General features: G+C 75.7%; 53 protein-coding genes and 1 pseudogene (2 of these 54 only partly in view). 28 read left to right on the top strand and 26 right to left on the bottom strand.

Going from position 1 to position 56797, the window contains the following annotated elements:
- From HLV61_RS12465 to HLV61_RS12505, 9 genes are all read right to left on the bottom strand, one after another.
- On the bottom strand, positions 1-1011 hold the 5' portion of the coding sequence (locus HLV61_RS12465) for an ABC transporter ATP-binding protein (RefSeq protein ID WP_369255810.1). 57 nt of this gene lie to the left of the window's left edge; only the first 1011 of its 1068 coding nucleotides appear in the window; it begins with the start codon at positions 1009-1011; its stop codon lies off the left edge, out of view.
- Positions 1008-1946 carry an ABC transporter permease gene (locus HLV61_RS12470; RefSeq protein WP_369255812.1) on the bottom strand — a complete coding sequence of 313 codons (939 nt, stop codon included), beginning with the start codon at positions 1944-1946 and terminating at the stop codon, positions 1008-1010. Before HLV61_RS12470 ends, HLV61_RS12465 begins: the two co-directional genes overlap by 4 nt.
- Positions 1943-2887 (bottom strand): ABC transporter permease, encoded by a 945-nt coding sequence (locus HLV61_RS12475; RefSeq protein WP_369256031.1) that lies wholly within the window; start codon positions 2885-2887, stop codon positions 1943-1945. The genes HLV61_RS12470 and HLV61_RS12475 overlap by 4 nt, the downstream gene beginning before the upstream one ends.
- Positions 2884-4413, bottom strand: coding sequence for an ABC transporter substrate-binding protein (locus HLV61_RS12480; RefSeq protein WP_369255814.1), 1530 nt, complete (start codon positions 4411-4413; stop codon positions 2884-2886). Before HLV61_RS12480 ends, HLV61_RS12475 begins: the two co-directional genes overlap by 4 nt.
- A 104-nt stretch (positions 4414-4517) precedes the next feature.
- Positions 4518-6278 carry a glycoside hydrolase family 2 protein gene (locus HLV61_RS12485; RefSeq protein WP_369255816.1) on the bottom strand — a complete coding sequence of 587 codons (1761 nt, stop codon included), beginning with the start codon at positions 6276-6278 and terminating at the stop codon, positions 4518-4520.
- 162 nt (positions 6279-6440) lie between these two features.
- On the bottom strand, positions 6441-7247 hold the full coding sequence (locus HLV61_RS12490) for an ABC transporter ATP-binding protein (protein ID WP_369255818.1): 807 nt from the start codon (positions 7245-7247) through the stop codon (positions 6441-6443).
- Between the two features lie 34 nt (positions 7248-7281).
- On the bottom strand, positions 7282-8055 hold the full coding sequence (locus HLV61_RS12495) for an ABC transporter permease (protein ID WP_369255820.1): 774 nt from the start codon (positions 8053-8055) through the stop codon (positions 7282-7284).
- Positions 8052-8912, bottom strand: coding sequence for an ABC transporter permease (locus HLV61_RS12500; RefSeq protein ID WP_369255822.1), 861 nt, complete (start codon positions 8910-8912; stop codon positions 8052-8054). Before HLV61_RS12500 ends, HLV61_RS12495 begins: the two co-directional genes overlap by 4 nt.
- Entirely contained in the window at positions 8909-9877 is a 969-nt protein-coding gene (locus HLV61_RS12505; protein WP_369255824.1) for an ABC transporter substrate-binding protein, read from the bottom strand. The genes HLV61_RS12500 and HLV61_RS12505 overlap by 4 nt, the downstream gene beginning before the upstream one ends.
- 478 nt (positions 9878-10355) lie before the next feature.
- Here HLV61_RS12505 and HLV61_RS12510 point away from each other — a divergent pair, with 478 nt between their 5' ends.
- The 4 genes from HLV61_RS12510 to HLV61_RS12525 are packed head-to-tail and all read left to right on the top strand — an operon-like array spanning position 10356 to position 15120.
- Positions 10356-11024 carry a TetR family transcriptional regulator gene (locus HLV61_RS12510; protein ID WP_369255826.1) on the top strand — a complete coding sequence of 223 codons (669 nt, stop codon included), beginning with the start codon at positions 10356-10358 and terminating at the stop codon, positions 11022-11024.
- Positions 11021-13072 (top strand): acyl-CoA dehydrogenase family protein, encoded by a 2052-nt coding sequence (locus tag HLV61_RS12515; protein ID WP_369255828.1) that lies wholly within the window; start codon positions 11021-11023, stop codon positions 13070-13072. Before HLV61_RS12510 ends, HLV61_RS12515 begins: the two co-directional genes overlap by 4 nt.
- 52 nt (positions 13073-13124) lie before the next feature.
- The gene (locus tag HLV61_RS12520) at positions 13125-13853 is read left to right on the top strand and encodes a trimeric intracellular cation channel family protein (RefSeq protein WP_369255830.1); all 729 of its coding nucleotides are present in this window, start codon (positions 13125-13127) and stop codon (positions 13851-13853) included.
- A gap of 43 nt (positions 13854-13896) precedes the next feature.
- On the top strand, positions 13897-15120 hold the full coding sequence (locus HLV61_RS12525) for a saccharopine dehydrogenase family protein (protein WP_369255832.1): 1224 nt from the start codon (positions 13897-13899) through the stop codon (positions 15118-15120).
- A gap of 4 nt (positions 15121-15124) precedes the next feature.
- Here HLV61_RS12525 and HLV61_RS12530 read toward each other — a convergent pair whose 3' ends face one another.
- Positions 15125-17866, bottom strand: a complete 2742-nt coding sequence (locus HLV61_RS12530) for a SpoIIE family protein phosphatase (protein WP_369255834.1) — start codon at positions 17864-17866, stop codon at positions 15125-15127.
- A 177-nt stretch (positions 17867-18043) separates the two neighbouring features.
- On the opposite strand from HLV61_RS12530, the gene HLV61_RS12535 reads away from it, so the two are divergent.
- The 4 genes and pseudogenes from HLV61_RS12535 (at position 18044) to HLV61_RS12550 (ending at position 21644) form a co-directional block, all read left to right on the top strand.
- Positions 18044-19129 carry an EAL domain-containing protein gene (locus HLV61_RS12535; RefSeq protein ID WP_369255836.1) on the top strand — a complete coding sequence of 362 codons (1086 nt, stop codon included), beginning with the start codon at positions 18044-18046 and terminating at the stop codon, positions 19127-19129.
- A 65-nt stretch (positions 19130-19194) separates the two neighbouring features.
- Positions 19195-19368 (top strand): DUF1059 domain-containing protein, encoded by a 174-nt coding sequence (locus HLV61_RS12540; protein WP_369255838.1) that lies wholly within the window; start codon positions 19195-19197, stop codon positions 19366-19368.
- A gap of 563 nt (positions 19369-19931) precedes the next feature.
- Positions 19932-20240 (top strand): annotated as a pseudogene (locus HLV61_RS12545) (HU family DNA-binding protein); the annotation flags it as partial.
- Positions 20241-20387: 147 nt separating this feature from the next.
- Positions 20388-21644 (top strand): serine hydrolase domain-containing protein, encoded by a 1257-nt coding sequence (locus tag HLV61_RS12550; RefSeq protein WP_369255840.1) that lies wholly within the window; start codon positions 20388-20390, stop codon positions 21642-21644.
- 51 nt (positions 21645-21695) lie between these two features.
- On the opposite strand, the gene HLV61_RS12555 is transcribed toward HLV61_RS12550, so the two are convergent.
- Entirely contained in the window at positions 21696-22157 is a 462-nt protein-coding gene (locus tag HLV61_RS12555; RefSeq protein ID WP_369255842.1) for a MaoC family dehydratase, read from the bottom strand.
- A 71-nt stretch (positions 22158-22228) separates the two neighbouring features.
- Between HLV61_RS12555 and folP the strand changes: the two genes are divergently transcribed.
- From folP to HLV61_RS12570, 3 genes are all read left to right on the top strand, one after another.
- A complete protein-coding gene (folP, locus tag HLV61_RS12560; protein ID WP_369255844.1) occupies positions 22229-23089 on the top strand; it encodes a dihydropteroate synthase in 861 nt (286 codons plus the stop codon).
- Between the two features lie 49 nt (positions 23090-23138).
- Entirely contained in the window at positions 23139-23561 is a 423-nt protein-coding gene (locus HLV61_RS12565; RefSeq protein ID WP_369255846.1) for a PaaI family thioesterase, read from the top strand.
- Between the two features lie 78 nt (positions 23562-23639).
- Positions 23640-25238: an AMP-binding protein gene (locus tag HLV61_RS12570; protein ID WP_369255848.1), complete on the top strand. Its 1599-nt coding sequence runs from the start codon at positions 23640-23642 to the stop codon at positions 25236-25238.
- Positions 25239-25287: 49 nt separating this feature from the next.
- On the opposite strand, the gene HLV61_RS12575 is transcribed toward HLV61_RS12570, so the two are convergent.
- The gene (locus tag HLV61_RS12575; protein ID WP_369255850.1) at positions 25288-25998 is read right to left on the bottom strand and encodes a hypothetical protein; all 711 of its coding nucleotides are present in this window, start codon (positions 25996-25998) and stop codon (positions 25288-25290) included.
- A gap of 92 nt (positions 25999-26090) precedes the next feature.
- Here HLV61_RS12575 and HLV61_RS12580 point away from each other — a divergent pair, with 92 nt between their 5' ends.
- On the top strand, positions 26091-27083 hold the full coding sequence (locus HLV61_RS12580) for an NAD(P)H-quinone oxidoreductase (RefSeq protein WP_369255852.1): 993 nt from the start codon (positions 26091-26093) through the stop codon (positions 27081-27083).
- Here the strand turns inward: HLV61_RS12580 and HLV61_RS12585 are convergent.
- Entirely contained in the window at positions 27080-28309 is a 1230-nt protein-coding gene (locus tag HLV61_RS12585) for a cysteine desulfurase-like protein (protein WP_369255854.1), read from the bottom strand. The genes HLV61_RS12580 and HLV61_RS12585 overlap by 4 nt on opposite strands.
- Before the next feature lie 78 nt (positions 28310-28387).
- Between HLV61_RS12585 and HLV61_RS12590 the strand changes: the two genes are divergently transcribed.
- Together HLV61_RS12590 and HLV61_RS12595 are read left to right on the top strand one after the other, a co-directional pair.
- On the top strand, positions 28388-28936 hold the full coding sequence (locus HLV61_RS12590; protein ID WP_369255856.1) for a bacterial proteasome activator family protein: 549 nt from the start codon (positions 28388-28390) through the stop codon (positions 28934-28936).
- A gap of 24 nt (positions 28937-28960) precedes the next feature.
- A complete protein-coding gene (locus HLV61_RS12595; protein ID WP_369255858.1) occupies positions 28961-29155 on the top strand; it encodes a DUF1707 SHOCT-like domain-containing protein in 195 nt (64 codons plus the stop codon).
- A 16-nt stretch (positions 29156-29171) separates the two neighbouring features.
- On the opposite strand, the gene HLV61_RS12600 is transcribed toward HLV61_RS12595, so the two are convergent.
- The 5 genes from HLV61_RS12600 to serS form a co-directional block, all read right to left on the bottom strand.
- Positions 29172-30107, bottom strand: coding sequence for a slipin family protein (locus tag HLV61_RS12600; RefSeq protein WP_369255860.1), 936 nt, complete (start codon positions 30105-30107; stop codon positions 29172-29174).
- Positions 30108-30340: 233 nt separating this feature from the next.
- Complete coding sequence (locus HLV61_RS12605) at positions 30341-31966, bottom strand: methyl-accepting chemotaxis protein (RefSeq protein ID WP_369255862.1); 1626 nt, start codon at positions 31964-31966, stop codon at positions 30341-30343.
- A gap of 99 nt (positions 31967-32065) precedes the next feature.
- Positions 32066-32869, bottom strand: coding sequence for an HAD family hydrolase (locus HLV61_RS12610; protein WP_369255864.1), 804 nt, complete (start codon positions 32867-32869; stop codon positions 32066-32068).
- Positions 32862-33764, bottom strand: a complete 903-nt coding sequence (locus tag HLV61_RS12615; protein WP_369255866.1) for an HAD family hydrolase — start codon at positions 33762-33764, stop codon at positions 32862-32864. Before HLV61_RS12615 ends, HLV61_RS12610 begins: the two co-directional genes overlap by 8 nt.
- Positions 33761-35062 carry a serine--tRNA ligase gene (gene serS / locus HLV61_RS12620; RefSeq protein WP_369255868.1) on the bottom strand — a complete coding sequence of 434 codons (1302 nt, stop codon included), beginning with the start codon at positions 35060-35062 and terminating at the stop codon, positions 33761-33763. The genes HLV61_RS12615 and serS overlap by 4 nt, the downstream gene beginning before the upstream one ends.
- 90 nt (positions 35063-35152) lie before the next feature.
- Between serS and HLV61_RS12625 the strand changes: the two genes are divergently transcribed.
- The 4 genes from HLV61_RS12625 (at position 35153) to HLV61_RS12640 (ending at position 37978) form a co-directional block, all read left to right on the top strand.
- Positions 35153-36586: a GuaB1 family IMP dehydrogenase-related protein gene (locus tag HLV61_RS12625; RefSeq protein WP_369255870.1), complete on the top strand. Its 1434-nt coding sequence runs from the start codon at positions 35153-35155 to the stop codon at positions 36584-36586.
- Entirely contained in the window at positions 36583-36930 is a 348-nt protein-coding gene (locus HLV61_RS12630; protein WP_369255872.1) for a metallopeptidase family protein, read from the top strand. Before HLV61_RS12625 ends, HLV61_RS12630 begins: the two co-directional genes overlap by 4 nt.
- Positions 36931-36954: 24 nt before the next feature.
- Positions 36955-37290: a GroES family chaperonin gene (locus tag HLV61_RS12635; protein WP_369255874.1), complete on the top strand. Its 336-nt coding sequence runs from the start codon at positions 36955-36957 to the stop codon at positions 37288-37290.
- A gap of 286 nt (positions 37291-37576) precedes the next feature.
- Positions 37577-37978: a DUF6841 family protein gene (locus HLV61_RS12640; RefSeq protein WP_369255876.1), complete on the top strand. Its 402-nt coding sequence runs from the start codon at positions 37577-37579 to the stop codon at positions 37976-37978.
- A 32-nt stretch (positions 37979-38010) separates the two neighbouring features.
- Here HLV61_RS12640 and HLV61_RS12645 read toward each other — a convergent pair whose 3' ends face one another.
- A complete protein-coding gene (locus tag HLV61_RS12645) occupies positions 38011-38463 on the bottom strand; it encodes a MarR family winged helix-turn-helix transcriptional regulator (protein WP_369255878.1) in 453 nt (150 codons plus the stop codon).
- 58 nt (positions 38464-38521) lie between these two features.
- Here HLV61_RS12645 and HLV61_RS12650 point away from each other — a divergent pair, with 58 nt between their 5' ends.
- Positions 38522-40630: an MMPL family transporter gene (locus HLV61_RS12650; protein ID WP_369255880.1), complete on the top strand. Its 2109-nt coding sequence runs from the start codon at positions 38522-38524 to the stop codon at positions 40628-40630.
- Between the two features lie 5 nt (positions 40631-40635).
- Here the strand turns inward: HLV61_RS12650 and HLV61_RS12655 are convergent, their stop codons facing one another.
- The 3 genes from HLV61_RS12655 to pheA form a co-directional block, all read right to left on the bottom strand.
- On the bottom strand, positions 40636-41124 hold the full coding sequence (locus tag HLV61_RS12655) for an ArsR/SmtB family transcription factor (RefSeq protein ID WP_369255882.1): 489 nt from the start codon (positions 41122-41124) through the stop codon (positions 40636-40638).
- Positions 41125-41145: 21 nt separating this feature from the next.
- Positions 41146-42258, bottom strand: a complete 1113-nt coding sequence (locus tag HLV61_RS12660) for a serine hydrolase (RefSeq protein ID WP_369255884.1) — start codon at positions 42256-42258, stop codon at positions 41146-41148.
- Between the two features lie 90 nt (positions 42259-42348).
- On the bottom strand, positions 42349-43284 hold the full coding sequence (gene pheA, locus HLV61_RS12665) for a prephenate dehydratase (protein WP_369255886.1): 936 nt from the start codon (positions 43282-43284) through the stop codon (positions 42349-42351).
- A 107-nt stretch (positions 43285-43391) separates the two neighbouring features.
- Between pheA and HLV61_RS12670 the strand changes: the two genes are divergently transcribed.
- Both HLV61_RS12670 and HLV61_RS12675 read left to right on the top strand, forming a co-directional pair.
- On the top strand, positions 43392-45071 hold the full coding sequence (locus tag HLV61_RS12670) for a GGDEF domain-containing protein (protein ID WP_369255888.1): 1680 nt from the start codon (positions 43392-43394) through the stop codon (positions 45069-45071).
- A 113-nt stretch (positions 45072-45184) separates the two neighbouring features.
- On the top strand, positions 45185-47836 hold the full coding sequence (locus HLV61_RS12675) for a diguanylate cyclase domain-containing protein (protein ID WP_369255890.1): 2652 nt from the start codon (positions 45185-45187) through the stop codon (positions 47834-47836).
- A 54-nt stretch (positions 47837-47890) separates the two neighbouring features.
- Here the strand turns inward: HLV61_RS12675 and HLV61_RS12680 are convergent, their stop codons facing one another.
- The gene (locus tag HLV61_RS12680; RefSeq protein ID WP_369255892.1) at positions 47891-48997 is read right to left on the bottom strand and encodes an MFS transporter; all 1107 of its coding nucleotides are present in this window, start codon (positions 48995-48997) and stop codon (positions 47891-47893) included.
- Between the two features lie 321 nt (positions 48998-49318).
- Between HLV61_RS12680 and HLV61_RS12685 the strand changes: the two genes are divergently transcribed.
- Complete coding sequence (locus tag HLV61_RS12685; protein ID WP_369255894.1) at positions 49319-49918, top strand: TMEM165/GDT1 family protein; 600 nt, start codon at positions 49319-49321, stop codon at positions 49916-49918.
- Positions 49919-49978: 60 nt separating this feature from the next.
- Complete coding sequence (locus tag HLV61_RS12690) at positions 49979-51436, top strand: diguanylate cyclase domain-containing protein (protein ID WP_369255896.1); 1458 nt, start codon at positions 49979-49981, stop codon at positions 51434-51436.
- Here HLV61_RS12690 and HLV61_RS12695 read toward each other — a convergent pair.
- The gene (locus tag HLV61_RS12695) at positions 51399-51956 is read right to left on the bottom strand and encodes a TetR/AcrR family transcriptional regulator (protein ID WP_369255898.1); all 558 of its coding nucleotides are present in this window, start codon (positions 51954-51956) and stop codon (positions 51399-51401) included. The genes HLV61_RS12690 and HLV61_RS12695 overlap by 38 nt on opposite strands.
- A gap of 64 nt (positions 51957-52020) precedes the next feature.
- Between HLV61_RS12695 and HLV61_RS12700 the strand changes: the two genes are divergently transcribed.
- From HLV61_RS12700 to HLV61_RS12710, 3 genes are read left to right on the top strand one after another with little or no spacing between them, the layout of a single operon-like run.
- The gene (locus HLV61_RS12700) at positions 52021-52434 is read left to right on the top strand and encodes a hypothetical protein (RefSeq protein WP_369255900.1); all 414 of its coding nucleotides are present in this window, start codon (positions 52021-52023) and stop codon (positions 52432-52434) included.
- Positions 52435-52476: 42 nt separating this feature from the next.
- Positions 52477-53445 (top strand): ABC transporter ATP-binding protein, encoded by a 969-nt coding sequence (locus HLV61_RS12705; RefSeq protein WP_369255902.1) that lies wholly within the window; start codon positions 52477-52479, stop codon positions 53443-53445.
- The gene (locus HLV61_RS12710; protein WP_369255904.1) at positions 53442-54263 is read left to right on the top strand and encodes an ABC transporter permease; all 822 of its coding nucleotides are present in this window, start codon (positions 53442-53444) and stop codon (positions 54261-54263) included. The genes HLV61_RS12705 and HLV61_RS12710 overlap by 4 nt, the downstream gene beginning before the upstream one ends.
- Here the strand turns inward: HLV61_RS12710 and HLV61_RS12715 are convergent.
- Complete coding sequence (locus tag HLV61_RS12715) at positions 54260-54745, bottom strand: VOC family protein (protein ID WP_369255906.1); 486 nt, start codon at positions 54743-54745, stop codon at positions 54260-54262. The genes HLV61_RS12710 and HLV61_RS12715 overlap by 4 nt on opposite strands.
- Before the next feature lie 27 nt (positions 54746-54772).
- On the opposite strand from HLV61_RS12715, the gene HLV61_RS12720 reads away from it, so the two are divergent.
- On the top strand, positions 54773-55624 hold the full coding sequence (locus tag HLV61_RS12720; RefSeq protein WP_369255908.1) for a helix-turn-helix domain-containing protein: 852 nt from the start codon (positions 54773-54775) through the stop codon (positions 55622-55624).
- Here HLV61_RS12720 and HLV61_RS12725 read toward each other — a convergent pair.
- Positions 55621-56508, bottom strand: a complete 888-nt coding sequence (locus HLV61_RS12725; protein ID WP_369255910.1) for a haloalkane dehalogenase — start codon at positions 56506-56508, stop codon at positions 55621-55623. The genes HLV61_RS12720 and HLV61_RS12725 overlap by 4 nt on opposite strands.
- 107 nt (positions 56509-56615) lie before the next feature.
- Here HLV61_RS12725 and HLV61_RS12730 point away from each other — a divergent pair, with 107 nt between their 5' ends.
- Positions 56616-56797 carry the beginning of a MerR family transcriptional regulator gene (locus HLV61_RS12730; protein ID WP_369255912.1) on the top strand. 583 nt of this gene lie beyond the right edge of the window, so only the first 182 of its 765 coding nucleotides appear in the window; it begins with the start codon at positions 56616-56618; its stop codon lies off the right edge, out of view.

The raw sequence follows: 56797 nt of genomic DNA on the forward strand, positions 1-56797 counted from the left end.
GCCTGTGTCGCGATGATGGCGGTCCCCGTCCCCGCCTTGAGCGCGATCATGGCTCCCCACCACGGCCAGGGGCGGTTGCTCGGTCTCGCAGCGGGCGTCCCCGCGCACCGGGCAGCGCGGCCAGAAGACGCAGCCGGCAGGCAGGTCGGTGGGCGGGGGCGGCGTGCCGGCGATGGTGGCCAGGTCGGCGTCGTCGGCGGTCGCCAGGTCGGGCAGCGCGCCGAGCAGGCCGCGCGTGTAGGGGTGCACCGGCCGCTCGAGGACGTCGTCGACCGTGCCGTCCTCCACGCAGCGCCCGCCGTACATGACCAGCACCCGGTCGGCGATGCCGGCCACGACGCCGAGGTCGTGGGTGATCCAGACGACGCCGGTGCCGTGCTCGTCCTGCAGCCGCTCGACCAGGTCGAGGATCTGCGCCTGCACCGTCACGTCCAGCGCCGTCGTCGCCTCGTCGGCGATGAGCAGCGCCGGCGAGTTGGCCAGCGCCATCGCGATCACCACCCGCTGGCGCATCCCGCCGGACAGCTCGTGCGGATAGCGGCCGACCGCGCGCCCGGGGTCGGGCAGGCCCACCTCGCCGAGCAGCTCGACCGCCCGCGCCCGGGCCGCCGCCTTGGACACCGGCCCGTGCGCCCGCAGGCCCTCGGTCAGCTGCCGCCCCACGGTCAGCACCGGGTTCAGCGAGGTCATCGGGTCCTGGAACACCATGCCGGCGCCGGGGCCGCGCACCTGCCGCAGCCGCTCGGGCGTCATGGTCAGCAGGTCCTCGCCCTGCAGCAGCGCGCGGCCGGTCACCGTGGCCGTGCGCGCCGGCAGCAGGCCCAGCAGCGCGAGCACCGAGACGCTCTTGCCGCTGCCGGACTCCCCCACGACGGCGACGGTCTCGCCCGGCCCCACGGTGTAGCTCAGCCCGTTGACCACGTGCGCGGTCCCGCGCGGGGTGCGCAGGTCCACCCGCAGGTCCTCGACCTCCAGCACCGGCGCGGCAGCGGACCCGGGCAGCTCTCTCACCTGCCGCTCCCGGCCATGAGCGTGCGCTGCCGCGGGTCGAGGACGTCGCGCAGCCCGTCGCCGAGCAGGTTGAAGCACAGCACGGTGACGACGATCGCCAGCCCGGGGAAGACCGCGTACCACCAGGCCTGCTCGATGAAGCCGCGGCCGTCGGCGAGCATCAGCCCCCACGACGGGTCGGGCCGACGCGGGCCCAGGCCGAGGAAGGACAGCGCCGCCTCGGCCAGCACCGCGAACGCCAGGCTGACCGACGTCTGCACGATGATCGGCGGCGCGGCGTTGGGCAGCACGTGCCGGGTGATCAGCCGCCAGTCCGAGGCGCCGACCGACCGCGAGGCCCGCACGTACACCTCCTCGCGGACGCCGAGCACGCTGGCGCGGGTGACCCGGGCGAAGATCGGCACGTAGACGATGCCGATCGCGAGGATCGCGTTGGCCGGCCCGGCGCCGCGGATGGCCACGATGGCGATGGCCAGCAGCACGGCGGGGAAGGCGAACAGCACGTCCATGAGCCGCATGAGGACGTCGTCGACCCACCTGCCGTAGAAGCCGGCGAGCAGGCCGATCAGCGTGCCCACCACCAGGGCGAACGCGACGGAGAGGAACCCGACCCGCAGCGACGTCGCCGCCCCGAGGATCACCCGGCTGAACACGTCGCGGCCGAACTCGTCGGTGCCGAACGGGTGGGCCCAGCTCGGGGGCTGCAGCTGCAGCGACGGGTCCTGCTCGTTGGGACCGTCGGGCGCGAGCGTCTCGTCGAACACCGCGACCAGCACGATCAGGACCAGCACGACGGCGGAGACGGCCGCCGTGGGGTTGCGGGCGAGCAGCCCGAGCGTCTCCCGCCAGCGCGGGCGGGCCGGGGCCGCCGTCGGCAGGGGCTCGGCGGGCGGGGGTGCCGCCGGGGCAGCGCCCGGCGTCGGCAGCTGCGTCATCGGCGGGCGATCCTCGGGTCGATGCGGCTGTAGAGCAGGTCCACCAGCAGGTTGATGACCAGGAAGACCAGGGCGAAGAGCAGGACGGCGCCCTGCAGCACCGGGAAGTCGCGGTCGCGCACCGCCTGGTAGGCCAGCTGCCCGAGCCCGGGCCAGGAGAAGACGATCTCCACGACCACGACGCCGGACAGCAGGTAGGCCAGTTGCACGCCGGTGACGGTGACCAGCGGCAGCAGGGCGTTGCGCAGCACGTGCCAGGTGAGCACCTGCCGGGTCGGGACGCCCTTGGCCTGCGCCGTGCGCACGTGGTCCTGGCCCAGCGCCTCGAGCATGCTCGACCGGACGAACCGGGTGATGACCGAGCCGGAGACGACGCCGGTGGCCACCGCGGGCAGGACCAGCCGCTGCAGCCAGCCCAGCGGGTCCTCGGTGAGCGGGACGTAGCCGCCCGAGGGCAGCCAGCCCAGCACCCCGGCGAAGACGAGGATGAGCATGATCGACAGCCAGAAGTCGGGCACCGAGATGCCGAACTGGCTGACGACGGTGGCCACCCGGTCGATCAGCGACCGCGGGTGCAGCGCCGAGAGCATCCCCAGCGGCAGCGCGATGACCAGCGCGACGACCAGCGAGGCGAGGGCCAGCGTCAGGGTGGCCGGCAGCCGCTCGCCGATCAGCGAGGTCACGGTGTCGCCGCTGCGGAAGCTGACCCCCAGGTCGCCGGTGACCGCCCGTCCGGCCCAGGTGAGGTACTGCTGGACCAGCGGCAGGTCCAGCCCGCTGCGCTCCCTCAGGGCGTCGTAGGTCTCCTGGGAGAACCGCGTGCCGAGGGCCAGGCGGATCGGGTCGCCCCGCACGAGGTGGATGAGGGAGAAGACCAGGACGCTGACACCGGCCAGGACGACGACGGCCTGGCCGGCCCGCCGGAGCAGGTAGCCGGTCAGGGCAGCTCCACGTTCTCGAAGTCGATCGCGGAGTCCGCCCGCACCTGGTAGCCGGTCAGCCCCGGCGCCCAGGCCTGCACCTCGTCGGGGTTGTAGAGGTACAGGTAGCTGACGTCGTCGACGACGACCTGCGCGGCCTGGTCGTAGAGGGCCTTGCGGGCGGCCTGGTCGGGCTCGGTCGCGGCGCGGGTGAGCAGGTCGTCGACCTGCGGGTTGCCGTAGCCCTGGTAGTTGCTGCCGCCGGTGGACAGGTGCTGGTTCTCGTAGAAGTCGGCCGGGTCGATGTTGCCGATCCAGCTGAGCATGAAGGCGTCGAAGTCGCCCTCGGACTGCCGGTCGAGCCAGGTGGCGAAGTCCTCCTCCTGGATCTCCACGTCGATCCCGATCGGCTCGAGCTGGCTGGCTATCACCTGGGCGGCGGCCACGGTCTCCGGGTACTCGTCGGTGACCATCAGGCCCATCGTCAGCGGCGTCTGCACGCCGGCCTGCTCGATCAACTGACGGGCGGCGTCCTCGTCCGGCGTGAACGGCGCGTACTCGAGGAACCAGGGGCTGCCCTCGGGGATCGCCGTCTGGTTGGGCTGGGCGGCGCCGAACCGGGCGGCCTGGGTGACCTCGTCGCGGTCGATGGCCGTGGCGATCGCCCGGCGGACGTCCCGGTTGTCGAACGGCGGCACCGCGTAGTTCATGGACATGTAGAAGTACTCGACGCTGGTGACCGAGCCGAGTTCGACCTCCTCGTCGCCCTCGAGGTCGGCCACGTTCTGCGGCGGGACGTTGTCGGTCCACTGGACCTCGCCGTTGCGCAGCGCGGTCAGCGCCGACGTCGGCTCGGTGATGTAGCGGAACTCGACGCCGTCGATGCTCGGCGCGCCGCCCCAGTACTCGTCGAACGTGGTGAGCACGGTGGCGTTGGCGTCGGAGCTCCCCAGCCGGAACGGGCCGGTGCCGTTGGCCTCGCTCTGCAGGTCGAACTCGTCGGCGGCGTTCTCCGAGACGATGGACATGCCCTTGAACGAGCCGATGAGCTCGAGCAGGTTCGGGGTGGGCCGGGTCAGCGTCATGACGACGGTCCGCGGGTCGGGCGCGGTGACGTCGGCGACCGTGGCGAACCGGTAGGCGTTCGACAGCTCCTCGTCGATGATCCGCCGGAAGCTGTAGACGACGTCGGCGGAGTCGAACTCGCTGCCGTCGTGGAACGTGACGCCGTCGCGGAGGGTGAACGTCCAGCTCAGCCCGTCGGGGCTGGTCGTCCACGACTCGGCCAGGCCGGGCTGCATGGTGAGGTCCTCGGCGCTGGGGACCACGAGGGTGTCGTACACGTTCTCCAGCACCTGGAAGCTCGCGTAGGCGTTGGTCACGTGCGGGTCGAACTGGTCGGGCTCGGCGCTGACCGCCGCGATCAGCACGTTCTCGCCGCCCCCGCCGCCCCCTCCCCCCGTGTCGACGCTCTCCCCGCCGCCACCGCAGGCGGTGAGGAGCAGGGCCGCGGCCGCGGCGAGGGTCAGGAGCCGGTTCGTGCGCACGGGGACCTCCGGAGCTCGGCTGGCGCGTCCGGTCCCGACCCTGGCCCGGCCGGAGGGGTTCCGCAGGTCGAGGCGGTGATCGTTGCGCGCCCGTGATCACCCCGTCACGTCCCGCCGACGGTGGCCCGCCGGAGCGCCTCGACGTCGCACTTGGGCACCCGGTCGGCGGTCAGCAGCCCGTTGACCTCCTGGTAGGTGTCGGTGAGCTGCGTCCAGCAGGCGCCGGCCAGCGCGCTCGCGTGCACCGCCGCCCACTGGCCGCGGTAGCGCTCGAGCAGGTCCTCCGGCGAACGCGCGTCGGCGTAGCCCCAGGGCTCGGTGCGGTCGGCGTCGGAGTCGCCGGCGCCCAGCGCGACGCCGCCGAACTCCGACAGGACGACGGCGCGCCCCGCGACACCGGCCCGGTCGAGGTCGGTCAGGTGGCCGTCCCGGCGCCGTCCGGTGGCCAGGCGCTCGAGGTCCGCAGCGGTGGCGTAGCGGGCGGCGAGCACGGCCGGGTCCTGCTCGTAGTCGTGGACGCCGAGCAGTTGCCCGCCGAGGGCCTCCCAGCCGTCGTTCGCCGAGACCGGGCGGGTGCCGTCGAGCGCGTCGGCCGTGGCGGCCAGCGCGGTGACCAGGCCGCGCTGGGCGCGGTCGGTGGCCGCCTCCTGCACGCCCCAGGACTCGTTGAGCGGCACCCAGGCGACCACGCTCGGGTGCCCGCGGGCGGCGATGACGACGTCGGCCCACTCCCGCAGCAGCCGGGCGCTCGCCGTCGGGCCGGGCCGGTGGGCCGAGGGCATCTCCGCCCAGACGAGCACGCCCATGCGGTCGGCGAGCGCGAGGTAGCGCGGGTCCTCGGTCTTCTGGTGCTTGCGGACGCCGGTGAAGCCCAGCGCGCGGGTCAGCTCCAGGTCGCGGCGCAGCGCGGCGACGTCGGGCGGGGTGGCGCCGGTGGCGGGCCAGTAGCCCTGGTCGAGCACCAGGCGCAGCGGCACCGGGCGGCCGTTGACCAGCAGGTGCCCGTCGTCGACCTCGACCGAGCGCAGCGCGGTGTAGCTCGCCACCTCGTCGAGCACCTCGCCGTCGTCGCGGACCAGCGCCACCTCGGCCTCGAGCAGCACAGGGTCCGGGCCCGGCTCCCAGGTCAGGTGCCGGCGGTCGTCGGGACCGCCGTCGCCCACCTGCAGGGTCCGCTCGACCACCGCGCCGTCGACCAGGACGGAGTCGTCGGCGAGCAGCCGGCCGCCGTGCCGGAGGCGCAGGCGCAGCCGGGCGCCGGTGACCGGGACCGACAGCTCCACGCGGACGTCGACGCACATCGTGCGGGGGTCGCCGCGCCAGACGACGTCGGTGACGTGCTCGCGCGCCACGGACTCCAGCCACACCGTCCGCCAGATGCCGGTGGTGCGCGGGTAGAAGATCTCGTGCGGCTCGTCGCGCCAGTCCTGCTTGCCGCGCGGCGCCTCGAGGTCGCGGGGGTCGTCGTCGGCCAGGACGACGAGGTCGGCGCCGTCGCCGAGGGAGTCGGTGACGTCGACGCGGAACGGCGTGTAGCCGCCCTCGTGCGCGGCGACGTGCGCGCCGCCCACCCAGACGTCGCACACCCGGTCGACGGCGCCGAAGTGCAGCACGGTGCGGCGGTCGCCCTGCCGGCCGGGCAGCGGGCGGCGGTACCAGGCGCGGTGCAGTGGCCCGGTCCGGTGCACGCCGCTGGCCGGGGTCTCCGGGGCGAAGGGGACGCGGATGGTGCGGTCGAAGCGCACGGATCCGGGTGTGCCGGTGAGGTCGGGGTCCGCGGCGAACTGCCACTCGCCGTCGAGGGAGCGCCAGGGCCGGCGCAGCAGCGGGCGGGGGTGGGCGGTCGGATCGGTCCGGCTGGCCATGGGCCCACCTCACCGGACCCCGGCGGTCTCCGCACGGCCCGGCCCGGGAGCGCTGCCGGACGTCGACCTGCGGTCGTCTCCGGCGGTCGCACCCAGCCGCAGGTCGACGAGCGGCGCGCGCCGACGCCTCTCCGCCCCGGGCCGCGACGGCCCGCAGGCGACTCAGCCCGCGGGGACCCCCTCGGGGACGGCGGGGTCGATCCGGGGCCGGTGGATCTGCGAGTAGACCTGCGCCCGCAGCTCGGCGAACCGCGGCGACGACCGGGTGTGCAGCTGGTCCCGCTGGTCGGGGAGGTCGATGACGAGGTCCTGTCGGATGACGGTCGGCGACTTCGACAGGACCAGCACCCGCTGGCCGAGGTAGACGGCCTCGTCGATGTCGTGCGTGACGAACAGCGTGGTCACCTGGAACCGGTGCCAGAGGTCCCGGATGAGGTCCTCCAGGTCCGCCCGGGTCTGGGCGTCGACGGCCGCGAAGGGCTCGTCCATGAGCAGGACCCGTGGCTCGTAGGCGATGGCCCGCGCGATCGCCACCCGCTGCTGCATGCCGCCCGACAACTGCCACGGATAGGCCACGTGGGCCTCCGTCAGACCGACGGCGGCGAGCGATTCCGCGACCAGCTCCCGGCGGCGGGCGGAGGTCAGACCCTTCTTCTGCCGGAGCGGGAGCTCGACGTTGTCCCGCACGGTCTTCCAGGGCAGGAGCGACCGGCCGTACTCCTGGAAGACGACGGCCATGTCCGGCGGCGGGCCGTCGACCCGCCGCCCGCCGAGGAAGACCTCCCCGGAGGTCGGCTCGAGCAGACCGGCCATGATCTTGAGCAGCGTCGTCTTGCCGCAGCCCGAGGGCCCGACCAGGCACACGAGCCCGCCGCTCGCGACGGTGAAGGTCAGGTCGCGCACCGCCTCGACGGTGCGGGTCCGACCGTCGTAGACCTTGCGGACACCCCGGACGTCGAGGTCGGTCATGAGGCGCCTTCCGAGCGGAGGAGAGGGTGGGAGGTCAGGGAGCGCGGTGCGCGCGGCGCAGGCCGTGGTACCAGGCCAGCACCCGGTTCTCCACGACCCGGAACAGCAGCGCGAGCAGCAGGCCGAGCAGGCCGAGCACGAGCATCCCGGCCCACATCTCGGTGATGGCGAAGGTCCGCTGGGCCTGGACGATCGCGAACCCGAGCCCGTTGGACGCGGCGAACAGCTCGCTGATGACCATGAGGATGATCGCCACGGACAGGCCCTGGCGGAGCCCGGCGAACACCTGCGGGCTCGCCGCCGGCAGCACGACGTGCCGCAGTCGCGCCATCCCGTCGATCCGGTAGGCACGCGCGGTGTCGACCACCACGGGGTCGACGGCGCGGACGCCCTCGACGGTGTTGAGCAGGATCGGCCACGTGCAGCCGAAGGCGATGACGGCCACCTTCATGCCGTCGCCGATGCCCAGGAACAGGATGAACACCGGCACCAGGACGGGTGGGGGGATGGCCCGGAAGAACTCCAGGACCGGCTCGAGCAGCCCGCGCACCGTCCGCGACAGGCCGATGAGCATCCCGAGGGCCACGGCGACGACCGCCGCCAGGGCGAAGCCGGCGGTCAGCCGCAGCAGGCTGGGCAGCACGTCGGCGGTCAGCCGGGGGCCGAACCACTCGTCGCCGAGGGTCTCGACGATGCCCGACAGCGGCGGGAAGAAGTAGTCGGTGGAGTCCGCCGACAGGACCCACCAGGCCGCGAACAGGACGGCCGGCAGGGCGAGGGTCGTGCCGATCCGGCGGAGGACGGTCACACCGGCACCTCGGCACGCTGCGACGGGTGCCAGGCGAGCACCCGTCGTTCCACGGCCCGGAAGACCACGTTGACCAGCACCCCCAGGATCCCGGTGACGACCACGAGCGCGTAGGTCTGCGCGACCGCGCCGCTGCTCTGCGCGGTGTTGAGCAACTCGCCCAGTCCGGGCACGCCGATGACGAGCTCGGCGGTGACGGCGAGGATGAGGGCGACCGCGGCGCCCAACCGGAGGCCGGTCATCACGTACGGCAGCGTCGTCGGCCAGGTGACGTGCCGGGCCCGCGCCCAGGCGCCCAGGCCGTAGGAGCGCGCGGTGTCCTGGGCGATCGGGTCGACGTCGGCGACGCCGTGGAGGACCTGGACGAGGACCTGCCAGAAGGCGGCGTAGACGACGAGCAGCAGCTTGCTCTCGATGTCACTGCCGAACACGAGGATCGCCAGCGGGATCAGCGCGACCGACGGGATCGGCCGCAGGAACTCGATCGTCGAGTCGGTGAGCTCGCGCGCCAGCCGCGAGCTGCCGATCAGCAGACCGAGGACGACGCCGGCCACCGCCGCGACGGACAACCCGATCGCCCACCCGCGGAGGGTGTCCCCCACCGCGGTCCAGAAGGCCCCGCGGCCGGCGAGCTCGGCCAGTGCCACGGCGATCTCGGAGGCGGGCGGGAAGTACCGGGACGGCACGAGCCCCGTCCGTGGCAGCAGCTCCACCAGGAGGACGAGGCCGGCCAGTCCGGACAGTCCCAGCGCGGCCTGCGGCACGCGTCGTCGCCGGCCGCGCGGCGCGGACGTCGGGCGGCCGGCCGCGGGGAGCGCCGGGACGTCGTCCCGGGCCGCCGCGGGTGCGCCGCTCACGGCAGGAGCGCGTCCAGGTCCGGAGCGCCGTCGAGGAGGCCGTCCTGGACGCCCAGCTCGGCGAGCCGCTCCACGGACTCGCGGTTGACCTGCGTCGCCCACCCCGGGAGGACCATGGCGTCGATGACCGCCTGGTCGATCTCGGTGTACTCCGAGAGCACCGCCCGGGCCGCGTCGGGGTTGGCCGAGGCGTACTCCAGCGACCGCTCCATCGCGGTGGTGAATCGCTCCACGACGTCGGCGTTCTCCGCGGCGAAGGGCCGGCTGGTGAAGTACCCCGCGACGGTCAGGTCGTCCGCGGCGTCGACGAAGTTGGACGCCACGACCACGGCGCCCGTCCGGGTGCCGATGGTCAGGAACGGCTCGGTGCCCCAGATGGCGTCGACGTCCCCCTGCTCGAGGGCCGCCGGCATCTCGCTGAACGGCAGCTCGACGTAGTTCACCGTGGCGGGATCGCCGCCGGCAGCGCGGACGGACACGTTGATCGTCGTCGTCCCGATGTTGCCGAGCGTGTTGACCGCCACCGTCCGGCCGGCCAGGTCGGCGGCGTCGGTGATCCCGCTGTCGGGCCGGGTGAGGACGGCGCTGTAGTCGGCCCCCTGCTCGCCGGTCGAGGCGGCTCCCGCGACCACGACCTGCAGCGGCAGCCCCTGATCGGCGGCCGTGAGCAGCGAGGTCATGTTGCTGAAGCCGAACTGGTACTCCTGGTTGAGGACCGCCGGGACGATCGCCGCCCCGCCCTGGGCGGTCTCCAGGGTCAGGTCGATGCCCTCCTCCTCGAAGAAGCCCTCCTGCACACCCAGGTAGATCGGGGCGACGTCGACGATCGGCACGACGCCGACGGTGATCGGGGTCAGCTCCTCGCCCTCGCCGCCGGTCCCCGCGCTCGCCGAGGGCTCGGAGCCGCCGCACGCCGCGACCAGCAGCAGGGGGGCGGCCAGCAGCGCTGCCAGGGCGCGACGCATCGGGTCTCCTTCTTTCCAGGGCCGTCGGACGGTGCTTCCCGTCTCGTGGTGCCGGAGCGGCGCTCAGGGGGAGGAGGCCGCGGGCGGCCTGGAAGGTCGCAGCGCGCCGCGGCCACCGTCAAGCGATCTCGCCACCTGCGCCCCGATCGACGACCGTGGGAGGGACACATCCCCACGGACGGGTGACCGGTCCACCGGCCCGGCCCCGAGGGGGCCGGGCCGCGTCAGAGCCGGCGGAGCGTGCCCACGAGGTGCTCGGTGCCCGTGCGGGCCTCCCGGACCGCCACGGCCCAGCCGTCGTCGACCGCGGCCGTCACGAGCCGCACCGTGGGGCAGCCGGCCGGCCAGCGCCCCGAGCACCCGCGCCCTGCGGGGCTGGGGCGAGCTCATCGGTGACCTCCGGCGTCGGGGACGCCGTCAGCGCTACTCAGGCCACACTCCGTGGCCGGTACCGGCGGTACGCGGTACCGTGTGTCACGTGAAGGTCGAGACGGCGGGCCGGCGGCGTGACCGCCGGGACTCGAGGTGGGACGAGCACCGCCGCGCGCGCCGCGAGCAGCTGGTCGACGCCACCGTCGCCGCCGTCGGCAGGCACGGCGCGGGCGTCGGCATGGACGAGATCGCCGCGGAGGCGGGCACCAGCAAGACGGTCGTCTACCGCCACTTCGCCGACCGCAGCGAGCTCTACGTCGCCGTCTGCAACCGGGTGGCGGCCCGGCTCACCGAGGAGCTGCGCGCGGCGATGACCCGGACCGACCACCCGCGCGGGATGGTCGCCGCGGCGGTCGAGACCTACCTGGCGTTCCTGGAGGCCGACCCGGAGCTCTACCGCTTCGTCGTCGCCCACCCGTTCCTGGACCGGCCGGTGGACGCCGACCCGGTCGGCTCCCTGTCCGACCTCGTGGGCGCCGAGGCCGCCACGCTCGTGGCGCTCGCCCTCGAGCGGGCCGGCCGCGACCCCTCGGCCGCCGCGCCGTGGGGCCACGGCCTGGTCGGCCTGGTGCGCGCCGCGGCCGACTGGTGGCTCCGCTCCGAACGCCCCATGCCCCGGGCCGACCTGGCCGCCCACCTCACCGAACTCGCCTGGGCCGGACTGCGCGGTCTGGTCCCGGACGCCCCCGCCACGCACCACGAGGAGGAGGAGTGACCTCCACCCTGCCCCGCACGGTGGACCCGGCCTGCCTCCAGGAGGTGCTCGACGGCCGGTGGGCACACGTCCGCCGTCAGGCCCGCGAGCAGCTCGGCGACCGCCGCTGGGCACCGGTGTACGGCGAGTCGGTGCAGGAGGCGCGCGAGCGGGTCACCCGGCTGGCCGGGGAGCTGGCCGCCACCGGGCGCGTGGCGCTGGGCTTCCCGGAGCAGTACGGCGGCGAGGCGGACGCCGGCGCCTCGGTCACCTCGATCGAGATGCTGGCCTTCGGCGACCTGTCGCTGATGGTCAAGGCCGGCGTCCAGTGGGGGCTGTTCGGCGGCGCCGTCCAGCTGCTGGGCACCGAGCGCCACCACGAGGCCTTCCTGCCCGACATCATGAGCTTCGCCCTGCCCGGCTGCTTCGCGATGACCGAGACCGGCCACGGCTCCGACGTCCAGCGGCTGCGCACCACCTGCGCGTACGACCCCGCGACGCAGACGTTCGACCTGCACACGCCGCACGACGCCGCGCGCAAGGACTACATCGGCAACGCGGCCGAGGACGGCCGGATGGCGGTCGTCTTCGCCCAACTGGTCACCCAGGGGCGCACGCAGGGCGTGCACGCGTGGCTGGTGCCGATCCGCGACGAGCACGGGAACCCGATGCCCGGCGTCATCATCGGCGACGACGGCCCGAAGGCGGGGCTGCTCGGCGTCGACAACGGCCGGCTGTCCTTCGACCACGTGCGCGTGCCGCGCGAGATGCTGCTCGACCGCTACGGCCAGGTCGCCGAGGACGGCACCTACACCTCGAGCATCGAGAACGAGACCCGCCGCTTCTTCACGATGCTCGGCACGCTGGTGCGCGGCCGGGTGAGCGTCGGCGGCTCGGCCGGGTCGGCGACCAAGACGGCCCTCGACATCGCCGTCCGCTACGGCGAGGTCCGCCGCCAGTTCACCGCCCCGGGCCGCGACCGGGAGATCGTCCTCAACGACTACCTGGTCCACCAGCGCAAGCTGCTGCCGGCCCTGGCCACCTCCTACGCCCTCGCCTTCGCGCAGGAGGAGCTGGTCGGCACCATGCACGACATCCAGACAGCGGTGCACGAGCACGGCGAGGAGGTCGACGAGGCCGCCCAGCGTGAGCTCGAGTCGCGCGCCGCCGGGCTCAAGGCGGCGCAGACGTGGCACGCCACCCGCACCATCCAGATGTGCCGCGAGGCCTGCGGCGGCGCGGGCTACCTGGCCGAGAACCGGCTGCCGCAGCTCAAGGCCGACACCGACGTGTTCACCACCTTCGAGGGCGACAACACCGTCCTGCTGCAGCTGGTGGCCAAGGGCCTGCTCACCGGGTACCGCGACGCCTTCGGCTCCCTCGACGGCTGGGGCCGGGTCGCCTTCGTCGCCGACATGGTGCGCGAGACCGTCCTCGAGCGGACGGCGGCCCGCGGCCTCATCGCCCGGCTGGTCGACGCCGTCCCCGGCCGGGAGGACGACGTCCCGCTCCGCGACCGCGGCTGGCAGCTGAGGATGTTCGAGTTCCGCGAGAAGCACATCCTCGAGGGCGCCATCCGCCGGCTCCGCCGGAACGCCGCGACCGACGGGATGGAGCCCTTCGAGGTCGTCAACAGCGTCCAGGACCACGTCCTGCAGACGGCGCGGGCGCACGTCGACCGGGTCGTCCTGGAGGCGTTCGTCGCCGGGATCGAGCGGGCCCCCGACCCGGGCGCGCGGGCACTGCTCGACACGCTGTGCCACCTGTACGCCCTGACGACGATCGAGGCGGACAAGGGCTGGTTCCTCGAGCACGGGCAGCTCACCCCGGCGCGGTCCAAGGCGCTGACCGGCACGGTGAACGCCCTGCTCCGCGAGCTCCGGCCGCACATGGTCACGCTGGTCGACGGCTTCGCCATCCCGCAGGCGTGGAAGGCCGCGGCGATCCTCGAGGAGGAGGCCGGGCGGCAGGAGGCCATGCACCTCGAGGACGTGCGGGTCACCGCGGAGGCCGGCTCGGCCGCCCCGGACGACACCGCGACCTCGATGGACGTCCCGCCGGGGCAGTGACGGGCCGGACCGGGTGCCGCCCGGTCCGGCTCCGGCGGGATCATCGGCGTCCGTGAGCACCCTCGCCGCGGCGGCCGAGACGCTGCGGATCCCCGTCGCCGCCGACCTGGCCGCGATCATCGTGGGCGCGTTGACCGGTGGCCTGCTCGCCGCCCGGGAGGGCTTCGCCATCTCGGGTGTGCTGCTGCTCGCCGTGAGCGGCGGTCTCGGCGGCGGGCTGATCCGCGACGTGCTGCTCGCGCAGGGGCCGCCGGTGGCACTGACGAACCGCGCCTACCTGCCCGCGGTCGCCATCACCGCGATGGTCACCTTCTACTTCTCCGGCTGGCTGTCGCGGCTCACCGGCCTGCTGGTCGTGCTCGACGCGGTCACCCTCGGCCTGTTCACCGTGATCGGGGCGCAGAAGGCGCAGCTCGCCGGCCTGCCCAGCGCCTCGGTCGTCTTCATCGGGACGCTGACGGCGGTCGGCGGGGCGGTGATCCGCGACGTGCTGCTCGCCCAGCGCGCCGACATCGTCCAGCCGGGGCCCTACAACGCCGTGGCCGCGCTGCTGGGTGCCACCGCGCTCACGGTGCTCGCCGGCCCGCTCGGCCTCGCCCCGATCCCCGTGGCGCTGGTGGTGATCGTGCTGGTCGCGGCGCTGCGGGTGCTGTCGGTGTGGCGGGGCTGGGAGGCGCCGGTGGCCACCGACCTGCCCGGCCGGGCCCGGAGCCGGCTCACCCGCGACCGGCCCCCGCGGCCGGACGGCAGACGCCGGGGGCTGCGCCGCCGGAGGCGCTGACACCGCCGGGCGGTCCACCCGGTCCGCGGGCAGGATGGCCGGCATGCCCGACCGCGAGTACGACGTCGTCCTGTTCGGCGCCACCGGCTTCGTCGGCCGCCTGGTCGCCGCCTACCTGGCGCAGGCCGCGCCCCCGGACCTGCGGATCGCGCTGGCCGGCCGGTCGCGGGAGAAGCTGGTCGCGGTCGCCGGCGGCCTGCCCGCCTCGTCGCGGCACTGGCCGCTGCTCGAGGCCGACACCGACGACCCGGTCTCGCTGACCCGCATGGCCGAGAGCACGCGGGTGCTGGTCACCACGGTCGGGCCCTACCAGCGCTACGGCCTGCCGGTCGTGGAGGCCTGCGCGCGGGCGGGCACGCACTACGCCGACCTCACCGGCGAGGTGCTGTTCGTGCGCCAGGCCATCGACCGCTGCGACGCGATCGCCCGCGAGACCGGCGCCCGGCTGGTGCACGCCGCCGGCTACGACTCCATCCCGTCGGACCTGTCGGTGTTCCTGCTGGCCGAGCGGGCGCGCGAGGACGGCGCCGGCGGACTCACCGACGTCCGCCTGGTCGCCACCGTCCGGGGCGGGGTCAGCGGCGGGACGATCGACTCGATGCGCGCCCAGATCGAGTCCATGGCGACCGACCGCACGCTGCGCAAGGTCATCGGTGACCCCTACGCCCTCTCCCCCGACCGGTCCGCCGAGCCCGCCACCCGGCAGCCCCCGGACGCCATGCCGCCCGCGCTCGCCGCCGAGGGCCGGTGGACGGCGCCGTTCGTCATGGCGCCGTTCAACACCCGCATCGTGCGGCGCAGCAACGCGCTGCAGGAGTGGTCCTACGGCCGCGGCCTGCGCTACGGCGAGTCGATGAGCACCGGCCGGGGCATCACCGGGGCGTTCACCGCCGCCGGCGTGACCACCGGCCTGGCCGCGGCGTTCGGCGCGATGGCGTTCGCACCCACCCGCGCCCTGCTCGACCGCGTGCTGCCCGCGCCGGGCAGCGGGCCGGGCGAGTCGGCCCGCGAGAAGGGCTTCTTCCGGATGATCGTCGACGCCGACACCGAGGGCGGGCGCCGCTACCGCGCCACGGCGGCGGGGAAGGGCGACCCCGGCTACGCGGCGACGTCGGTGATGCTCGGCGAGACCGCGCTGGCCCTGGCCCTCGACGAGGACCGGCTGCCGCAGCGGGCCGGGTCGCTGACCCCCTCGACGGCGCTGGGCAACGTGCTGGTGGAGCGATTGCGCGCCGCCGGGCACACCTACGAGGTCGCCGCCCGGTAGGGGCTCAGACGACGCGGACGGCGAGCAGCGCGACGTCGTCCTCGGCCCCGGGCAGGAACATCCGCCCGAGCACCCGGTCGCACAGCTGGTCCAGCGGCAGGCCGCCGTACTCCTCGAGCGCGGCGGCGAGCGCGGCGGCGCCGGCGTCGAGGTCGCGGTCGCGGCGCTCCACGAGGCCGTCGGTGTAGAGCAGCACCGTGCTGCCCAGGGGCAGCTCGCACCGGTGGTCGGTACGGGGACGGGCCGGGTCCACGCCGAGCAGCAGGTCCGCGACTCCCGGGTCGAGCAGCCGGACGTCGCCGTCGGGCAGGACCACCACCGGCGCCGGGTGACCGGCGCTCGACCAGTGCAGCACCGCACCCTCCTCCACGCCCTCCCCCGTGACGCGCTCGAGCCGGGCGACCACCGCGGTGGCCATCGTGCCCAGCGCCAGCCCGGCCGCGGCGCGGTCGAGACCGGCCAGCACCTCGGCCGGTGAGCCGCCGCCGGCGTAGCCGATCCCCCGCAGCAGGCCGCGCAGCTGGCCCATCGCCGCGGCGGCGTGCCGGTCGTGGCCGACGACGTCGCCGATCGCCAGCACCACCGCCCCTCCGGGCTGCACGAACGCGTCGTACCAGTCGCCGCCGATCTCGACACCCTCCGAGGCGGGCACGTACCGGACGACGATCTCGCACCCCTCGGGCCGGGGCGGCGCGGTGAGCATGCTGTGCTGCAGGGCGTCGGCGAGGTCGCGCTGCTGCTCGTAGAGCCGGGCCGCCTGCAGCGCCAGCCCGGCACGGCGGCCGACCTCGACCGCGGTCTCCACCTCGCCCGTCGTGTGCGGCCCGCGCTGGGCGTCGTTGGCGGTGCCCAGGGCGCCGATGACGCGTCCCGCGGCCACCAGCGGGACGATCAGCGCCGACCGCGGCGCCAGCCGCAGCAGCGCCTCCCGGTCGGCAGGGTCGGGGAGCGAGCGGGCGATCCGCTCCGCGTCGAGCTCCGGGATCACCAGCGGCCGGCCGGTGCGCGTGACCACCCGCGCGGCGTGCTCGTCGCTCATCCCCCGGGTCATCGCGTGCACGTACTCGGCGACGTCGTCGAGGCGGGCCGGGTCGCGGTGCGCCCAGGCCACCTCGTGCAGCCGGCCCTGCTCCTCGGTGACGACGATCCAGCACCAGTCGGCGAGCGCCGGGACGACCAGGTCGGCGAGCCGATCGAGCTGGTCGCCGATGTCGAGGCTGCCCGAGAGCACCCGGCCGACGTCGGCCAGCAGCTGCAGCCGCTGGTTGGCCTCGGCCATCGCGGTGACCGCGGCGGCCCGCTCGTCCTCCGACCGCAGCCGCGAGACGCTCAGCGCGATCTGCGCGGTCAGGGCGTCGAGCAGCTCGACGTCGTCGTCGGCGAAGGCGTGGTCTGTGTCCCAGAGGACCACGAAGCTGCCCAGCGGCCGTCCCTCGACGCGCAGCGGCAGCGCGGCCAGCGCCCGCAGGCCCAGCACGGCCCCGATCGGGGCCATCCGCGGGAAGCGGGCGACGGCCTCGTCGAGGTCGCCGAACAGCAGCCGCTCGCCGTGCCGGGCGGTGTACTGCGTGGGCAGCTCGTCGTCGAGGGGGGCGACCACCGCGTCGGGCGGCAGCTCCACCTCGGCCTCCGCGGCCGCGGCCGCGACCGTGTCGGCCAGCCCCCGGGCGAGGTGCACGCGCAGGACCCCGGCGTCGTCGAAGACGGCGAGTGCGCTCGAGGAGGCACCGAGGACCCGGGCGCCGCGCAGCGCGATCTCGGCCAGCTCCGCCGGCGCGGTGGCGTTGGCCAGCTGGGCGGCGACCTCCGCGACGGCGGCGGCCCGCTGCACGGCGGCCATCCGGCGGGCGCCCTCCGCGCGGGCGTCGGTGACGTCGACGACCGTGCCGAGCACGTGCACCCGCTCACCCTTCGAGTCCTGCACGACCCGGCCGCGCGACACCGTCCAGCGGACCGTCCCGTCGGTGTGCAGGGCCCGGGCCTCGACGGCGTACTCACCCGACCCCGCGAGCGCGTCGGCCATGGCGGCGCGCACGGCCGCGTGGTCCTCGGGGACGATCCGCTCGGCGAGCATCTGGTCGATGTCGACGATCTCCAGGGGTCCCTCGAGGCCGTGCACCGCGGCGCAGCGCTCGTCCCAGTGCAGGACGCCGGTGCGCAGGTCGTACTCCCAGATGCCCACCGCGCTGGCCTCGAGGGCGACGTCGAGCCGCGCGAGGGAGGCGCCGATCGCCGAGCGGGCCGCGGCGAGCTCCAGCTCGGCCACCACCGAGGCGGCCAGGTGCTCGAGCAGCGCGACGTCGTCGTCCTGCCAGGTCCGCGGCGCGGGGTCGTAGACGGCCAGGGCGCCCACGACCCGGCCGGACGCCGAGACCAGGGGCGTCCCGAGGTAGGCGACGACCTCCCCGGAGGTGACGGCGGGCAGCGCGGTCAGCGTCGCGTCGGCCCGCGCGTCGGGGACCGCCAGGGCCCGTCCCTCACGGACGATGCGCTCGGAGAACGCGCCGGTGAGCAGCGCGCGGCCGCCGACGACCCCGGGCGGCAGACCGTGCCCGCCGACGACGATGTCGCGGACGGTGAACAGGGTGACCTTGGCGTGACCGGCGCCGAGCAGCCGCGCCGCCAGGCCGGACAGCCGGTCGTAGGCGGCCGGGCCCGGCACCTCGACGAAGAGCCGGCGGGCGGCGGCGACGCGGTGCGGGTCCTGCAGGACGTCGACGGCCGGCAACGGCTGGGGGACGGTCACGACCCTCCTCGTCCGCACGCGGCCCGGACGGGCCGCAGCCGACCATGCTGCCACGGGTGGCGCCGGATCGGACGGCGCCGTCCGGAGCCGTGCGGGTCCTCCCTCCACCGGGTGAGGACCACCGCCGGGGGGATCGGGTCCGCGGCGTCCCCGGCCGATGCCCCTCTCATGACGGGGATGCTCACGCGGCGGCTGCCGGACTGCCGCCCCCTGCTCGCCGACCCCGGCGACCTCACGCTGGTGTTCCAGCCGATCGTCGACCTCGCGCGGGCCCGCGTGGCCGGGTACGAGGCGCTCTCCCGCTTCCCGGGCACCGCCGGGCCGGAGGTCTGGTTCGCCGCGGCCGCCGACGCCGGGATCGCCGCCGAGCTGGAGGCGCTGGCACTGCACAGGGCCCTGGCCACCGTTCCGGACCTCCCCCCGGACACCTTCCTCACCGTCAACGTCGGACCGCACCTGCTGGGCACCCGCCCGGTGCAGGACGCGTTCGCCACGCGGCCCGACCTGCGCCGTGTCGTCGTCGAGCTCACCGAGCACGCCCCCGTCCGCGACCTGTCCGCGCTGCGGGTCCAGGTCGCCGAGCTGCGCGCCCGCGGTGCGCTCGTCGCCCTCGACGACACCGGCTCGGGCTGGTCGGGTCTGCAGCAGATGGCCGCCCTGCGCCCGCAGCTGGTCAAGCTGGACCGGTCCCTGGTCGCCGGTGTCGACAGCGACCCGGTGCGCATGGCCCTGGCCGAGATGGTCGGCGAGTTCGCCGGCCGCATCGACGCCTGGCTGCTGGCCGAGGGCATCGAGACCCGCGGCGAGCTGGCCGCCTTCTGCCGGCTCGGCGTGCCGCTGGCCCAGGGCTGGCTGCTCGGCCGCCCCGCGCCGGGGTTCGCGCCGCTGCACCCCGACGTCGCCGCGCTGGTCCGCGGGCACACCGCGCGCGCCCGGACGGCGTCCACCGTGGCCGGCCTGCTGCGCCCGGTCCGCCAGTGCGAGGTCACCGAGGCCTCCCCCGGCGTCCCCCCGGTCGTGCTGGTCGGGCCGCACGGCGAGCCGCTGGCGCTGCGGCTGGCCGACCCGCGCACCGGGCTGGCGCACACCGCTCCGGTCTCGCTGCGCGCGCACCCCACCGACGACGTCGCCGCCACCCTGCGCCGGGCGCTGACCCGCTCGCCGGCCCAGCGCTTCGACCCCGTGGTGTGCACCGACGCGGCCGGCGCCGTGCTCGGTCTGCTGCGCGTCGAGGACCTGGCCTCCGCGGCCGCCGCCCGCTGAACCCCGCCGCCCGCTGGACCCCGCCGCCCGTCCGGGTGCACCGTCCGCACCACCAGGAGAGACCGATGAAGACCTTCGCCTGCGGGGACGTCGTCCCCGGCTGCACCGCCACCTTCACCGCCAGTGACGACGCCGGGATCCTCGGCCAGGTCGCCGGGCACGCCGCCGCCGACCACGGCCTTCCCGACGTCGGTCCGGAGCTGGTCGCCGCCGTCCGCGCGCACGTCCGCGCCGCCTGAGGTCCCCGTCCGCGCCGGGCGCGGGTCTCCCCCGAAACGGCGGTGAGCGCGGTCGCGCAGCCCCCGCCCGGCCGTCCAGCCGCCCAGGATCTGCTCGGAGCGGCCCTGGCAGTACATCTCCGCGGTGTCGACGAACGGGCGCTGCGTGCTGGGACCGAGTCCACGAACGGGTCGAGGACGGCGTGCGACGTCGCCTCGTCGGCGGACCAGCCGAAGACGTTGCCGCCGGGACAGAGGTCGCTGACGGTCGGGTCGGTCCCGGGGAGATGCGGCACGCGCCCCACGCCAGGTGGAGGACCCTCCTGCCCCCCGCCGCTCGCGAGCGCGCGACTGGCCCCTGCAGGAGGGCCGGACCCCGCCCCGCGGTGGCCCGGGACGAGTGGGACCGGGGTGTCGGCCGGGTGTGATCCGCCGCGTGGACTGGCCAGATGCGCCGTCGGCGTGTCACGGTGCCCCGGGCCGGCCCGCCCTGACGGGGACCGGTCCGTCCCGGGCGCCCGTCCGGGACGGCCGCCGCATCCGCGGTCGGCACCCCCACACGGCGGCCCGCCGAGACCGCGCGGCCGCGACGTCCCGAGAGGAAACCCGTGAACAAGGCCGAACTCGTCTCCGCCATCGCCAAGCGCGCCGACGTCCCCAGCGCCACCGTGGACGCCGTCCTGGCCGGCCTGCAGGAGGAGCTCGTCGAGGCGATCACCCGCGGCGAGAAGGTCGCCGTCTCCGGCCTCATCACCGTCGAGCGCACCCAGCGGTCGGCGCGCACCGGCCGTAACCCGCAGACCGGCGAGTCGATCGACATCCCCGCGGCCAACGCCGTGAAGGTGACCGCCGGCTCGAACCTGAAGAAGGCCGCCAGCAGCGTCCCGGTCTGATCCGCGGGGACGCAGCGACGTCCCGGCCCGGTCCGCGGTCGCCCCGCCGGGGCGGCGCCTGACCCGTGTGACCTCGCCCACGCCCCGTGGGTCAGGATGCGCGGGCAGGCGCCGCCCGAGGGCGGCGGCGCCGGGACGGAGGAACACGTGGCGAGCGGACTCACCCCGGAGACCGACGCGGCCGAGGTGGGCCTCGACGCCGGCCGGCTGGAACGCCTCGACCGGCGGCTGGCCCGCTGGGTCGACGACGGCCAGCTGCCCGGCTTCCTGGTCACGGTGTCGCGGCACGGCCGGCTGGCGCACGTGGGGCGGGCCGGCTCCCGCGACGTCGAGAACGGCCTGCCGGTCGAGGAGGACACCCGCTGGCGGATCTTCTCGATGACCAAGCCGGTGACCTCGGTGGCGGCGATGATGCTGTACGAGGAGGGGGCCTTCGAGCTCACCGACCCGATCGCCAAGTGGCTGCCGGAGTTCGCCGAGACCCGCGTCTACGTGGCCGGGTCGGCCCAGAAGCCGGTCACCCAGCCCCAGGTCGAGCCGATCCGGGTGTGGCACCTGCTCACCCACATGTCAGGGCTCACCTACGGCTTCCACCACGCCCACCCGGTCGACGAGATGTACCGCGCGATGGGCCACGAGTGGGGCACCCCGCCCGGCGCCGACTCCGCCGAGGTGTGCCGGCAGTGGGCCTCGGTCCCGCTGGTCTTCCAGCCCGGCTCGGAGTGGAACTACGGCGTCTCCACCGACGTCCTCGGCCGGCTGGTGGAGGTCGTGTCCGGGCAGACGCTCGACGTCTTCTTCCAGGAGCGGATCTTCCGCCCGCTCGGGATGACCGAGACGTCCTTCGGCCTGCGGGAGGACGACGACGCCGCCTCGCTGGCCCGCCTCTACGCCGCCGTCCCCGGGAAGCCCGGCGGCCCGGCCACCGCGTTCGCGCCGATCGACGCCATGGGCGAGGCGGCGCACCGCAAGCCGACGTTCCTCTCCGGTGGCGGCGGGCTGGTCTCGTCGGCGGCGGACTACCTGCGCTTCTGCGAGATGCTGCGCCGCGGCGGCTCGTTCGACGGCGGGCGGCTGCTGGGCCCGCGGACGCTGGCGCACATGGTCCGCAACCACCTGCCCGGCAACGCCGACCTGGAGACCTTCGGCCGGCCGCTGTTCGCCGAGACGCCGCTGCGCGGGGTCGGCTTCGGGCTGGGCTTCTCGATGGTGATCGACCCGGCGCGCTACGGCGGCGTGGCCAGCACCGGCGACTACAGCTGGGGCGGGGCGGCGTCGACGGCGTTCTACGTCGACCCGGTCGAGGACGTCGTCGTGTCCTTCTACACGCAGCTGCTGCCCTCGAGCACGCTGCCGATCCGCGCCTACCTGCGCGCGCTGGTCAACCAGGCGATCGTGACCTGAGCGTGCACGTCCGCGGATGCGCCCCGGGCACGTCCGCGGACGTGCACGTCCTCAGAGGTAGCGGCGGTAGACGACGGTGGCGACCATCGCCGGCTTGGTCTGGCCCTCGACCTCGACGGTGACGTCCATGTTCATCGCGACGCCGCCGTCGAAGGGCGTCGCGGAGGCGAGCGTGGCGCCGGCGCGGACCCGGCTGCCCACCGGCACCGGCGAGGGGAAGCGCACCTTCTCGGTGCCGTAGTTGACGCCCATGCGGAAGCCGCTGATCTCCACGATCTCCGGCAGCAGCGACGGGATGAGCGACAGCGTCAGGTAGCCGTGCGCGACCGGGCCGCCGAAGGGGCTCTCCTTCTTCGCGCGCTCGACGTCGACGTGGATCCACTGGTGGTCCCCGGTCGCCTCGGCGAACTGGTTCACCTGCTCCTGGGTCACCTCGACCCAGTCGCTGTAGCCGAGGTGCCGGCCCACGAGCCCCTGCACGCCCTCGACGCCGTCCACGGTGGTCTGCGCCATCGCCGTCCTCCTGTGTCGCTGGTGGTCTGGTTGGCTGACTCCACCACATCGGCCGGGACGGAGGCGACGGGGTGCTGCGACTGGGCCGGCTCGACGTGCCCGACGGCGGGCTGGTGGTCATGGCGATCGTCAACCGCACGCCGGACTCCTTCTACGACCGCGGCGCCACCTACGAGCTGGCCGCGGCGGTCGAGCGGGTGGACCGGGTGGTGGCCGAGGGCGCCGACGTGGTCGACGTCGGCGGGGTGAAGGCCGCGCCGGGCGCCGAGGTGTCCCCCGCCGAGGAGGTCCGCCGCACCGTGGACCTCGTCGCGGCCGTCCGCGCGGCCCATCCGGACCTGCCGATCTCCATCGACACCTGGCGCGCCGAGGTCGCGCGCGAGGTCCTGGCCGCCGGGGCCGACGTCGTCAACGACGCGTGGGGCGGCGTCGACCCGGAGCTGCCGCACGTCGCCGCCGAGGCCGGCGCGGGCATCGTGTGCACCCACGCCGGCGGGCTGCCGCCCCGCACGCGGCCGCACCGGGTCACCTACGACGACGTGGTCGCCGACGTCGTCGCGCGGACGACGGCGCTGGCCGAGGCCGCCGTGGCCGCCGGGGTGGACCGCGAGCGGGTGCTGGTCGACCCCGGGCACGACTTCGGCAAGAACACCCGGCACTCGCTGGAGGCCACCCGCCGCCTCGACGAGTTGGTGGCCACCGGCTGGCCGGTGCTGGTGGCGCTGTCGAACAAGGACTTCGTCGGCGAGACCCTCGACGTCCCGCTGGAGCAGCGGCTCACCGGCACGCTGGCGGCGACGGCGGTCAGCGCGTGGCTCGGGGCCCGGGTGTTCCGCGCCCACGACGTCGCCGCGACCCGCCAGACGCTGGACATGGTGGCCGCGATCCGCGGCGACCGTCCCCCGGCCCGTACCACCCGCGGCCTGGCGTGAGCCGACAGCGCTACGAAGGCCCCACGAGGCGGTCGCTAGGTTGCCGGGCATGGCCGCCACCGGGTTCCTCCCCGCCGACGAGCTCAACGCCCTGCTGCCCGGCACGCTGCCCGGGCTGCTCGGGCTGACCGTCACCGCGCACGAGCCCGGCCGGCTCGAGGCCGCGCTCGACGTGCGCCCCGACCTGCTCGCGCCCAACGGCTACCTGCACGCCGCGACCGTCGTCGCGCTGGCCGACACCGCCTGCGGGCTGGCCACCCGCGCGTTGCTGCCCGAGGGCTCGGCCGGCTTCACCACCATCGAGCTCAAGAGCAACTTCCTCGGCACCGTCCGCGAGGGCCGGGTGCGCACGGTGGCCACCAACGTGCACGCCGGCCGCAGCACCCAGGTGTGGGACGCCGTCGTCACCTCCGACGCCGGGAAGACGCTGGCCCTGTTCCGCTGCACCCAGTCGGTGCTCGGGCCGAGGTGACTCACCGGTAACCCCGCGTGTCGCGCGACACACCGCGGGTGTGAGACTGGCGCCACCCTGCACCCGAGGAGGAGCACAGTGGCTCTGGCCAGTCGTTATCCCGACGTCGAGATCCCCGACCAGTCGGTCCCCGAGTTCGTGCTCGCGGGCGGCGCCGCGCGTCCGGACGCGCCCGCCCTGGTCGACGGCCTGACCGGCGACAAGATCACGCACGGCCAGCTGGCCACGTACGTCGACCGGGTCGCGGCCGCGCTCGCCGCGCGCGGCCTGCGCAAGGGCGACGTCGTCGCGGTGCTGTGCCCGAACACCATGTGGTACCCGGTCGTGTTCCACGGCATCGCCCGTGCCGGCTGCGTGATGAGCCCGATCAACTCGCTCTACACCGCCCACGAGGTCGCCTTCCAGCTCAAGGACTCCGGCGCGAAGGTGCTCGTCACCGTCTCGCCGTTCCTCGACCGGGCCCTCGAGGCCACCGAGCAGACGCCGGTCGACGAGGTGATCGTCATGGACGGCGCCGAGGGACACGCCTCGCTGCTCGACCTGATCACCAGCGAGGCCCCGTCGGCCGAGGTCGACATCGACCCGGCCGAGGACCTGGTCACGCTGCCCTACTCCAGCGGCACCACCGGCCTGCCCAAGGGCGTCATGCTCACCCACCGCAACCTGGTGGCCAACGTCAGCCAGTCCCGACCGCTGGTGGAGCTGCACGAGGGCGACGAGCGGATCATCGCCGTCCTGCCGTTCTTCCACATCTACGGCCTGACCGTGCTGATGAACCAGGGCCTGCAGTGGGGCGGCACCGTGGTGACCCTGCCGCGGTTCGACCTCGAGCAGTTCCTGCGCACCATCCAGGACCAGAAGATCACGCGGGCCTTCGTGGCGCCGCCCATCGTGCTGGCGCTGGCCAAGCACCCGATGGTCGACCAGTTCGACCTGTCCTCGCTGCGCAGCATCACCTCCGGGGCCGCGCCACTGGACGAGGCACTGGCCCAGGCCGCCCAGGACCGGCTGCGCAAGGGCGCGGCCGACGGCGTCGTCGTCGCGCAGGGCTACGGGATGACCGAGCTGTCGCCGGTCTCGCACACCACCCCCGACGCGAACCGGCTGCCCGAGGGCCTCACCTCGGTGCCGAAGGGGTCGGTCGGCCTGGCGCTGCCGAACACCGAGTGCCGGCTGGTCGACCCGTCGACGGGCGCGGACGCCGCTCCCGGCGAGCGCGGCGAGCTGTGGGTCCGCGGGCCGCAGGTCATGAAGGGCTACCTCAACAACCCGACGGCGACGGCCGACACCCTCGACGGCGAGGGCTGGCTGCACACCGGTGACGTCGCGATCGTCGACGACGACGGCTGCTACACGGTCGTCGACCGGGTCAAGGAGCTGATCAAGTACAAGGGCTACCAGGTGGCCCCGGCCGAGCTCGAGGCCGTGCTGCTCGGCAACCCGGCCATCGCCGACGCCGCCGTCATCGGGGTCAAGGACGAGCAGAGCGGCGAGGAGCTGCCCAAGGCGTTCGTGGTGCGCGCCCCGGGTGCGGAGATCTCCGAGCAGGAGGTCATGGACTACGCCGGCAGCCGGCTCGCGCCGCACAAGAAGATCCGCGCGGTGGAGTTCATCGAGCAGGTGCCCAAGTCCGCGGCCGGCAAGATCCTCCGCAAGGACCTCAAGGCCCGCGTCTGACGGTTCTGCACCGGGCCGGCTCCCCTCCGCGGGGAGCCGGCCCGCTCCGTCACCAGGGCAGGCCCAGGACGGCGTCGCGGGTGCGGGCGTGGCGGGCGCCGGCGAACCGCAGGACCGTCCGGGCCGGGCGGGACGCCGTGCGCAGCACCGTGACGCGCTCGGCGGGGTGGCAGGCGTCCAGCAGCCACGGCAGCGTGAACAGCGCCTGACCGGCCGGCAGGGAGCGGCGGGCTGTCCGGACGACGCGGTCCCGCTCGGCCGCGGGCACGTGCTCGTCGACCAGGGGGAGCACGCCGTCCTCCTCGGCGTCGAGCCGCGCGGCCACCACGTCGGCGAGGTCGGTGAGCGCGAGGGCCAGCGCGGGGGCACCGGCGCTCACGTCGTGGGCGAACGGCGGCAGGGCCTGCCGGGCCCGCGCGAGCGCGGAGTCGAGGGCGGCGTCGCTCGCCGCGCGGTGCAGGTCCGGGCCGCCCCCGGGCAGCACGACCCGCGACAGCGCGGCCTCCAGCCCGCGGCGCAGCGCCGCGTGCGCCCGCACCTCGGCCAGCACGCGCGTGGTCCAGCGGACCAGCTCGCGCTGCCGGACGGGGCAGCACGGCTCGTCGAAGGCGATGCCGGTGAGGGCGTCGGCGATCCCCCGCGTGCCGGAGCGCAGCGCCCGGTGCAGCAGGACGTGGTCGACCAGGGAGGTCACCGCGCCACGGCGGGAGGGAGCGGGCGCGCGGCGGACGGGCGCGGGGGACGTCGTCGTCGTGGTCATGGCGGGAACGGTGCCGTCCGGGGCCTGCGGAGCGCTTGGAGCCTGCTTGGACGTCACCGGCAGCCGCGCGGCTCCGCTCCTAAGGTCGGGGCATGCGTGCGGTGATCGCGAGCGGACCCGGCGGACCCGAGGTGCTCGGATGGGGCGAGGTGCCCGACCCGGTGGCCGGCCCCGGGGAGGTCGTCGTCGACGTCGCCGCCACCGCGGTCAACCGGGCCGACCTGCTGCAGCGCGCCGGCAACTACCCGCCGCCGCGCGGCGCCAGCGAGGTCCTCGGCCTGGAGTGCAGCGGGATCGTCAGCGAGCTCGGCGAGGGCGTGACCGGCTGGAAGGTCGGGGACGAGGTGTGCGCGCTGCTGTCCGGCGGCGGGTACGCCGAGCGGGTCGCCGTCCCGGCCGGGCAGCTGCTCCCCCGCCCCGCCGGCGTGGAACTGGCCACCGCCGCCGCCCTGCCGGAGGTCACCTGCACCGTCTGGTCCAACGTCTTCCAGCTCGCCGGCCTGCGCCGCGGCGAGGCCTTCCTCGTGCACGGCGGGTCCAGCGGCATCGGCACGATGGCCATCCAGCTCGCCGTCCGGGCCGGCGCGCGGGTGTTCACCACCGCCGGGAGCGCCGCCAAGCTGGACTTCTGCCGCGAGCTCGGCGCCGAGGTGGGGATCGACTACCGGGACGAGGACTTCGTCGAGCGGGTGCGTGAGGGGACCGGCGGCGCCGGCGTCGACGTCGTGCTGGACAACATGGGCGCGAAGTACCTGGCCCGCAACGTCGACGTCCTCGCCGTCGGCGGCCGGCTGGTCGTCATCGGCATGCAGGGCGGCACGCGGGCGGAGCTGGACCTCGCCAAGCTCCTCGCCAAGCGGGCCTCGGTGGCGGCCACGGCGCTGCGCTCCCGGCCGGCGACCGGTCCGGGCGGCAAGGCGGACATCGTCGCGGCGGTCCGCGCGCAGGTGTGGCCCGACGTCGAGCGGGGTGTGGTGCGCCCGGTCGTGGACCGGCGGCTGCCGATGTCGCGGGCGGCCGAGGCGCACCGCGTCGTCGAGGCCAGCGAGCACATCGGGAAGGTGCTGCTGCTGCCCGGCTCCTAGAGCAGCGCGCCCCGCAGCGCCGCCACGGAGTCGATCACGTAGCCGACCTCCTCGGCGGTGTTGTAGTGCGCCAGCCCGATGCGGACGGCGCCGCCGAGCTCGTTGACGCCGAGCGCGTCGAAGAGCTCGCGGGCGTAGAAGTCGCCGTCCCAGGCGCAGATGCCGCGGCGGGAGAGCTCGGCGGCCACCTGCCGGGGGCGCATGCCGGGCACGGTGAACGACATCGTCGGCGTCGTGTGCTCCGGGAAGCCGACCACCTGCACGTGCCGCATCGCGCGCAGCGCCTGGTCCAGCCAGTCGAACAGCCCACCCTCGTAGGCCGCGACGGCCGCCATCGACGTGCGCAGCCGCTCGCGGCGGCTGCCGGTGGCGTCGTCGCAGAGACCGGCCAGGTGGTCGACGGCGGCGGTGACGCCGGCGTAGAGCTCGAAGGGCGGGGTGCCGGTCTCGAAGCGGTCGGGCACCCGGTCGGGGGTGGGCAGCAGCCGGTCGGGCTCGAGCTCGGCGAGCAGCGCGGGGTCGGCCACCACCGCGCCCACGTGCGGCCCGCACCAGGTGTAGGCCGAGACCGCGACGAAGTCGGCCCCCAGCGCGGTCTTGTCGAGGAAGACGTGCGGCGCGGCCTGGACGGCGTCGACGAACACCAGGGCGCCGACGGCGTGGGCGCGGGCGGCGATGGACGCGACGTCGGGCCGGGTGCCGATGGCGTTGCTGGCCGCCGTGACCGCCACCAGGCGCGTGCGCGGGGTGATGAGCTCGTCGTACTGCCAGACGGGCAGCTCACCGGTCTCGATGTCCACCTCGGCCCACCTGACGACGGCGCCGACCTGCTCGGCGACCTGCAGCCAGGGCCGGATGTTGGCGTCGTGGTCGAGGCGGCTGACCACCACCTCGTCGCCGTAGCGCCAGGTGCGCGACAGCGCGCGGGCCACCGCGTAGGCCAGCGTGGTGGTGTTCGGGCCCAGGACGACGCCGGTGGACACCCCACCCACGAGGTCGGACACCGCGGAGCGCGCGGCGGCCACGAGGCCCTCGGTGCGCGACGAGGACGGGAAGACCCCGCCCCGGTTGGCCACCGGCACGCGCATGGCCGAGGAGACGGCGTGGACGACGCTCTCCGGCGTCAGCGTGCCGGCGGGTGCGTCGGTGTGCACGAAGCCGTCGGAGAGGCCGGGGAACAGGCCGCGGACGCGCGCGACGTCCAGCCGTGGTTCCCCCGGGTGCATGCGGGCGACCCTAGTTGGCACGGTCACCGACCTGCTCCGCGCGTTCGGCGGGCGGATGCGCGGGGCAGGATGGAGGGCATGACGGCACCCGGTAACGGCATCGATCGCCCGCAACAGGTCGTCGTGGTCGGTCCCGACGGGCGGCCGGTCGGCACGATGCCCGTGCCCGCCGGTGGCCCCGACGGCGGCGACGGCGACGGGCCCCTCGGCATCGGCGAGATGGTCGAGCAGCCGGCCAAGGTCATGCGGATCGGCACGATGATCAAGCAGCTGCTCGAGGAGGTCCGCGCCGCGCCCCTCGACGACGCCAGCCGCGCCCGGCTGCGCGACATCCACGCCTCGTCGATCCGCGAGCTCGAACAGGGCCTGGCACCCGAGCTCTCCGACGAGCTGCGCCGGATCACCTCGCCCTTCGGGGACGAGGAGACGCCGTCGGACGCCGAGCTGCGGATCGCGCAGGCCCAGCTCGTCGGCTGGCTCGAGGGCGTCTTCCAGGGCATCCAGACGGCGCTGTTCGCCCAGCAGATGGCCGCCCGGGCACAGCTGGAGGAGATCCGCCGCGGCCGGGCGCTGCCCGGCGGGACCGGCACCCCCGACGTCCGTCCCGGCGGCGGCCAGTACCTCTGAGCCCGGTACCTGCGAGAAGACGCCGTGGGTGAGGACCGGCGGGGGGTCCGGGCGGGCGACACCGACCGCGAGAGGACCGTCCGGCAGCTGCAGCGCGGGCTCGCCGAGGGCCGCCTCGACGTGGCCGAGTTCGACGAGCGGGTGCGGGCGGCCTACGCCGCCCGCACCCTCGACGAGCTGGCCGACCTCACCGCCGACCTGCCCCCGGACCGGTGGTGAGGCCTGCGCCTGCGGACTACGCCCGGACCGCGCCGTTGGCGCCCGGCAGCGCCGGCAGGCCGTCGGCGGCGTCCACGACGGACGCGCCGGTCGCGCCGGTCGCGCCCGCGGCCGGCAGGGCAGCCGGCGCCTCGGCCGGTGACCCAGCCGGCGCCTCGGCCGGCGGGGCGGTCGCGGGCGCGGCGTCGGCGCGGCGGCCGGCGGCCTGGTCGAAGAAGCGCAGCAGCTCCACGGGGAACGGCATGACGAGGGTGCTGTTCTTCTCCGAGGCCACGTCGGCGACGGTCTGCAGCAGGCGCAGCTGCAGCGCACCCGGGGTGGCGCTCATGGCGTCGGCGGCCTGCGCCAGCTTCGTCGAGGCCTGGAACTCGCCGTCGGCGGAGATGACCCGGGCCCGCCGGTCGCGCTCGGCCTCGGCCTGGCGCGACATCGACCGGCGCATGCCCTCGGGCAGGGAGATGTCCTTGACCTCGACGCGGTCGATCTTGATCCCCCAGTCCTCGGTGGGGGTGTCGATGACGGCCCGCAGCTCGGCGTTGATGGCCTCGCGGTCGGACAGCAGCGTGTCGAGGTCCGCACGGCCGATGACCGACCGCAGGGACGTCTGCGAGACCTGCGACGTCGCCACCATGTAGTCCTGCACGTTGATCGCGGCACGGACCGGGTCGACGACCCGGAAGTACACGACCGCGTCCACGCCGATGGTCACGTTGTCGCGCGTGATGGTGCCCTGGGAGGGCACGTCGAGGACCAGCGTCTGCACCGGCACCTTGGTCATCTGGTCGACGAAGGGGATCAGCACCCGCAGGCCCGGCTCCCGGACGCCGGGCAGCAGCCGGCCGAACCGCAGCACGACCCCGCGCTGGTACTGCTGGACCATCTTGAAGCTCGCACCGAGGGTCACCAGAGCCAGCACCCCGAGCACGATCAGCACCACGAACAGCGTGGTCATCGACGCTCTCCTCCGCGGCCGGGCCGCCGTGGGACGCTCCCGCCGGGCTCCCGGGCCGTCCTCCGTCACTGTCCCACCGGGAGCGAGGAGCGCGGGCCGGTCGCCCATGACGATCCGGTGACGATGCAGGGAACGCGACAGCGGCGCCGCCCCCGGGGGGGACGGCGCCGCCGGCGTCTGCTCGCCCCGCTGCAGGGTCCCTTCGCGAGCGGCGGGGGCAGCGGGGTGCTCACTCACACGGCGAAGCGGGCGACGGCCTCCTGCAGCTCACCGCTCATGCGGGCGAGCTCGGCCGCGGCGCGCTGCGCGTCGGCGACCCGGGCACCGGTCTGCTGCGTGCCGGCGGCCAGCCCGCCGATCGCGGTGGCGATGTGCCGGGAGCCGCCCGCGGCCTCGGCCACGTTGCGGTTCATCTCGTTGGTGGTCGCCGTCTGCTCCTCGACCGCTGCGGCGATCGTGGCCTGGAAGTCGTTGATCTCGCCGATGACGGCGCTGATCCGGCTGATGGCCTCGACGGCGCCCGCGGTGTCGCCCTGGATGGCCTCGACCCGGCGGGAGATGTCCTCGGTCGCCCGGGCGGTCTCCTGCGCGAGCTCCTTGACCTCGCTGGCCACGACGGCGAAGCCCTTGCCGGCCTCGCCGGCACGCGCGGCCTCGATGGTGGCGTTGAGCGCCAGCAGGTTGGTCTGCTCGGCGATGCCGTTGATGAGCTTCACGACCGTGGCGATCTCCTGCGAGGAGTCGCCGAGCTTGCCGACGGTGCGCGTCGTCGTCTCGGCGACGTCCACGGCCTGACCGGCGACGCGGGCGGCCTCGGCGGCGTTGTGCGCGATCTCGCGGATCGCGGTCTCCATCTGCGAGGAGCCGGTGGCGACGGTGTCGACGCTGGCGGCCACCTCACCGGCGGAGGCGACGACGGCGTCGGTCTGGTCGGCGGCCGCGCGGGAGAACTCGGCGATGCCACTGGCCGCGGAGTCGAGCTGGGTGGACGCGCCCTGCAGGCGGCCGGCGGAGTCGCGGACGAGCACCAGCACGCCGCCGAGGGAGTCCAGCGTGGCGTCCAGCGAGCGGGCGACCTCGGCGAGCTCGCCGCCGCCGGTCTGCCCGGCGCGCACCCGCAGGTCGCCGTCGGCGACCTTGCCGAGCACCTCGCGGATCCGCTCGACCGGCCGGGTCACGCTGCGGGCCACCAGCACGGCCAGCACCAGCGAGACGACCAGCCCGAGCGCCACGACGACGAGCGTCAGGGTCCGGGCGGAGGCGAAGGCCGCCTGTGCCTCGTCGACCGTCTGCCGGGCCGAGGCGGCGGCCGAGGTCGTGGCCGCGGCCAGCGCCTCCTCGATGACGTCCTCGTTCTCGGACATCGTCTGCAGCAGCGGCAGGGCGTTCGGCGAGCCCAGCGGCAGGGCCTGCAGCTGCGCGAGCGCGGTCAGGTAGGTCTGCGAGGCGGTCTCGAAGCGCTCGAAGTCGGTGCGGGCGTCGGCGGACAGCGTCATGGTGGCGACGTCCTCCGCGTGGCCGGCCATGGCCTCACCGGCGTCGGCCGCAGCCTGGCGGGCCTCCTGGATGCTGGCCGGAGGCAGGCTCGGGATCGCGGCGCGGGCGGTCTGGGCGGCCAGCTCCCACCAGTCGACCTGCAGCGTGCGCAGCCCGTCGAGTGGCTCGGTGCCCTCGCTGTAGACCTGGTCGGCCTTGTCGGCGAGCACGGACATGCGGTGGATCCCGAACAGGCCGACGGCCAGCGTGGTCAGGGCGACCACGAGGATGGCGCCGAGCAGCCGGGTGCGCAGGCCCCACCCTCCCGTCGGGGAGTCGCCGGCGGGACCCGCCGTGGGGACGCGGGTGGAGCTCTGGCTCATGGTCGCCTTCCGTGGCCTCGTACGGGTCGGCACTGGTGCCGGTCGCTGCACACATCGGCAGCCGGCGGCCGACCTTGAGCCGGGTCGGGGCGCGCGGGGTCAGAGCGAGGCGAGGAACGCGGCGACGCCGTCGTCGTCGTTGGTGCCGGTGACGTCGGTGGCCGCGGCGAGCAGGTCCGGGTGCGCGTGCGCCATGGCCACGGCCCGGCCGCCGCCCTCGCGCACCCAGTCGAACGCGGCGATGTCGTTGGGCATGTCCCCGAAGACGACGACCTCGTCCGGGCCCACGCCGAACCGCTCGGCGACCCGGCCGATGCCGGTGGCCTTGGTGACGCCGCGGGCGGAGATCTCGGCCAGCGCGTCCGTCGAGGAGTTCGTGACCGTCGCGAGGTCCCCCACCACGCGCTCGACGAGAGCGACGAACTCGTCGCGGCCGAGGTCCTCGTGGCGGGCCAGCAGCTTGGCCGCGGGTGCGGCGACCATCTCCTCCAGCGACGCCTCGGCGACACCGGGCGCGTCGACGTCCCAGCGCGGCCGGTACACCGGCTCGTGCCGGAACTCCAGGCCGTACTCGACGGCGAACCACGTGCCGGGCTGCTCGGCGCGCAGGCCCGCGGTGATCTCGGCGAGCACCGCGGGGGGCAGCGCCTCCTCGGCGACGATCTCGAAGCGGCCGAGGTCGAGCAGCACCGCGCCGTTGCAACAGACGGCGGTGCCCGACCGCACGACCTCCCGGATACGGCGCATCCAGCGCGGCGGGCGCCCGGTGGCCAGGACGAAGGGGACGCCGTCGTCCGCCCAGCGTTGCAGCTCGGCGACGGTGGCGTCGCTGACGGTGTCGTCGGACCGCAGCAGCGTGCCGTCCATGTCGCTGGCGATCAGCCGGGGGCGCCAGTCAGACACCGGCGAGCACCGCCTCGAGGTAGCGGGCCACGCCGTCGGCGTCGTGGCCACTGGTGATCCCGCCGGCGGCCGCGCGGACGGCGGGGTGGGCGTTGGCGACCGCGACGGCCCGCCCGCCCGCGGCGGTGACCGCGCCGATCATCGGCAGGTCGTTGGGCATGTCGCCGAAGACGAGGACGTCGCCGAACCCGACGGCGTGCCGGTCGAGCGCGACGGCCAGGCCGGTGGCCTTGGTGACGCCGGGCGGCAGCACCTCGATGAAGCCGAGGCCCGCGTGGGTCACCTCGGCGTCGGCCGGGTCGACCACCGACCGCGCGAGGGCGAGCAGCTCGTCCTGACCGAGGCCGGGCGAGCGGAGGAAGACCTTGAGCACCGCGCCGGTGGGCAGCACCTGGTGCCGGGGCAGCAGGTGCGCGGGCTCCGGATAGGGCCAGTCGAAGCCGTGCTGCACCCGCAGCGGCCCGTGCGCCTCGGCCTGCTCGGCGGCGTCCTCGACGGCGAGGACGAGGTCGCCGGCGACCTCCTCGATGCGCTCGATCACCGCGGTCGCGCGGTCCCGGGGCAGGCCCACCGTACGCAGCACCTCGTCGCGCTCCAGGTCGACGACGAACCCGCCCTGCGCGAGGACGGCGACGCCCCGGCCGCCGAGCGCGGTGCGGACGCTGTCGAGCAGCCGCGGTCCGCGGCCGGTGACGCCGACGACTGGGATGCCGGCGTCCCAGCACGCCTCCAGCGCCGCCCGCGTGCGCGGGGTGACCTCGCCGGCCGAGGACAGCAGCGTGCCGTCGAGGTCGCTGGCGACCAGCCGCGGGCGCCAGCCGCCGAGGTCGCCGAGGTCGACCACCCGCTCGGCGTCCGGGGAGGGGACGTGTCCGGAGAGGACGGTCCGGCTCATGCGGCCGCCGGCGGCACCGGGGCGGCGAGCGTCATGCCGGGGGTGAGCACCTCGTGACCGCCGAGCCACGGCCGCAGCGCCGCCGGGACGTGCACCGAGCCGTCCGCGCGCTGGTGCACCTCGAGCAGGCAGGCGATGGTGCGCGCGATGGCGCACAGCGTGCCGTTGAGCGTGGCCGCCGTCTGCGGCCTGCCGTCCTCGCCGCGGTAGCGGATGGCCAGCCGGCGGGCCTGGAAGGTCGTGCAGTCCGAGGTGCTGGTCAGCTCGCGGTAGGTGCCCTGGCTGGGGAACCATGCCTCGATGTCGTACTTGCGGGCGGCGCTGGTGCCCAGGTCGCCGGCGGCGATGTCCACGACCCGGTAGGGCAGCTCCAGCGCCTGGAGGAACTCCTCCTCCCAGGCGAGCAGCCGCAGGTGCTCGGCGGCGGCCTCCTCGGGCCGGCAGAAGCTGAACATCTCGACCTTGTCGAACCAGTGCACGCGGATGATCCCGCGGGTGTCCTTGCCGTAGGAGCCGGCCTCCCGGCGGAAGCAGGACGACCAACCGGCGTAGCGGCGCGGGCCGGCCGAGAGGTCGAGCACCTCGTCGGCGTGCATGCCGGCCAGCGCCACCTCCGACGTGCCCACCAGGTAGAGGTCGTCGCGCTCGACCCGGTAGACCTCCTCGTCGTGCTCGCCGAGGAAGCCGGTGCCCTCCATGGCCTCGGGCTTGACCAGCGCGGGCGCCACGACGGGGGTGAACCCGGCGGCGACCGCGCGGGTGATCGCGAGCTGGGCCAGCGCGAACTCCAGCAGAGCGCCCGGGCCGGTGAGGAAGTAGAAGCGGGCGCCGGACACCTTCGCGCCCCGCTCCATGTCGATCGCGCCGAGCGCCTCGCCGATCTGCAGGTGGTCGCGCACCTCGAAGTCGTAGGAGGGGACCTCGCCGACGGTCCGCAGCGTCACGGCGTCGTCCTCGCCGCCGGGCGGGACGCCGTCGTGGACGACGTTGGCCAGGCCCAGGTGCGCCTGCCGCAGCGCGGCGTCGGCCGCCCGCTGGGCCTCCTCGGCCTCCTTGACCTGGGCGGCGAGCGCCCGGGCCCGCTCGAGGACGGCGGGGCGCTCCTCCGCCGACGCGCCGCGCACCGCCTGCGAGGCCGCCTTCTGCTCCGCGCGCAGGTCGTCGGCGCGCTTGACGGCGGCGCGGCGGGCCTCGTCGGCGGCGAGGAGCGCGTCGACCCGGGACTCGTCGGCGCCGCGGGCACGCTGGCTGGCACGGACGACGTCGGGGTGCTCGCGCACCAGGCGCAGGTCGATCACGACCCGATCGTAGAGAGGCGCCCGCCGATCGCCCCGGGGCGCGCGGCGACGTCCACCCGAGCGAGGTGGACGGCTGGGACACTTCGGGCCATGCGGTTCCTGAACGGTCAGCGCCCGACGACCGACCTGACCTACGCCGACGTCTTCATGGTGCCCAACTCCAGCACCGTGGGTTCCCGGCTCGAGGTGGACCTGACGACGCCGGACCGGGTGGGCACGACCATCCCGGTCGTCGTGGCCAACATGACGGCGATCAGCGGCCGCCGGATGGCCGAGACCGTCGCCCGCCGCGGCGGCCTGGCGGTGCTGCCGCAGGACATCCCGGTCGACGTCGTCGGCGAGGTCGTCTCCTGGGTGCACGCGCGGCACCCGGTCTACGACACCGCGATCACGCTCTCCCTCACCTCGACCGTGGGCGAGGCGCTGTCGCTGATGACCAAGCGCGCGCACGGCATCGTCGTGGTCGTCGACGGGGAGGTGCCGATCGGCGTGGTCACCGACGGCGCGTGCCAGGGCGTGGACCGCTTCAGCCAGCTCTCGCAGGTCATGGCCGCGCACCCGCTGACCATCCCCGCCGGCACCGACCTGCCGAAGGTCTTCGACGTGCTGTCCGGGGAGCGGGTCAGCGCCGCGCCGGTGGTCGAGGGCGAGCGGCTCGTCGGCGTCGTCACCCGCAAGGGCGCGCTGCGCTCCACGGTCTACACGCCGGCGGTCAACGCCGAGGGGCAGCTGCTCACCGCCGCCGCCGTCGGCATCAACGGCGACGTCGCCGGCAAGGCGGGGGCGCTGCTGGCCGCCGGTGTGGACGTGCTCGTCGTCGACACCGCGCACGGCCACCAGGACAAGGCGGCCGAGGCGGTCCGCGCGGCGCGGTCGGTGGCCGGGCGGGTGCCGGTGGTGGCCGGCAACGTGGTCACCGCCGAGGGCACCCGCGACCTGATCGAGGCCGGCGCCGACGTCGTCAAGGTCGGCGTGGGCCCCGGCGCCATGTGCACCACGCGGATGATGACCGGCGTCGGCCGGCCGCAGTTCTCCGCCGTCGAGGAGTGCGCCGCCGAGGCGCGCCGGCTCGGCAAGCACGTGTGGGCCGACGGCGGGGTGCGCCACCCCCGCGACGTCGCCCTGGCCCTGGCCGCCGGCGCCGCGAACGTGATGGTCGGCTCCTGGTTCGCCGGCACCTACGAGAGCGCCGGCGACATCCACGACGACGGCAGCGGCCGGCTGTACAAGGAGTCCTTCGGCATGGCCTCGGCCCGGGCGGTCAAGGCGCGGACGGCGCAGCAGAGCGGCTTCGAGCGCGCCCGCGCCGGGCTGTTCGAGGAGGGCATCTCCTCGTCGCGGATGTACCTCGACCCGGCCCGCCCGGGGGTGGAGGACCTGGTCGACGGCATCGTCGCCGGGGTGCGGTCCTCGTGCACCTACGCCGGGGCGCGCACCGTCGACGAGTTCCACGAGCGCGCGGTCGTGGGGGTGCAGAGCGCTGCCGGCTACGAGGAGGGCCGCCCGCAGCCGACCAGCTGGTGAGGCCGCTCCCCCGCGAGGTCTTCGAGTCGCTGGTCGCCGACGCCCTCGACGCGGTCCCGGCCGACCTCATGGCGCTGCTCGACAACGTCGTCGTGCTGGTCGAGGACCGCAACGAGGACGAGCCGGAGCTGCTGGGTCTCTACGAGGGGTACGCGCTGACCGAGCGCGGCTGGCAGTACGGCGGCGCGCTGCCCGACCGGATCATGGTCTACCGCGAGGCCATCTGCGACATCTGCTCGACCGCCGAGGAGGTGGTCGAGGAGGTGACGGTGACGGTCGTGCACGAGATCGCCCACCACTTCGGCATCGACGACGACCGGCTCCACGAGCTGGGCTGGTCGTAGGACCCCCTCGCGTACCGTGACCGCGTGCCATCCGACGTCGCCAGGAACAGCGGGCTGCCGATCAAGATGCTGCACGACCGGATCCTCGTGTCCCTCCGCAGGGAGGACGGCGAGCGGCGCTCGACCGGCGGGATCCTGATCCCCGCGACCGCCCAGGTGGCCAAGCGGCTGGTCTGGGGCGAGGCGCGCGGTGTGGGCTCGAGCGTCCGGCAGGTGAAGGTCGGCGACCAGGTGCTGTTCTCCCCCGAGGACCAGCACGAGGTCGAGGTGCACGGCGAGGAGCTGGTCATCCTGCGCGAGCGCGACGTGCACGCCGTCGCCGCCGAGCGGATCGAGGAGTCCACCGGCCTCTACCTCTAGTGCCACGTGCACGCACCACGGTCCCGGGCAGGCCGCGGCGCGGCACGTGCACACACGGGGAGGACGGCGGGTGGACGACGCGGTGCTGCGGGCGGAGCTCGAGGCGATGGCCGACGAGCAGCGCGCCCTGATGGAACACACCGGCGGGGGTCGGTCGGCTCGGCGCCGGTCGAGGCCCGGCGCGAGCGGCGCGAGGTCGTCGTCCGGCACGCCGACCGGCTCGAGCAGCTGCTGACCCGCTACGCCCGAGGCTCTCCCGGGCTCGCAGGGCGGCCACACTCCCGGCATGGACGAGCACGAGATCACGCGCTGGTACCGGGCCTACCTGGCCGACTTCGTCGCGCTGGCACGCGGCGACAGCGACGACGTCCGGCGACTGCTGGCCCACTACGGGGTGCCGCTGATCGTCAGCACCGACGCCGGCTGCTCCCACCTCACCGACGAGGACCAGGTGCTGGCCCTCGCCCGACGCCTCGTCTCCGGCCTGCGGGCGTCGGGCTACGACCGGGGCGAGGAGCTCTCCAGTGCCACCGTCGTGCTCAACGGGACGTGCGCGCTGCACCGCGCGGCCTTCGCGCGCCTCCGGGCCGACGGCACCGAGATCACCCGCGTGGAGACGACCTACCTCATCACCGACGGCCCCGCGGGGCGCCGCATCTCCGCGCTGCTCGCCCACTCGGGGGCGTGACGGCCTCCCGGCCCGCGACGTCGGACGCGCCGTCAGCGGTGGGCGACGACGACCTCGGTCATCGCGGTCAGCCACCGTCGGACGGCGTCGAGGTCGTCGTCGGAGAAGCCGTCCATCGCGGTGACGAGCTCGCGCTGCAGCCCGCCGAAGAAGGCCGCGCCCGCGGCCATCGAGGCCTCCGACATCTGCAGCACCACGCGGCGGCGGTCGGCGGCGTCGCGGACGCGGTGCACGTGCCCGGCGCGCTCGAGCCGGTCGACCAGCGCCGTCACCGACGCCGAGCTCAGCCCCACCGCGGCACCCAGTCCGCCGGCGGTCAGCGGCTCCCCGCGCCGGGTGGCGTCCAGGATCGCGATGACCGCCCGCACGTCCGTGCGGCCGAGTCCCTGCGGCTTGGCGAAGCGCTCGCCGACCGCGTCGAGCTCCACGGTCAGGCGGCGCAGCAGCAGGGCGAGCTCGGCTCGGTCCCCGTCGTTGCGAGCCACCTCCCCACCCCCTAATCTCTCGGTCGTCGAGACATTCGGCCGTCGAGAGGATCACATCATGGCGCGCCGTGGCCGCTGGCTGCTCCCCCTGGTCGTCCTGCTGCTGTGGGTGGGTGCGGCAGGTCCGCTCGGCGCGCTGAGCGGCAAGCTGACCGGCCTGCAGGAGAACGACAACGCCGCGTTCCTCCCCGACAGCGCGGAGTCCACCCGGGTGGCCGAGCTGCAGCAGGACTTCTCCCCCACGGAGGCGATCCCTGCGATCCTGCTGTGGGAAGCCGAGGACCCCCTCGACGAGGCCACGCTCGGCGAGATCGGGCAGCGACTGCAGGAGGCCACGGCCGTCGCCGAGGACGCCGGGTTCCTCGCCGGGCAGGCCTCGCCGCCCATCCCCTCGGAGGACGGTCTGGCGGTCGAGGCCGTCCTCCCGCTGTCCCCGGAGGTCGGCGACGAGCTCGTGCCCGTGGTCGAGGACGTCCGGGAGGTGATCGCGGTCGACGGGACGTCGTCGTTCGTGACCGGTCCGGGCGGCATCTTCGCCGACTTCGCCAACGGCTTCGCGGGCATCGACGGCCTGCTCCTGCTGGCCGCCTTCGGCGTCGTGCTGCTGATCCTGCTGGTGGTCTACCGCAGCCCGATCCTGCCGTTCCTGGTGATCGCCACCGCCGGCCTGGCGCTCACCGCCGGCACCGCGGTCGCCTACCTGCTGGCCGACGCCGGCCTGATCACCGTCAACGGGCAGAGCCAGGGCATCGCGTCGATCCTGGTGGTCGGGGCGGCCACCGACTACGGCCTGCTGCTGGTCGCGCGCTTCCGCGAGGAGCTGCGCACGGAGGCGTCGCGCTACGCCGCGATGCGCACCGCGCTGCGCCGCTCGTGGGAGCCGATCGTCGCCTCCGGCGCGACCGTGGTCCTCGGCGTCCTCTGCCTGCTCTTCTCCGACCTGGCCTCCAACCGCGGCCTCGGGCCGATCTCGGCGGTCAGCGTCACCCTCGCCGTCGTCGCCGCGCTGACCTTCCTGCCCGCCGCCCTGACCCTGCTCGGCCGCACCGCGTTCTGGCCGTTCCGCCCGTACGTCGGCGACGAGGTGCGCGAGGGACGCGGGTGGCCGCGGGTCGCCGCGCTGGTCGGTCGGCGGCCCCGGCGGGTGCTGGCGATCAGCACGCTGGCACTGGTCGCCGCGGCCGTGTTCGCGCCGACCTACGACGCCGGCGGCATCACCTTCACCGACGCGATCCGCGGCGAGTCCAACGCCGTGGACGGCCAGGAGGCCCTGGGCCGCCACTTCGACGCCGGCGCGGGCGCTCCGACCGTCGTCGTGACGCCGGAGGACGACTGGCCGGCGGTGGCCGAGGCCGCGGCGGCCACCGACGGCATCGCCTCGGTCGTGCCGTTCACCGGCGCCCAGGGCCCGTCGCAGCCCGGCGCGGACCCGGTGGCCGTGGACGGCCTGGTCCGCCTGGACGTCACGCTCGCCGTCGCCCCGGACAGCACCGAGGCCATCGACGTCGTCCAGGACCTGCGCGACCGGCTCGATGACGCCGACCCGGAGGCACTGGTGGGCGGCGACACCGCGAGCAACCTCGACGCCCGCGAGACCGCCGCGCGCGACCTGCGGGTGATCGTGCCGAGCGTGCTGGTGGTCATCACCGTCGTCCTGGCGCTGCTGCTCCGGGCGCTGGTGGCCCCGCTGCTCCTGATGGCCACGGTGGTGCTCAGCGTGGGCGCGACGGTCGGGGTGGCGGCGCTGCTGTTCGAGGACGTGTTCGGCTTCCCCGGCAGCGACCCGGGCATCCTGCTCATCGGGTTCGTGTTCCTCGTCGCCCTGGGGATCGACTACAACATCTTCCTCATGACCCGGGCCCGCGAGGAGTCCGTGCGGCACGGCACCCGCGACGGCGTCCTGCGCGCCCTGGCGGTCACCGGCGGGGTCATCACCAGCGCCGGGCTGGTGCTCGCCGCGACCTTCGGCGCGCTGTCGGTGCTGCCGCTGCTGTTCCTCGTGCAGCTGGCCTTCCTCGTGGGCTTCGGCGTCCTGCTCGACACGTTCGTCGTCCGGTCGCTGGTGGTGCCGTCGGCGGTGGCGCTGCTCGGGGACCGCACCTGGTGGCCGGGCCGGCCGGCCCGTCGTCCGCAGGCCGAGCCCGAGCGGGAGCTCGAGCCGGCCTGAGCGGCTCAGCCGAGCGCGCCGCCCACGTCGGCACCCGCCAGCAGGGCCACCAGCAGCGGGACGACGGCGGTGGGCGGCACCCGGTGCCGCCCACCGCCCACGGCCTCGACGACGCCGGCGGCCGCGAGGGTCGACAGGTGGTGGTAGACCTGCCCGGCCGAGCTGCCGCCCACCGCCTCCTGCAGCTCGGCCACCGACGCCGGCCCGCGCAGCAGCCGCTGCGCCACGGCCAGCCGCACCGGGTGACCCAGCGCGGCCAGCACCCGGACGACGGCGGCCGGCGGCAGCGCCAGGACGTCCTCGGCGCCCAGCTCGATCGTCCAGCGCACCTCACCGGCGAGCCGGACGGTGCCGCCGTAGCGGACGCTCCCGGCGTCCTCCCCGCCGGTCGGGACCGCCGGCGCCGACCCCTCCGGCACCGACCCCTCGAGCGCGGCGACCCGCTGCTCGAGGGTCGCCAGGCGGTCCCGCAGCCGCTCCAGTTCACCGGTCACGTCGCCGATGATCGCTGCCGGTCAGGCGAGGGCGCAGGCCAGCCGGCCGGCGGTCGCCTCGTCGGTGAGCGCGCCGACCAGGAGCTGCTGGTGCGGCAGGCCCGCCGACAGCGTGGCCACCCAGTCCTCGGCGGCCATCCCCCGCACGAGCAGGACGCCGACCGACGTGGTGCCGTCCTCGTCCCGGACGGTGATCGCCTCGGCGAGCACGCCGGGCAGGGAGCCGCCCTTGAACCCGAGGCCGGCCAGTCCCTCGGGCGGGGGCTGCCACTCCAGCTGCGCCCGGGCCGCCGGCGGGTCGCCGTCGGCCAGCGCGAGGTGCAGGTCGGCGAGGCCGGCGGCCGGGACGGCGGGCGTCGTCTCCGCCCAGGTCACCTGGGCGTCGGGACCGGGCAGCAGGAGCGCCTGCACGCGGGCGGCCTCCGCGGGGTCGTCGGCATAGCGGCGGGCGGCCGCGTCCGCATCGGCATCGGCGTCGGCACCGGCCCGGGCACCGGCCCCGGACGGCTCCACCAGGCGCAGGAAGGTGCCCAGGAAGGTCGGCGGGGCACCGTCCAGCCCGGCGCCGGCCGCCGCGGCGGCGAGCGCCTCCTCCCCCAGCAGGTCGCGCAGCAGGTCGGGCGCGGCGTTGTCGCTCTCCCGGACCATCGCCGAGACGACGTCGGACAGGGCCACCTCCGCGCCGGGGTCGAGGGCCCGGACGCCGTCGTGGGCCACACCCAGCCGGTCCAGGGCCGCGACGTGCGCGCCGCCGTCGGTGCCCGGCAGGTACCACCGCTCCCAGTCGCCGACGCGGACCCGCTCGTCGAGGGCCGGCCGCCCCTCCTGGACCGCGGTCGCCCACGCGGCCAGGTGCACCACCTTCAGCGCCGAGGCCACCGGCTGCGGCTCGCCGGCCCGGTGCTCGACCACCGCCCGGTCCCCCGAGCGGACGACCACCGCCACGTCGTCACGGTGCTCCGCGAGCCAGCCCAGCCACCCGTCGGGCGTGGTGGGGTCGGCCGCCGGCGGCGCGGGACAATCGGACGAGGAGGCTGCCGAGGAGGCGGCCGCCGCGTCCCCGGCGGCCTCACCGGCCGAGCACGCGGCGAGCACGAGGGGCAGGGTGACGAGGACGGCGAGGGGACGGCGCACGAAGCCCTCCGTGATTCCGGTGTTCCGGGATTCCGTAGGCGGAGCCTGCCACGGCTGCTCCCGCGCGGCCACCGCTCGGACGGCGCGGGGTCAGGTGCGGCCGGCGCGGAGGCGGGCCACCCACTCCTGCGCGTCGGCGAAGGCGGCGTCGGCGGCCTGGTCGGGCACGTCCCGGCTGGTGCGGCCGTCGGCGCGCGCGTACGAGCCCAGGAAGCGCACGTCCTCGCAGACCCGGTGCAGCGCGGCCAGCGCCTCGCCCACCCGCGCGTCGGCCACGTGCCCCTCGCAGTCCAGGGAGAAGGAGTAGACCCACAGGCGGTCGCGCACGGGCCGCGACTCGATGCGGGTCAGGCTGATGCCGCGGACGGCGAACTCGCGCAGGACGTCGAGCAGCGCGCCGGTCCGGTCGGCGACGACGGCGACCAGCGAGGTCTTGTCGGCGCCGGTCGGTGCCGGGAGCCGTCCCGGGCGGGCCACCAGGACGAAGCGGGTCACCGCGCCGGGGTGGTCGGCCACGTCCTCGGCCAGCGGGACCAGGCCGTAGCGCTCGGCGGCGATCGGCGCGCACACCGCGGCGTCGTGCTCCCCGTCGGCCACCGCCCGGGCCGCGGCCGCCGTCGACGAGGCGGGCAGCGCCGGCACGCCGGGCAGCCGCTCGGCCACCGTGCGGGCCGTCTGGGCGAGCGCGTGCGGGTGGCTCACCACGTCGCGGACGTCCTCGGGCCGGGTGCCGGGCCGGGCGGCGAGGACGAAGGAGACCGGAAGGAACACCTCGCGGGTGATGACCAGCGGGTCGCCGTCGGCCAGGCCGTCCATCGTCGCCGGGACCGATCCCTCGACGGAGTTCTCCAGGGGCACGAGCGCGGCGTCGACCTCGCCGGCGCGGACGGCCGCCAGGGCGGCCGGGACGCTGGCCGCCGGCTGCCGCCCCCCCTCCCCGGGGGCGACGGCGCTGCTGAGCGCCGCCTCGGCGAAGGTACCCTCGGGCCCGAGATAGGCGAACCGCGTCGGAGGCGTCTGGGGCACCCGACGAGGGTAGTGCGGTCGGAGAGGGGCGCAGGCCCCGTCCGGGGGGAGCTGCCTCGCCGCCGGCCTGCACGGCCGGACGCCCGGCGCCGCCTGAGGAGGGATGCGTGACCCCCGGCCCTGCTCCCGTCACCGACGGTGACCTCGACGCTGCGCTGTGGCGTCTGCTGGCCGCGAGCAGCCGGGACGACGCCGCTGCCTTCCGGACCGGGCTCGACGACGCCGAGGCCCGCCTCGCCGCGGCGGCCGACCCCGGCTGGGCGGCCTGGCGGCACGCGCTGGCCGCCCGGCGCGGGCTCCTCGACGGCGACCGGGACGCCACCGGAGCCGGGGTAGCCGCCGCCCGCGAGGCCCTGGGCTCCTGCCCGCCGTCGGCCTCGACGGCGCTGGTGCTGGCCTACCTCGCGCACCTCGAGGCCACCGCCGACCACCCCGACTCCGCGATGTTGCTCGCCGTCGACGCGAGCCTGCTCACCGAGCAGCTCGACCCGCCCGCCCCGGCCGCGGGCGAGCCCTCCCGCGCCCTCGCCCAGGCGCACCTGTGGCTCTCGCTCACCCTCACCGCGCTCGACCTCGAGGAGCTCGCCGTCGCCTCGGCCGAGCGCGGGCACCGGGTGGCCGCCGCGCTGCCCGACCTCACCGACCGCTGGCTGCTGCTGCGGCTGTGCGCCCAGCAGAACTGCGAGCTGGCCCAGACGCTGCGCCGCCGGGGCGAGGCCGACCGGGCGCGCGAGCTGGCCGGGACCGCGCTGGCCCGCGCCTCCGACGCCCGCGCGCTCGACGTCGACCCCGACGACGACGACCTCGACCTGCTCGACGTCGTCCAGGCGTGGGCCCTGGCCTGCCACGACGACCTCGACGACGCCCTCGGCCCGCTGCGCAGCGTGCAGCGGCGGGTGCACCGCAGCGGCAGCACGTGGCTGCGCGGCTACGCGGACCTGGCCCTGTCCCGGCTGCTCACCCGGCTGTCGCAGGCGCACACCGGCGGCGGGCACGGCGAGGAGGCCGCCGACCTGCTCGTCGGCGCCGCCGGGGCCTTCGCCGCCACCGCCGACCGGCGCCGCTACCGGCAGTGCCTGCTCGAGCTCGGCCAGGCCACCGCCGCCATGGGCCGCCCCGCCGAGGCGCTGCACTGGCTGGACGCCTACCGCGCCGAGACCGGCCGGGCGCACGCGCGCAGCCGGGAGCTGTGGGCCGAGATGTTCGTGCGCCAGAGCCGGCTGCGGGAGGTCGAGCGGCAGGCCGCCGTGCTGCGCCGGCACGCGCTGGAGGACCCGCTCACCGGGCTGGGCAACCGGCGCAGCGCCGAGCGCCGGCTGGCCGGGCTGCGGCTGGGCGCCGAGCCGCTGTCGCTGGCCGTCGTCGACGTCGACCGGTTCAAGGAGGTCAACGACGACACCTCGCACTCCCACGGCGACGAGGTGCTGCACCGGGTGGCCGCGCTGCTGCGCGAGCACAGCCGGGTCGGCGACGAGGTGTACCGCTGGGCCGGCGACGAGTTCCTCGTCGTGCTGCCGACGGCCACCCCGGCCCAGGCGCTGGCCGCCGCCGAGCGGCTGCGCGCGGCCGTGGCCGACGCCGACTGGGGCGACCTGTCCCTGAGCGAGCCGATCACCGTCAGCATCGGGGTGGCCACCGCGCCGGCCGGCGACGACGACGCCGCGGTCGGCTGGCGGTCGCTGTTCGACACCGCGGACCTGCACCTGTTCTCGGCCAAGCGCGGCGGGCGCAACCGGGTCCGCGCCCCCGGGCTGGTGGACGGCCCCGCGGAGGGGACCCCGTCGTGAGGGCGGGCCGCACCTGGGACGCCAGTGACGCGACGGACGACGCGACCGGCGCCACACGGCGCGCCGGGGCCCGGGCGCTCGCATCCCCGTCCGACGGCGTGCACAGTGCGCTGGTGCCACCGGGAGCCCTGCACCACCGGGTGACCGCCGCCCTCGCCAACTGGCAGCTCGACGACGCCGAGCGGCTGCTGTCGGTCGTCGACCCGTCCTCGCCGTACGAGGCCGGGTCCTCCGCGGCCGGGTCCTCCGGGGCCGGCGCCCGCGACGACGCGCCCTCCCTCGGCCGCGCCTGGGCCGACACCCTGCGCGCCGAGCTGCTGGTCCGCAGGCTGCGCGTCGCCGGGTTCACCCTCGTCGGCGAGCCGCTGGACGCACCGGAGGCGACCGAGTCCCTCGACCTGCACGCCGGCGTCGCCGACCTCCTCGACCGCGCCGCCGAGGGTCCCGCCGGCCGCGACGCCGGGGCCGGCGACCCGCGCTCGGAGTCCGCGTCGCACGCCGCCCTCGCCATCGCCCTCGTGCGCTCGGCGAAGGCCGCCTTCGACGCCACCGACGACGCCCTGCAGCGGGCCGCGGGTCTCGCCCGGCACGCCCGCATCGAGCTGCTCTCGCGCCGCATCGACGCGGCGATGGACGAGGCGGTCGAGGCGGCCAGCCTGCTCGACCCCGCCCTGCCGCCCGACGCGCTGCTCGTCGACACCCTGGGCACGCTGGCCGGCGTCCTCGCCGACCTCGAGCTGATGCCGCTGGCGCTGGACTACCAGCGCCGCGCGCTGGACGCGGCGGCCGCCGCCGCCGAGCAGGGCAGGCTCGGCCCCGGCGACGGCGATCCCGACGTGCTCGTCGCCGGCGCCGCCACCTGTCTGGGCGCGCTGTGCGCGGAGCTGGGCGAGGCGCTGCTCGACGACGGCGAGCCCGGGGCCGCCGTCCCGCACTTCGCCGAGAGCCGCCGGCTGGCCGAGCAGGCCCTGGCCCAGCTGCCGCCCGACGCCGACGGCCTGGTGTCCGCGCAGGTCGTGCACGGCTGGGCGCTGGTCGGGCTGGGCGAGCACGCCGCCGCCACCGGCCCGCTGCGGGCCGCCGTGCGGATCGCCAGCGCCGCCGGCGACCGCGCGCTGCTGGCCTCGGCCCTGCTCGCGCTCGGCCGGGCGCTGCGCCGCCAGGGCGACGGCCGCGGCGCCGACGAGCAGCTGGCCAAGGCGCTGGCACTGGCCACCGAGCACGGCCTGCCGCGGCTGCGCCGGTCCGCGCTGCGGGAGCTGTGCACGCTGCACGCCGAGCTCGACGACGCCGGCCGGGCGCTGCCCTACCTGCAGGCCTACCTCGCCGACGAGCTCGACCGGGTCGACGAGCGGCGCACCCGCTGGGTGGAGCTGTTCGGCCGGCGCAAGAGCCTGCTGGAGAACGAGCGCGCCGCCGGGCAGCTGCGCCGCCAGGCCTACGAGGACCCGCTCACCCACCTGCCCAACCGCCGCTACGCCGAGGCTCGGCTCGACGGGCTGCTCAGCGCGGGCACCACGCCGGCGCTCGCCGTCGTCGACGTCGACCGGTTCAAGTCCATCAACGACGCCGTCGGCCACCCCGGCGGGGACGCGGTGCTGCGCGCGGTCGCCGAGCTGCTGCTGGCCGGGTGCCGCGACACCGACGAGGTGTGCCGGTGGGCCGGTGACGAGTTCGTCGTCCTGCTGCCCGACACCACCGCCGAGCAGGCCGAGCGGGCGCTCGAGCGGATCCGCCGCGCCGTCGCCGCCCGCGACTGGACGGCGCTCGGGGTGACCGTGCCGGTGACGATCAGCGTCGGCATCGCCTCGGCCACCCGCGGCGACGACCGGCGCACGCTGTTCGCCGCCGCCGACGGCGTCCTCTACGACGCCAAGCGCAGCGGCCGCGACCGCGTCGTCCGTCTGTCGGCGGTCACCCAGACCCGGGCGCCCGACGCCCCGGCCGACCCCGCACCGCACGCGCCCGGGCGGGAGGCCCGCCCGGCCGCCGTCCGGGTCGGGCCCGTGCGGTCCGCGCCGCTGGACCCGGTGGGCGGCTTCGCCCCGCTGCTGGCCGACCCGCCGCTGTCGCTGGGCAGCCCGGGCCAGCCGGCGCTCGCCTCCCCGCCCGGCCCCGCGCCGCCGGCGGCACCGGCCCGCCCGGCGCCGGCCGAGCCCGACGTCATCTGGGGCGTGGGCCGCACCACCGAGCAGGTGCTCGCCCTCGTCCGCGAGACCCGGGCGGCGCACCCCGACCGGCCCGCGCTGGTGGTGCGGGCCAGCGCGGACACGCTGGTCGCGCTGGCCGGCGCCCACGACGGGTCCACCACGGTCGACGCCGCGGCGATGTCGGCCGCCGTCGGCCCGGTCCCCGAGCCGCGGGGCCGGGTCGGCGTCCTGTGCGCCGGCACGGCCGACGCCACGGTCGCCGCGGAGGCCGCCTTCGTCGCGCGGGTGACCGGCACCGAGGTCGTGCGCGTCGACGACGTCGGCGGCAGCCGGCTGCGGCCGCTGCTCACCGACCGCACCCTGCTCGACGACGTCGACTGCCTCGTCGTGGTCGCCGGCCTCGACGCCACGCTGGCGGCGACGGTGGGCGCGATGACCGACGTCCCGATCGTCGCGGTGCCCACCTCGACCGGGCAGCCGGGCTCCTTCGGCGGGTTCGGGGCGCTGCTGACGATGCTCAACTCGGCCTCGCCGGGCGTCGTGGTCAGCAACATCGACAACGGCCACGCCGCCGGCGTCTTCGCCGCCCGCATCGCCCGCCGCACCGCCCGCTAGCCACCGGCGGCAGGAATGGCCGTTCCTGCCGCCCGGGCCGGGGCCTTCGTCGCGCTAATGGCTGCTCACCCGGGCGGACAGGCCCAGGGCGACGACGGGGACGACGGCGAGGAACAGCACCGCGACGGCGGGCGCCGCCCCCAGCGCCCAGGCGCCGAACACCAGCAGCGCGCTGAGCTCGATGCCCAGGCCCGCGACCGACGTCACCGTGGCCCGCGCCGCGCCCGGCACCTGCTCTTGCAGCCGCGCCTCCCCCACCACCAGCACGGCGAGGTACAGGCCGTAGGACAGCGCGACGGCGGCCAGCGCCACGGCCGTCCCGGCCAGCGCCCCGGCCGCGAGCAGCACCGCGGACAGGGCGAGCAGCGCCGGCAGCGCCCGGGACGGCAGCCGCGCCAGCCGGCCGGCCAGTGCGGCGCCCGCCGCCCCCGCCAGCGCGACGACGAGGACCGCGGTGGGCACGAACTCCGTGGGCACGCCGCGGTCGCGCGCCATGACCGGGAAGTACTCCTCCAGCGCGTCGAGCCCGCCGAGCAGCGCGACGGCGACGACGGCCAGCCGCAGCGACGGCCGGCGCAGCGCCTCCGCCACGGCCGACCGCAGGCTCCCGCCCCCGTCCCCGTCGTCCACCGTGGGTGCGGTCTCGGGGAACCGGGTGGCCAGCGCCGCGGCCGCGAGGCAGACGCCCACGCTCACCCACCCGACCAGCGCGTAGCCGCCGGCCTCGACCAGCGCCCCGGCCAGCACCGCGGTGGGCACCTGCACGAGCAGCTCGGTGGCCGTCGTCGCGCCCCGGACGCGCACGAACGCGTCCTGCGCGCCGGCGGCGGCCAGGCCCTCGTAGACCAGCGCCTCGGCCGCGCCGGAGACCAGCGCGCCCCCGACGCCCCAGACGACGAAGCCGGCGGCGAAGCCGGGCAGCCCCGGTGCCACCGTCCAGACGACGAACCCGGCGGCCTCGAGGACCCCGGCCAGGACCAGCGCGCCGCGGCGCGACCAGCGGTCGGCCAGCACGCCGGTGGGCACCTCGGCGAGCAGGCCGGTGACCGACCACAGGGCGAACAGGCCCGACACCTGCGCCGCCGAGAGCCCGGTGTCGAGGAACAGCAGCGCGTACAGCGGGTAGACGGGAGCCAGCCCGGACAGCGCGGTCCAGGCCACGGCCAGGCGGGCCAGTGGCCGCGCGGCCGGGGGGAGGGCGATCCGGTCAGGGCGTCAACGGAACGGCACGGCACGACGGTAACGGGGCACACACCCGCGCGCACCGGGATTCCGCGTCCCCGTCGTCTAGGGTTGGCGCCCGAGAAGGGGAGTAGCCCCCCGTCCGCTGGTCGACATGCTGGCGCGTTCCCCCGGGAGCCGCCCGGTCAGCGGGCCCGCGCCCCGCGCGGGTGGGCGAGACCTTCGGCCGGAGCAGTCGTCGCGCTGCCGGTCGGAGGCACGCGCCCCCGCCCGGCCGCGCCGAGCGGAAGAGAGCACCCCGTGATCGTCCTGTCCGTCGTGGGAACGGCGTTCGCCCTCGTGCTGCCGGTCGAGCTGCCGGACAAGACGCTGTTCGCGAGCCTCGTCCTGGCCACCCGGTTCGCGCCGCTACCGGTGTTCGTGGGGGTCGGCACCGCGTTCGGCGTGCAGGTCGCCATCGCCGTCACCGCCGGCAGCCTGCTGTCCCTGCTGCCGGCGGCGCTGGTCAGCGGCGTCGTGGCGGTGCTCTTCCTCGTCGGCGCGGTGCTGCTGTGGCGCAGCGCGTCCGAGGGGCCCGAGGACGGCGGGGAGGCCGTCGAGACCCGGGAGCGGACGTCGTTCCTGCGCGCGGCCGCCGTCTCCTTCGGCGTGCTGTTCGCCGCGGAGTGGGGCGACCTGTCCCAGCTGGCCACCGCCGGCCTGGCCGCCCGCTTCGACGCGCCGCTGTCGGTCTTCGTCGGCGCCTGGGCGGCCCTGCTCACGGTGTCGGGGCTGGCGGTGTTCCTCGGCAGGACGCTGGCCGACCGGCTGCCGGTGGCGCTGATCCGCCGGGTGGCCGCGGTGCTGTTCGTCGTCTTCGCCGTGTTCGCCGTGGTGGAGACCGTCCGCGCCCTCACCTGATCGGGGGACCGCCCCGCCGCGGTCCTGCAGCCGGGCCGCGCGACGCCCGTTGCCTCTCCCATGACCGTCTCCACGGCCGCTGTCGGCACCCCGGCGGCACCGACCGAGCTCGACGTCCGGGACCTCGACCGGGACGCCGAGCTCGCCGCCGTCGTGCGCGTCGCCGCGGCCGTGGCCGGCGTGTCGTGCGCGACGGTCAACCTGCTCGACGCCTGCGAGCAGCACCAGGTCGCCCCACACGGCTTCCTCGGGTGCGCGTCGCCGCGGGAGGAGTCGCTCTGCGCGGGGATGGGCGCCGAGGGCCCGGGGACCCGGGTCCACGACGACCTCGCTGCCGATCCGCGCTGGGCGGGCAACCCCTGGGTGGACGGCCGGCGGGCGACCGTGCGGGCCTACGCCAGCGCGCCGCTGGTCGTCGACGGGGAGACCGTGGGGACGCTGTGCGTCTTCGACACGGCGCCACACGCCTTCGCCCCCGGCACCGGGGACCGGCTGGCCGACCTCGCGTCCGTCGTCGTCGCCCTCTTCCAGCGCCGCCGGCAGGCCCGCCAGCTCGCCGACCTGGCCGCCGCCAGCGCGGCCGCGCGCGACCAGGCCGAGGCCGCCGCCGGGCACGCCGCCCGCTCGGAGGCCTTCACCCGCGCGCTCCTGGAGTCGCTCCCCGTCGGCGTGGTGGCCGCCGACGCCGAGGGCCGGCTCACCCTGTTCAACCGGCTCGGCCGGGAGTGGCACGGCCTGCCCGAGCGGTACGCCGAGCGGGTCGAGGGCGCGCGCCTGACCGAGCAGGTCGTCGAGACCTTCGGCCTGCGCGCCCCGGACGGCCGCCGGCTGCGGCCGGAGGAGGTCCCGCTGGCCCGGGTCTACACCGAGGGCCGGGTCCGTGACGCCGACATGGCGATCGACCGTCCCGGACACCCCCTCCGGGTGCTGCGGGCCTCCGGCACCCCGGTGCTGGACGCCGCGGGCCGGCTCACCGGCGCCGTCGTCGCGATGATGGACGTCACCGCCCAGCGGGAACTGGAGGCCCGGCTGCGCGAGGCCGCCGCGCACGACGCCCTCACCGGGCTGCCCAACCGGGCGCTGCTGCTCGACCGGGTCGAGCAGGCGCTGCAGGTCCAGGCCCGCGACGGGCTGCCCGCCGCCCTGCTCTACTGCGACCTCGACGGCTTCAAGGACGTCAACGACACCCTCGGTCACGCCGCCGGTGACGCCGCCCTGCTGCGGATGGCCGCCGCGCTGCGGTCGGTGGTGCGCCCGGGTGACACCGTGGCCCGCATCGGCGGTGACGAGTTCGTCGTCCTGTGCACCGGCACCGCCACCGCGGCGGCCGCGCAGCGCCTGGTCGACCGCATCACCACCGCCCTCGCGACGCCGACCGACGGCGGCCGGCCGCTGCGCTCGAGCACCGGCGTGGCCCTGTCCCGGCGCGGCGACGACGCCGACAGCCTGCTCCGTCGCGCCGACGCGGCGATGTACGAGGTCAAGCGGTCCCGTCGCCCACCAGGGCCAGCCGCATGACCAGCGCGTCGACCTGCGCCTCGAGGTCGGGCCCCGGCCGGTCGACCCAGCCGGCCCAGAGCGTGACCAGGCCGTGCAGCGCCGTCCACACCAGCGTCGCGTCGACCCGGGGGTCGCGCGCGGCCGACCGGCCGGCCCGCACGCAGGCGTCGACGGCGGCGACCAGGACGTCGAACGCGGCGGCCCCGGCCGCTACCTGGCGGGAGCCGAACATCGCGCGGTAGCGGCCCGGCGCGGACAGCCCGCACCGCACGTAGGCGTGGCAGCCGGCCAGCAGCCGCTCGACGGGGTCGGGTACACCGTCGGTGGCCGCGCGGACCGCGGTCACGAGGTCGGCGAAGCCCTGCGCGACCACGGCGTCGAGGAGCACCCCGAGGTCGGCGAAGTGCCCGTAGACGGCGGGCGCGCTGACGCCGGCCTCGCGGGCGACCGCGCGCAGGGACACGGCCTCGACCGACCCGGTCCGCTCGACGAGGGCACCGGCGGCGGCGAGCAGGTCGGTGCGGAGGTCCCGGGGCACGCCGCCACTTTACAGGTGTGAACCGGCAGGCGTACGGTCGCTTTACACCTGTAAGGAGGCTCCCGTGCCCGTCATCCCCGACCTGCCGTGGACCACCCACCGGACGTTCGACGGCCCCGGCGTCGTCCTGCTCACCGAGCTCCGGCTGCGCCGCCTGCGCGACGTGCCCGCCTTCATGGCGACCTCGCTGACGATCCTGCGGCAGGTCTCCCGGTCCCCGGGCGCCCGCTCGGCACTGCTGCGCGCGCAGCCCCTGCGCCGGTACTTCGCCACCGTCTCGTGGTGGGACGACCAGACGACGATGCGGACGTTCGCGCGCACCGATCCGCACCGGACGGCGATGCGCCGCTGGGGGCCGCGGCTGTCCTCCTTCGGCAACCGGGCGCTCCCGGCCGCCGGGTCGATGCCCACCGTCGACGAGGCCCTCACCCAGGCCACCGCCCAGGCCCTCCCCACGGCGCCCGCGTCGACGGCGTGACCGGCGCGGCGGGGTGGCCGCGGAGTGGCACCATGGCCGGGGATGGACGCCGCCGTGGAGGTCACCGACCTGGTCAAGCGCTATCCCGGCCGTCCGGTCGACGCCGTCGCCGGGGTGAGCTTCACCGTCGAGCGCGGTGAGGTCTTCGGCCTGCTCGGTCCCAACGGCGCCGGCAAGACGACGACGATCGGCGTCCTCACCACCCGGGTGCTGCCCACCGGCGGAACGGCCCGCGTGGCCGGGGTCGACGTCGCGGCCGACCCGGTCACCGCGCGCAGCCGGCTGTCGGTGGTGCCCCAGCGCTCCAACCTCGACCGGTCGCTGACCGCGCGGCAGAACCTGGTCTTCCACGCCGCCTACCACGGCGTCGGGCGGGCCGAACGCAACCGCCGGGCCGACGACCTGCTCGACCGCCTGGGCCTCGGCGACCGCGGCGGCGACAAGGTGGACGACTACAGCGGGGGGATGGCGCAGCGGCTGCTCATCGCCCGCGCGCTGATGCACGCCCCGCAGGTGGTGTTCCTCGACGAGCCGAGCACCGGCCTGGACCCCCAGGCCCGGCTGTTCGTGTGGGAGCGGGTGCGCGAGCTGCGGGACGGCGGGGTGACCGTGGTGATCACCACGCACGACATGGACGAGGCGGCGGCGCTGGCCGACCGGGTCGGGATCATGGACCACGGCCGGCTGCTGGCGCTGGACACGCCCGCCGCGCTCACCCGCTCGCTGCCCGGCAGCGCCACCCTCGACGTCGACGTCGAGCGCGCCCCCGGGGACAGCGACGAGGCGGTGATCACGGCGCTCGCGGCGCTGCCGCAGGCCGAGCGGGTGGAGCCGGTCGCCGACGCCTCGGGCCTGCGGGCGCGGCTGTACCTCTCCTCCGACGCCGCGGGGACGGTCGGGCCGGTGTCGGAGGTGCTCACCGCCCGCGGCGCCCGGCTCACCGGCGTGCGGATCGGCGAGCCCAGCCTGGAGGACGTCTTCCTCAGCCTGACCGGACGGGAGCTGCGATGACCGCCGTCGAGACGCCACGGGTGACCGGCGCCGCCGCCCCCGCCCGGCCGAGCGTCGGGCGGGCGTTCACCGCGCTGCTGTGGCGCGACGTGTTCGTCACCGGCCGGGAGTTCGTCCCGTTCCTCCTGCAGGTGGTGCTGCAGCCGGTCTTCCTGCTGTTCGTCTTCGGCAAGGTGCTCGTCGAGCTCGGCTTCACCACCAGCGGCTACGCCGACGTGCTGCTGCCCGGCGTCGTATCGCTGGCCGCGTTCCTCACCGCCCTGCAGAACACCGCGTTCCCGCTGGTCATCGACTTCTCGTTCACCAAGGAGATCGAGGACCGGCTGCTGGCACCGCTGCCCACCGCGCTGGTCGCCGTCGAGAAGGTGGTGTTCGCGACCCTGCGCGCGCTGGTGGCGGCGGCGGTGATGTTCCCGATCGGGCTGTGGGTGCTGGGCTCGCTGCCGGTGACCTGGTCCGACGTCCCGGTGCTGGTCTTCTTCCTGGTGCTCGGCTCGCTGGTGGGCGCGGCGATCGGGATGACGCTGGGCACCTTCGTGAAGCCGAACCGGATCAACGTCGTCTTCGCCGTCGTCCTCACGCCGCTGCTGTTCACCGGCTCCACCCAGTTCCCGTGGCCGGCACTGGACCAGCTGCGCTGGTTCCAGGTGGTGTGCGCGCTCAACCCGCTGACCTACGTCAGCGAGGCGCTGCGCGCGCAGATGGCACCGCAGGTGCCGCACCTGTCCCTGACCGTGTGCGCGCTGGCGCTGACCGGCTTCCTGGCGGTGTTCGGCGTGCTCAGCCTGGTCGGCTTCCGCCGCCGCGCGCTGGACTAACGGTCCAGCCCACCCGACGCCGCCCACTCGGACAGGCGGCGCTCGGCCTCCTCGGGGCTGACGTCCTCGACCCGGGTCATGACCGCCCAGCGGTGCCCGAACGGGTCGTGGATCGAGGCGAACCGGTCGCCGGTGACGAAGGTGGCCGGCTCCTCGCGCACGGTGGCGCCGCGCTCGACGGCCGCGGCGAACACCGCGTCGACGTCGGGCACGTAGACGCAGGTCGAGCCGCTGACCCGGTCCTCGGCCTGCCTGCGAGGCGCGACCAGGCCGTACTGCGGGTCGGGGTCGCCCAGCTGCAGGCGGCCGGCGGGGAACTGCAGCTCCGCGTGCGCCACGGTGCCGTCGGGACCGTCCATCCGGCTGACCGTGGTGGCGCCGAAGACCTCCTCGTAGAAGCGGATGGCCTCGGCGGCGGGCGAACAGACGAGGAACGGGGTCAGGGTCGTGTAGCCGTCGGGCCGGCCGTCGGTGATCGCCATGTCCCCCACCCTGCCTACGCTCCAGCCGTGTCGTCTTGGAGGAACGCGACAGCCGATCCGACGACCCGCGGACTGCTGCGGCCGGCCGAGACCGCCCGGGTCGCCGGCCTGCGCCGCGAGGCCCCCGTCGCGCCGGCGCTGCAGCCGTTCGTGGAGCGGTACTGGTCGGTGTCCTGGGACCTGACGGGCCGCCCGCCGTACCGGTCGGAGGTGCTCAGCCACCCGAGCGTCAACCTGTCGGTCGAGACCGGCAGTGAGCCGCGGTTCGGCGTGGCGCTGCCGGCGGTCCTGGTGCACGGCGTCGTCCCGCGGCGGTTCGTCGTGGACCTGACCGGCACCGGCCGGGTGACCGCGGCGAAGTTCCGGCCCGGCGGCTGGGTGGCGACGGGCGGCCGCCCGCCGGCCCGCGGCACCGCCGTCCCGCTGTCCGGGCACCTCCCCGGCCTCGACGCCGCCGCGCTGCTCGCGGCCGTGCTCGCCGAGGAGGACGACGACGCCCGGGCCGCCGTCCTCGACGCCGCGCTCGCGCCGCTGGCGCCCGAACCGGCACCGGCCTACCTCGACCTGTCGGCGCTGCTCGAGCGGATGGCCGCGGACCGCGGGCTGGTGCGGGTCGACCAGGTCGCCGCGCTGGCCGGGGTGGGCGTGCGGTCCCTGCAGCGGCTGTTCGCCGGCTTCGTCGGGCTCTCCCCCAAGGCCGTGCTGGCGCGCTACCGGCTGCAGGACGCCGCGGCCGCCATCGACGGCGGCGAGGTGACCGACCTGGCCGGGCTCGCCGTCTCGCTCGGCTGGTTCGACCAGGCCCACTTCAGCCGCGACTTCCGGTCCGTCGTCGGGGTGACGCCGTCGGCCTACCTCGCCCGCGCCCGCGGCGGCTAGGGCAGCGTCGAGATCCAGTCGGCCAGCGCCCGGCCGATCGCGTGCGGCGAGTCCTCGGGGACGAAGTGCGCGCCGGGCACGGTCACCTCGGTGACCGAGGGCCACTTGCGGACCAGCGCCCGCTGCCGGCCGACCAGGATCGAGCCGGGCTCGGCGTTCAGGAACAGCTTCGGGACGGCGCTGGTGCGCAACCAGTACCCGTACCGGCCGACGACGTCGTGCACCGCCGGCGGGACGTTGTCCAGCGGGATCTGCCGCGGCCACTCCAGCGTGGGCCAGCGGTCCTCGCGCTCGCGGAAGGGCTGCCGGTAGCGCTCGTGCGCCTCGGGGGTGAGCCCGCGCAGGGTCGACGCCGGGAGGATCCGCTCGACGAAGACGTTCTTGTCCAGGATGACCGTCTCGCCGTCGTCGCCGCGCATGGTGCGGAAGATCTTCCGGGCGTCGGACGGCCAGTCGGCCCAGGTCATCGGGGTGACGATGGCCTCGGTGAAGGCCAGGCCGCGCACCGCCTCGGGGTGCGACCGCGCCCAGTCGAAGCCCAGCGCCGAGCCCCAGTCGTGCAGCACGAGGGTGACCCTCCGCTCCACGTCGAGCGCCTCGAGCAGGCCGGCCAGGTGCACGGCGTGCGTGGCGAAGGAGTAGGTGCCGGGCTGCGGGTCGGGCAGCTTGCCGGACTCCCCCATGCCGACCAGGTCCGGCGCGATGCAGCGGCCGAGGTGCTGCACCTGCGGGATGACGTTGCGCCACAGGTAGGACGACGTCGGGTTGCCGTGCAGGAAGACGATCGGGTCGCCCTCACCGACGTCGACGTAGGCCATCTCGGTGCCGCGGACGGTCACCCGCTGCCGGGGGAAGCGGTCCTCGGGCGAGACGTCGTCGTCCATGCCGCGATCCTCGCCCAGGGGCCGCCCGCGCGCCGTCCGGGGATCGCGCTTGACCCTGACGCGACGTCAGGCTGTGCACTCGTCGTCGTCAGGGAGGAGGGACCCGCGTGAACGATGGGATGAGCATCGGCGACACAGCCGCGCTGGCCGGAGTCACGGTGCGCACGCTGCACCACTACGACCGGATCGGCCTGCTGTCGCCGTCGGGCCGCACCGCGGCCGGGTACCGCCGGTACTCGGCGGCGGACCTGGACCGGCTGCACCAGGTGCTGCTCTACCGCGAGCTCGG

Origin of the sequence: Geodermatophilus amargosae (assembly GCF_041028265.1) — a bacterium.
Taxonomy (GTDB): Bacteria; Actinomycetota; Actinomycetes; order Mycobacteriales; family Geodermatophilaceae; genus Geodermatophilus; species Geodermatophilus amargosae_A.

Excerpts from the sequence above, each read along its gene's own strand:
- HLV61_RS12525 (WP_369255832.1), top strand. The coding sequence starts at position 13,897 with ATGCCCGACCGCGAGTACGACGTCGTCCTGTTCGGCGCCACCGGCTTC.
- HLV61_RS12470 (WP_369255812.1), bottom strand. The coding sequence starts at position 1,946 with ATGACGCAGCTGCCGACGCCGGGCGCTGCCCCGGCGGCACCCCCGCCC.
- HLV61_RS12490 (WP_369255818.1), bottom strand. The coding sequence starts at position 7,247 with ATGACCGACCTCGACGTCCGGGGTGTCCGCAAGGTCTACGACGGTCGG.
- HLV61_RS12650 (WP_369255880.1), top strand. The coding sequence starts at position 38,522 with ATGGCGCGCCGTGGCCGCTGGCTGCTCCCCCTGGTCGTCCTGCTGCTG.
- HLV61_RS12540 (WP_369255838.1), top strand. The coding sequence starts at position 19,195 with ATGAAGACCTTCGCCTGCGGGGACGTCGTCCCCGGCTGCACCGCCACC.
- HLV61_RS12640 (WP_369255876.1), top strand. The coding sequence starts at position 37,577 with ATGGACGAGCACGAGATCACGCGCTGGTACCGGGCCTACCTGGCCGAC.
- HLV61_RS12705 (WP_369255902.1), top strand. The coding sequence starts at position 52,477 with ATGGACGCCGCCGTGGAGGTCACCGACCTGGTCAAGCGCTATCCCGGC.
- HLV61_RS12585 (WP_369255854.1), bottom strand. The coding sequence starts at position 28,309 with ATGCACCCGGGGGAACCACGGCTGGACGTCGCGCGCGTCCGCGGCCTG.
- HLV61_RS12690 (WP_369255896.1), top strand. The coding sequence starts at position 49,979 with ATGACCGTCTCCACGGCCGCTGTCGGCACCCCGGCGGCACCGACCGAG.
- HLV61_RS12590 (WP_369255856.1), top strand. The coding sequence starts at position 28,388 with ATGACGGCACCCGGTAACGGCATCGATCGCCCGCAACAGGTCGTCGTG.
- HLV61_RS12710 (WP_369255904.1), top strand. The coding sequence starts at position 53,442 with ATGACCGCCGTCGAGACGCCACGGGTGACCGGCGCCGCCGCCCCCGCC.
- HLV61_RS12600 (WP_369255860.1), bottom strand. The coding sequence starts at position 30,107 with ATGACCACGCTGTTCGTGGTGCTGATCGTGCTCGGGGTGCTGGCTCTG.
- HLV61_RS12565 (WP_369255846.1), top strand. The coding sequence starts at position 23,139 with ATGGCCGCCACCGGGTTCCTCCCCGCCGACGAGCTCAACGCCCTGCTG.
- HLV61_RS12615 (WP_369255866.1), bottom strand. The coding sequence starts at position 33,764 with ATGAGCCGGACCGTCCTCTCCGGACACGTCCCCTCCCCGGACGCCGAG.
- HLV61_RS12505 (WP_369255824.1), bottom strand. The coding sequence starts at position 9,877 with ATGCGTCGCGCCCTGGCAGCGCTGCTGGCCGCCCCCCTGCTGCTGGTC.
- HLV61_RS12555 (WP_369255842.1), bottom strand. The coding sequence starts at position 22,157 with ATGGCGCAGACCACCGTGGACGGCGTCGAGGGCGTGCAGGGGCTCGTG.
- HLV61_RS12485 (WP_369255816.1), bottom strand. The coding sequence starts at position 6,278 with ATGGCCAGCCGGACCGATCCGACCGCCCACCCCCGCCCGCTGCTGCGC.
- HLV61_RS12605 (WP_369255862.1), bottom strand. The coding sequence starts at position 31,966 with ATGAGCCAGAGCTCCACCCGCGTCCCCACGGCGGGTCCCGCCGGCGAC.
- HLV61_RS12580 (WP_369255852.1), top strand. The coding sequence starts at position 26,091 with ATGCGTGCGGTGATCGCGAGCGGACCCGGCGGACCCGAGGTGCTCGGA.
- HLV61_RS12535 (WP_369255836.1), top strand. The coding sequence starts at position 18,044 with ATGCTCACGCGGCGGCTGCCGGACTGCCGCCCCCTGCTCGCCGACCCC.
- HLV61_RS12715 (WP_369255906.1), bottom strand. The coding sequence starts at position 54,745 with ATGGCGATCACCGACGGCCGGCCCGACGGCTACACGACCCTGACCCCG.
- HLV61_RS12575 (WP_369255850.1), bottom strand. The coding sequence starts at position 25,998 with ATGACCACGACGACGACGTCCCCCGCGCCCGTCCGCCGCGCGCCCGCT.
- HLV61_RS12625 (WP_369255870.1), top strand. The coding sequence starts at position 35,153 with ATGCGGTTCCTGAACGGTCAGCGCCCGACGACCGACCTGACCTACGCC.
- HLV61_RS12725 (WP_369255910.1), bottom strand. The coding sequence starts at position 56,508 with ATGGACGACGACGTCTCGCCCGAGGACCGCTTCCCCCGGCAGCGGGTG.